The sequence below is a fragment of the Schaalia sp. lx-260 genome, from assembly GCF_021083645.1.
In the GTDB taxonomy this organism is placed as follows: Bacteria; Actinomycetota; Actinomycetes; order Actinomycetales; family Actinomycetaceae; genus Pauljensenia.
Genome location: NZ_JAJNRQ010000002.1, coordinates 57,672 through 115,342, shown reverse-complemented (window position 1 = coordinate 115,342; position 57,671 = coordinate 57,672). Strand labels below are relative to the sequence as shown.

At 47.5% G+C, this 57,671-nt stretch carries 42 protein-coding genes and 3 tRNA genes (2 of these 45 cut by a window edge); 17 read left to right on the top strand and 28 right to left on the bottom strand.

The genetic code is table 11. The features are described 5' to 3' along the window. Positions 1 to 1,128 carry the 5' portion of an anaerobic glycerol-3-phosphate dehydrogenase subunit GlpA gene (gene glpA / locus LRP57_RS02485; protein WP_231204800.1) on the bottom strand. It extends 459 nt beyond the left edge of the window, so only the first 1,128 of its 1,587 coding nucleotides appear in the window; it begins with the start codon at positions 1,126 to 1,128; the stop codon falls past the left edge of the window. 392 nt (positions 1,129 to 1,520) lie between these two features. On the opposite strand from glpA, the gene LRP57_RS02480 reads away from it, so the two are divergent. Together LRP57_RS02480 and pepN are read left to right on the top strand one after the other, a co-directional pair. Further along, a complete protein-coding gene (locus tag LRP57_RS02480) occupies positions 1,521 to 3,617 on the top strand; it encodes a M13 family metallopeptidase (RefSeq protein WP_231204797.1) in 2,097 nt (698 codons plus the stop codon). Positions 3,618 to 3,739: 122 nt separating this feature from the next. After that, positions 3,740 to 6,310 carry an aminopeptidase N gene (gene pepN / locus LRP57_RS02475; protein WP_231204795.1) on the top strand — a complete coding sequence of 857 codons (2,571 nt, stop codon included), beginning with the start codon at positions 3,740 to 3,742 and terminating at the stop codon, positions 6,308 to 6,310. Between the two features lie 457 nt (positions 6,311 to 6,767). On the opposite strand, the gene LRP57_RS02470 is transcribed toward pepN, so the two are convergent. Continuing rightward, positions 6,768 to 8,198, bottom strand: a complete 1,431-nt coding sequence (locus LRP57_RS02470) for a peptidase U32 family protein (protein ID WP_231204792.1) — start codon at positions 8,196 to 8,198, stop codon at positions 6,768 to 6,770. A gap of 363 nt (positions 8,199 to 8,561) precedes the next feature. Between LRP57_RS02470 and LRP57_RS02465 the strand changes: the two genes are divergently transcribed. Together LRP57_RS02465 and LRP57_RS02460 are read left to right on the top strand one after the other, a co-directional pair. Beyond that, positions 8,562 to 9,767 (top strand): esterase/lipase family protein, encoded by a 1,206-nt coding sequence (locus LRP57_RS02465; RefSeq protein ID WP_231204789.1) that lies wholly within the window; start codon positions 8,562 to 8,564, stop codon positions 9,765 to 9,767. Next, positions 9,764 to 10,336 carry a hypothetical protein gene (locus LRP57_RS02460; protein WP_231204787.1) on the top strand — a complete coding sequence of 191 codons (573 nt, stop codon included), beginning with the start codon at positions 9,764 to 9,766 and terminating at the stop codon, positions 10,334 to 10,336. Before LRP57_RS02465 ends, LRP57_RS02460 begins: the two co-directional genes overlap by 4 nt. 125 nt (positions 10,337 to 10,461) lie before the next feature. Here the strand turns inward: LRP57_RS02460 and LRP57_RS02455 are convergent, their stop codons facing one another. The 8 genes from LRP57_RS02455 to gltX form a co-directional block, all read right to left on the bottom strand. Beyond that, complete coding sequence (locus LRP57_RS02455) at positions 10,462 to 11,013, bottom strand: NUDIX hydrolase (RefSeq protein ID WP_231204785.1); 552 nt, start codon at positions 11,011 to 11,013, stop codon at positions 10,462 to 10,464. A 70-nt stretch (positions 11,014 to 11,083) separates the two neighbouring features. After that, on the bottom strand, positions 11,084 to 11,725 hold the full coding sequence (gene pgsA / locus LRP57_RS02450; RefSeq protein WP_231204782.1) for a phosphatidylinositol phosphate synthase: 642 nt from the start codon (positions 11,723 to 11,725) through the stop codon (positions 11,084 to 11,086). Positions 11,726 to 11,806: 81 nt separating this feature from the next. Then, complete coding sequence (locus LRP57_RS02445; RefSeq protein WP_231204780.1) at positions 11,807 to 12,361, bottom strand: HIT family protein; 555 nt, start codon at positions 12,359 to 12,361, stop codon at positions 11,807 to 11,809. A gap of 27 nt (positions 12,362 to 12,388) precedes the next feature. Beyond that, a complete protein-coding gene (gene thrS, locus LRP57_RS02440) occupies positions 12,389 to 14,377 on the bottom strand; it encodes a threonine--tRNA ligase (RefSeq protein WP_231204778.1) in 1,989 nt (662 codons plus the stop codon). A gap of 220 nt (positions 14,378 to 14,597) precedes the next feature. Next, positions 14,598 to 14,670: transfer RNA gene (locus LRP57_RS02435), tRNA-Glu, on the bottom strand. 49 nt (positions 14,671 to 14,719) lie between these two features. Next, positions 14,720 to 14,792, bottom strand: a tRNA-Glu gene (locus tag LRP57_RS02430). A 26-nt stretch (positions 14,793 to 14,818) separates the two neighbouring features. Further along, positions 14,819 to 14,890, bottom strand: a tRNA-Gln gene (locus LRP57_RS02425). A gap of 94 nt (positions 14,891 to 14,984) precedes the next feature. Continuing rightward, the gene (gltX, locus tag LRP57_RS02420) at positions 14,985 to 16,508 is read right to left on the bottom strand and encodes a glutamate--tRNA ligase (protein WP_231204776.1); all 1,524 of its coding nucleotides are present in this window, start codon (positions 16,506 to 16,508) and stop codon (positions 14,985 to 14,987) included. A 229-nt stretch (positions 16,509 to 16,737) separates the two neighbouring features. Between gltX and LRP57_RS02415 the strand changes: the two genes are divergently transcribed. Then, the gene (locus tag LRP57_RS02415) at positions 16,738 to 17,514 is read left to right on the top strand and encodes a fumarylacetoacetate hydrolase family protein (RefSeq protein ID WP_231204774.1); all 777 of its coding nucleotides are present in this window, start codon (positions 16,738 to 16,740) and stop codon (positions 17,512 to 17,514) included. A gap of 56 nt (positions 17,515 to 17,570) precedes the next feature. Here the strand turns inward: LRP57_RS02415 and LRP57_RS02410 are convergent, their stop codons facing one another. Together LRP57_RS02410 and LRP57_RS02405 are read right to left on the bottom strand one after the other, a co-directional pair. Beyond that, positions 17,571 to 18,746 carry a MalY/PatB family protein gene (locus LRP57_RS02410; protein ID WP_231204772.1) on the bottom strand — a complete coding sequence of 392 codons (1,176 nt, stop codon included), beginning with the start codon at positions 18,744 to 18,746 and terminating at the stop codon, positions 17,571 to 17,573. A gap of 101 nt (positions 18,747 to 18,847) precedes the next feature. Then, the gene (locus LRP57_RS02405) at positions 18,848 to 20,377 is read right to left on the bottom strand and encodes an alanine/glycine:cation symporter family protein (RefSeq protein ID WP_231204770.1); all 1,530 of its coding nucleotides are present in this window, start codon (positions 20,375 to 20,377) and stop codon (positions 18,848 to 18,850) included. 324 nt (positions 20,378 to 20,701) lie between these two features. Here LRP57_RS02405 and LRP57_RS02400 point away from each other — a divergent pair, with 324 nt between their 5' ends. Together LRP57_RS02400 and LRP57_RS02395 are read left to right on the top strand one after the other, a co-directional pair. Beyond that, a complete protein-coding gene (locus LRP57_RS02400; protein WP_231204768.1) occupies positions 20,702 to 23,389 on the top strand; it encodes a DEAD/DEAH box helicase in 2,688 nt (895 codons plus the stop codon). 114 nt (positions 23,390 to 23,503) lie between these two features. Continuing rightward, complete coding sequence (locus LRP57_RS02395) at positions 23,504 to 24,202, top strand: YggS family pyridoxal phosphate-dependent enzyme (RefSeq protein ID WP_231204766.1); 699 nt, start codon at positions 23,504 to 23,506, stop codon at positions 24,200 to 24,202. 142 nt (positions 24,203 to 24,344) lie between these two features. Here LRP57_RS02395 and LRP57_RS02390 read toward each other — a convergent pair whose 3' ends face one another. The 3 genes from LRP57_RS02390 to ilvD are packed head-to-tail and all read right to left on the bottom strand — an operon-like array spanning position 24,345 to position 28,919. After that, positions 24,345 to 25,394, bottom strand: coding sequence for a lipoate--protein ligase family protein (locus LRP57_RS02390; RefSeq protein ID WP_231204764.1), 1,050 nt, complete (start codon positions 25,392 to 25,394; stop codon positions 24,345 to 24,347). Positions 25,395 to 25,415: 21 nt separating this feature from the next. After that, the gene (gene cimA / locus LRP57_RS02385; RefSeq protein WP_231204762.1) at positions 25,416 to 27,035 is read right to left on the bottom strand and encodes a citramalate synthase; all 1,620 of its coding nucleotides are present in this window, start codon (positions 27,033 to 27,035) and stop codon (positions 25,416 to 25,418) included. A 3-nt stretch (positions 27,036 to 27,038) separates the two neighbouring features. After that, positions 27,039 to 28,919: a dihydroxy-acid dehydratase gene (ilvD, locus tag LRP57_RS02380; protein WP_231204760.1), complete on the bottom strand. Its 1,881-nt coding sequence runs from the start codon at positions 28,917 to 28,919 to the stop codon at positions 27,039 to 27,041. A gap of 429 nt (positions 28,920 to 29,348) precedes the next feature. On the opposite strand from ilvD, the gene LRP57_RS02375 reads away from it, so the two are divergent. The 4 genes from LRP57_RS02375 (at position 29,349) to LRP57_RS02360 (ending at position 36,162) form a co-directional block, all read left to right on the top strand. After that, entirely contained in the window at positions 29,349 to 30,527 is a 1,179-nt protein-coding gene (locus LRP57_RS02375; RefSeq protein ID WP_231204758.1) for a cobalamin-independent methionine synthase II family protein, read from the top strand. Positions 30,528 to 30,748: 221 nt separating this feature from the next. Further along, the gene (locus tag LRP57_RS02370) at positions 30,749 to 31,546 is read left to right on the top strand and encodes an inositol monophosphatase family protein (RefSeq protein ID WP_231204756.1); all 798 of its coding nucleotides are present in this window, start codon (positions 30,749 to 30,751) and stop codon (positions 31,544 to 31,546) included. Between the two features lie 135 nt (positions 31,547 to 31,681). Further along, positions 31,682 to 32,905 (top strand): metallophosphoesterase family protein, encoded by a 1,224-nt coding sequence (locus LRP57_RS02365; protein WP_231204754.1) that lies wholly within the window; start codon positions 31,682 to 31,684, stop codon positions 32,903 to 32,905. Continuing rightward, positions 32,902 to 36,162, top strand: a complete 3,261-nt coding sequence (locus LRP57_RS02360) for an AAA family ATPase (protein ID WP_231204752.1) — start codon at positions 32,902 to 32,904, stop codon at positions 36,160 to 36,162. Before LRP57_RS02365 ends, LRP57_RS02360 begins: the two co-directional genes overlap by 4 nt. Positions 36,163 to 36,267: 105 nt before the next feature. Here the strand turns inward: LRP57_RS02360 and LRP57_RS02355 are convergent, their stop codons facing one another. After that, positions 36,268 to 36,729, bottom strand: a complete 462-nt coding sequence (locus LRP57_RS02355) for a DUF6912 family protein (RefSeq protein ID WP_231204750.1) — start codon at positions 36,727 to 36,729, stop codon at positions 36,268 to 36,270. A gap of 257 nt (positions 36,730 to 36,986) precedes the next feature. Between LRP57_RS02355 and LRP57_RS08315 the strand changes: the two genes are divergently transcribed. The 5 genes from LRP57_RS08315 (at position 36,987) to LRP57_RS02330 (ending at position 42,152) form a co-directional block, all read left to right on the top strand. After that, on the top strand, positions 36,987 to 38,357 hold the full coding sequence (locus tag LRP57_RS08315; RefSeq protein WP_231204748.1) for an ABC transporter permease: 1,371 nt from the start codon (positions 36,987 to 36,989) through the stop codon (positions 38,355 to 38,357). Continuing rightward, positions 38,354 to 39,598, top strand: a complete 1,245-nt coding sequence (locus LRP57_RS02345; RefSeq protein ID WP_231204746.1) for an ABC transporter permease — start codon at positions 38,354 to 38,356, stop codon at positions 39,596 to 39,598. Before LRP57_RS08315 ends, LRP57_RS02345 begins: the two co-directional genes overlap by 4 nt. Before the next feature lie 11 nt (positions 39,599 to 39,609). Beyond that, a complete protein-coding gene (locus tag LRP57_RS02340) occupies positions 39,610 to 40,239 on the top strand; it encodes an ABC transporter ATP-binding protein (RefSeq protein ID WP_231204743.1) in 630 nt (209 codons plus the stop codon). Positions 40,240 to 40,446: 207 nt separating this feature from the next. Beyond that, complete coding sequence (locus LRP57_RS02335) at positions 40,447 to 41,235, top strand: alpha/beta fold hydrolase (RefSeq protein ID WP_231204741.1); 789 nt, start codon at positions 40,447 to 40,449, stop codon at positions 41,233 to 41,235. 5 nt (positions 41,236 to 41,240) lie between these two features. Then, positions 41,241 to 42,152: an alpha/beta hydrolase fold domain-containing protein gene (locus LRP57_RS02330; protein ID WP_231204739.1), complete on the top strand. Its 912-nt coding sequence runs from the start codon at positions 41,241 to 41,243 to the stop codon at positions 42,150 to 42,152. A gap of 211 nt (positions 42,153 to 42,363) precedes the next feature. On the opposite strand, the gene LRP57_RS02325 is transcribed toward LRP57_RS02330, so the two are convergent. The 7 genes from LRP57_RS02325 to LRP57_RS02295 form a co-directional block, all read right to left on the bottom strand. After that, positions 42,364 to 43,056 (bottom strand): N-acetylmannosamine-6-phosphate 2-epimerase, encoded by a 693-nt coding sequence (locus LRP57_RS02325; RefSeq protein ID WP_231204737.1) that lies wholly within the window; start codon positions 43,054 to 43,056, stop codon positions 42,364 to 42,366. After that, positions 43,047 to 43,931 (bottom strand): ROK family protein, encoded by an 885-nt coding sequence (locus LRP57_RS02320; RefSeq protein WP_231204735.1) that lies wholly within the window; start codon positions 43,929 to 43,931, stop codon positions 43,047 to 43,049. The genes LRP57_RS02325 and LRP57_RS02320 overlap by 10 nt, the downstream gene beginning before the upstream one ends. Before the next feature lie 2 nt (positions 43,932 to 43,933). After that, the gene (locus LRP57_RS02315) at positions 43,934 to 44,857 is read right to left on the bottom strand and encodes a dihydrodipicolinate synthase family protein (protein ID WP_231204733.1); all 924 of its coding nucleotides are present in this window, start codon (positions 44,855 to 44,857) and stop codon (positions 43,934 to 43,936) included. Between the two features lie 10 nt (positions 44,858 to 44,867). Continuing rightward, positions 44,868 to 45,674 (bottom strand): ABC transporter ATP-binding protein, encoded by an 807-nt coding sequence (locus tag LRP57_RS02310; protein ID WP_231204731.1) that lies wholly within the window; start codon positions 45,672 to 45,674, stop codon positions 44,868 to 44,870. Beyond that, positions 45,671 to 47,713 carry a dipeptide/oligopeptide/nickel ABC transporter permease/ATP-binding protein gene (locus tag LRP57_RS02305; protein WP_231204729.1) on the bottom strand — a complete coding sequence of 681 codons (2,043 nt, stop codon included), beginning with the start codon at positions 47,711 to 47,713 and terminating at the stop codon, positions 45,671 to 45,673. Before LRP57_RS02305 ends, LRP57_RS02310 begins: the two co-directional genes overlap by 4 nt. A 3-nt stretch (positions 47,714 to 47,716) precedes the next feature. Continuing rightward, complete coding sequence (locus LRP57_RS02300; RefSeq protein ID WP_231204727.1) at positions 47,717 to 48,664, bottom strand: ABC transporter permease; 948 nt, start codon at positions 48,662 to 48,664, stop codon at positions 47,717 to 47,719. Between the two features lie 98 nt (positions 48,665 to 48,762). Continuing rightward, positions 48,763 to 50,349, bottom strand: a complete 1,587-nt coding sequence (locus tag LRP57_RS02295) for an ABC transporter substrate-binding protein (RefSeq protein WP_231204725.1) — start codon at positions 50,347 to 50,349, stop codon at positions 48,763 to 48,765. A 196-nt stretch (positions 50,350 to 50,545) separates the two neighbouring features. Here LRP57_RS02295 and LRP57_RS02290 point away from each other — a divergent pair, with 196 nt between their 5' ends. Beyond that, entirely contained in the window at positions 50,546 to 51,304 is a 759-nt protein-coding gene (locus LRP57_RS02290; protein ID WP_231204723.1) for a FadR/GntR family transcriptional regulator, read from the top strand. A 199-nt stretch (positions 51,305 to 51,503) separates the two neighbouring features. Here the strand turns inward: LRP57_RS02290 and dnaE are convergent, their stop codons facing one another. The 5 genes from dnaE to LRP57_RS02265 form a co-directional block, all read right to left on the bottom strand. Beyond that, complete coding sequence (gene dnaE / locus LRP57_RS02285) at positions 51,504 to 55,049, bottom strand: DNA polymerase III subunit alpha (protein ID WP_231204721.1); 3,546 nt, start codon at positions 55,047 to 55,049, stop codon at positions 51,504 to 51,506. Positions 55,050 to 55,058: 9 nt separating this feature from the next. Beyond that, a complete protein-coding gene (locus tag LRP57_RS02280) occupies positions 55,059 to 55,541 on the bottom strand; it encodes a GNAT family N-acetyltransferase (RefSeq protein ID WP_231204719.1) in 483 nt (160 codons plus the stop codon). A 113-nt stretch (positions 55,542 to 55,654) separates the two neighbouring features. Continuing rightward, entirely contained in the window at positions 55,655 to 56,569 is a 915-nt protein-coding gene (locus LRP57_RS02275) for an RluA family pseudouridine synthase (RefSeq protein ID WP_231204717.1), read from the bottom strand. A 5-nt stretch (positions 56,570 to 56,574) separates the two neighbouring features. Then, positions 56,575 to 57,111, bottom strand: coding sequence for a signal peptidase II (gene lspA / locus LRP57_RS02270; RefSeq protein WP_231204715.1), 537 nt, complete (start codon positions 57,109 to 57,111; stop codon positions 56,575 to 56,577). 82 nt (positions 57,112 to 57,193) lie between these two features. Then, on the bottom strand, positions 57,194 to 57,671 hold the 3' portion of the coding sequence (locus LRP57_RS02265) for a DivIVA domain-containing protein (protein ID WP_231204713.1). Its footprint extends 167 nt past the window's final position; 478 of the gene's 645 nt are visible here — the last part of the coding sequence; its start codon lies off the right edge, out of view; it ends in the stop codon at positions 57,194 to 57,196.

The window sequence follows — 57,671 nt, the reverse complement described above, 5'->3', positions numbered from 1 at the left end:
GGGCCTTTCTTCGCCCATACGTTCGCACATAATATCGACAATACGTTCTGCCATTAGCCGATACGTTGTCAGCTTACCGCCAGCGATAGAAAGCATCCCCTCAACCCCGTCACGCGCTGCATGGTCAATAACACTCATGCCACGTGCCATGTGTCGTGTATCTGTAGCGGCTACTCGTGAGTCTTTCACTAGTGGTCGAGCACCGGCCCATGCGTGAATTGCACGCGCTTTGCGGAAGCCGGGGATCAGTGCTTCACCCGCATCTAGCATTTGTTGAACTTGATCGGAAAGGATCGGTAGGTCATCCGGATCATCCGCTCTTAAGTCTGTTGTACCGATAATACAGACGGGATGTACCGGAACGAGGATGTCCCCATCAGCAGGCCATATGCAGCGGTTAATGACAGTGTGCGAGAGTCGATGGTTCATCGCGATCATGATTCCGGCACCGGGAACTACCTCCACGCCGTGACAATCAGCCATTTCCGCGATACGCCCTGCCCATGGGCCTCCACAGTTCAAAACGTAGGCGCAGTCAATACGGATATCTTCACCATGACGCTCATCGTGGCACACAACAGCGCTGACGTGTTCCCCGTCGCGCAGAATTTGTGTTACTCGATGATGTGTCAAGATTTTAGCCCCGTAAGCCATAGCTGAACGAGCGGCTCCCCACACCATTTGCCATCCATCAACTGTGCCGTCAAGAACCTCAAAGGCTCGTTTCAACCCGGGGTCAAGGCGCGGTTCGCGTCGTAGGGCTTCGGCTGGAGTGATTTCTTGTGCAGGAACTTTAGCTGCTGCTGCACGTTCAAGGAACAGGTCGGCGTATTCTTCGCTGTCAATACTGGTTGTCACAAAAAGGCCGCCGGTGTCTTCGACTGCACCACCGTGAATACGTTTGAGGATAAGGTTTTCTTCTGCACATTCTGTTGCAGATTCTGGGTCTGAAGCAATGTAGCGTCCCCCAGAGTGTAAGAGACCATGGTATCGCCCTGATGTTCCTTGTGCGAGGTCACCTTTATCAACCAAAATGGCGCTGAATCCACGCATTGCGACGTCACGGACAACACCGACTCCAGTGGAGCCTCCACCGATAACAACGATGTCAGCTTTCAGCGTTTTCACGTCCGCCTCCCTTGCCGGTTTATTGAATGAGGATGTATAGACCTCGTTTTCTGTGTTCCATATTGCCTTGTTTTTGAGTGAATGCACGCACGTTTACAGCTTGTTGCACATATGTGCAGACCTCTTTTTTACAGCATTGTCTATCTCCCGAAAAACGTCATATAGATGATGCGTATTTCCTTAGTTTTTCTTTAGACAGATCACAAAGGCATATCTGCCGTTCACGCACTTTATGTTCGCTTATTTACTCCTCACATTGCGAGGGATATAAAACTCCCCACTCACAGACCTTTACATACCAGTAAGCATAGAAAAGGAGGGCGAACACACCCTTTTCCACAGAAATAAACACCCACACAGCCAGACCCACTCCACACAAGTAAAGTACAACTATGAATCAAAAAAATGCTGCCATTTCTTCTTTCCTTGATCCCGCAACAGCAGACCTGAGCATTCGTCCTCAAGATGACCTCTACCGCTACATCAACGGAACGTGGCTTGCACAGCATACAATTCCCTCTGACCGCCCCAGCGACGGAGCTTTCCACGCCTTACACGACCAATCAGAGGAACGTTGCCGCAGCATATGTGAAGATTCTGTCGCCGGAAAAATCGACGATCCTGATGCCTCACGTATTGCTTTCCTTTGGGAACATTTCATGGATGAAACTACCGTGGAAGCATTAGGCGCTACCCCTCTTATTCCAGAACGTGACGCCATCACACAAGCCCCCGATCATATGACTCTTGCCAAAGTAATGGGCACAATGCAACGCGAGGGTGTCGACGGCCTTATCAGCCTATGGGTTGGTTCAGATCCTCATGATTCTTCACGCACACTACTCAACTTCTCACAATCAGGTTTAGGTCTGCCAGATGAGGCCTACTATCGTGAAGACGCCTACGAACCTATTCGTGAGGCCTACCGCACAATGCTGCAACGTATGCTGATACTGAACGGAAGATACGACAGTGAAAAAGCAGCCACAGAAAGCGCGGAACGTATCTTTAACTTTGAAAGTGCTATTGCTGCTCATCACCAAGATGCCGTATCTAATCGTGATCCTTTGAGCCACGATAATCCCATGACAATCACCGACCTTGAAGCTCAATTTCAGGGTTTCCCTTGGAGGGCATGGCTACGGGCTGTAGGCGCATATTTTGATCCAAACTATGTCGTCAATATTTCTCACCCGGCACATATGAAAAATGTGGCGAAATTATGGGAAGAAACCGATATCAATACTCTAAAAGACTGGCTTTTGGCTGCACTGACAGATACAAGAGCACCTTTCTTAAGCTCACAATTTGTTGAGGCACGATTTGATTTTCATGGGCGAACACTCTCAGGAACACAAGAGCTTCGTCCACGATGGAAACGTGCACTTTCTTTCATTGAAGGTGCTCTTGGTGAATCATTAGGGCGCCTATGGGTTCAACGACATTTTCCACCCGAAGCAAAAGAAAAAATGGAAAAACTCGTCAGTGACTTATTGGAAGCCTACAGTCGTTCTTTTGACACAATCGACTGGCTCAGTGAAAGCACACGCGACCGTGCGAAAGAAAAACTTGCCACTTTTATGCCAAAAATTGGCTATCCAGATAAGTGGAAAGATTACAGTGCATTAAATTTTGACACTGCAACAAATCTTGTTGAAGCTGTTCGCCTGTGTGCCATACACTCAACTCGTACAGAGCTGGATAAACTTAACCACCCTGTTGATCGCACCGAATGGTTTATGACTCCGCAAACTGTCAACGCCTATTACAACCCACAACTCAATGAAATTGTTTTCCCCGCAGCGATTTTACAACCACCATTTTTTGACCCTGACGCTGACGAGGCCGTGAATTTCGGAGCAATTGGATCAGTCATTGGACACGAAATTGGACACGGTTTTGATGATTCTGGCTCACGATTTGATGCACATGGACATCTGGAAAACTGGTGGGAAGATGCTGATCGAACACGTTTTGAAGAACGCACACAGATCCTCATTCAACAATATGATGCACTCATCCCAGCTGACCTGCGCGCACTCTATGAAAAGAAAGAAAACACAGAATCTTCTCAGGAAATTGCGACAGAAAATGCCGATCCTTTAACGCTGACACCAGAAGATCCCGCTTTAATTCCTCACGTCAATGGAGCACTCACCATCGGTGAAAATATCGGTGATCTCGGAGGCCTTACTATCGCTTGGTCAGCATATATGCACCATTTACGTACCACGGGAAACGATATGCATACACGCGATAGTGAAGGCATATCAGGAGCACAGCGATTTTTCTTTTCATGGGCACGTATCTGGCGCACGAAAACCCGTCCAGAATTTGCTCAACAATTACTGGCCGTTGACCCTCATGCTCCTGCCGAGTTTCGTTGTAACCAAATTGTGCAGCACTTGGAAGGTTTCATTGAAGCATTTGATGTGAAACCCGGTGATGGCCTGTGGCTTGAGCCCGAATCACGTGTACGCATCTGGTAAGGGTTACCACCAATCCCCCACTACCTCAATGTGGATATAATGCGTGTTTCATGGGAAAATGAACGCATACTCAGTGCCCACATGGGGTACTCCGTCCTATCACACCTGAAGAAAGGTAACCGATGCCGGGCCTGAATCTCACGCATGCAGAGGCCACTGCACGCTCATCTGTCGTATCCGTTTCGCATTACGATGTGGTACTGAACCTGTGCCACGGTGATACTGATTTCCGTTCCACAACAACAATCACATTTGATGCTGTTGCTGGCTCCTCCACATTCGTCGATCTTGTTTCACGTAATATCCACTCAATCACGCTCAACGGACAAGAGCTACATCCAACAATCCATCGCGATCATCGTATTGAGCTATCTGATCTAGCCGAGCACAATACTCTCACCGTGGATGCTGATTGCCAGTACATGCATACCGGTGAAGGTTTACACCGTTTCGTTGACCCAGCCGACGGTCAAGCATACTGTTACTCGCAGTTTGAAGTTCCCGACGCTCGTCGCGTATATGCCACATTTGAACAGCCCGACTTGAAGGCAACATTCCGTTTCACTGTGACTGTACCAGCCGGGTGGAAAGTATTTTCCAATGCGCCGACACCCGAACCAGAAGCGCATACTGGCGAGGATAATTCACCGCAGTGGACTTACCGTTTCGCTACGACAGAAGTCATGTCAACCTACATCACAGCAATTATTGCTGGCCCCTATGTTGGTGAAACTTCATCACTGACCAGCTCAGACGGACGCGAAATTCCATTAGGTGTATATTGCCGTAGTTCTTTACGTGACCATTTAGATGTTGATCGTATTCTTGAAGTAACACGCCAAGGCTTCACGTTCTTTGAAGCTCACTACGCAATCCCCTACCCATTCACAAAGTACGATCAGATCTTTGTTCCCGAATACAATGCGGGTGCTATGGAAAATGCAGGGTGCGTCACCTTCCGCGATCAGTACATTTTCCGTACACGACCCACCGAAAGTGACCTTGAGAATCGCGCAAATACGATTCTTCACGAACTGGCTCACATGTGGTTCGGCGACCTCGTCACAATGAAGTGGTGGAATGATCTGTGGCTCAATGAATCATTTGCAGAATTTATGAGCCATCTTGCTTTAGCTGAAGCCACCCAGTATGTAGACGGCTGGACTGGATTTATGCTGCGTAAGGACTGGGGCCTGCGTCAAGATCAGATGCCCACAACTCACCCAATTAAAGCTGAAATTCGTGATCTTGCTGATGTGGAAGTCAACTTTGACGGTATCACTTACGCAAAAGGAGCGGCGGTATTACGTCAGCTTGTGTCCTATGTAGGGCGTGATGCTTTCTTTGCGGGATTACAACGTTATTTGGCTGCTCATTCATATGCCAATGCCACGCTTGCCGACCTGCTCACCGAACTCGAAAAAGCATCCGGTCGTGATTTATCTGCCTGGTCACGAGTCTGGCTTGAAGAAGCTGGTGTCACCGTTTTACGTCCTCTTGTGGAAGTTGACGATAACGGCGTATTGACACGTGTCGCAATTGAGCAAGAATCTTTCACACCCGGTTCTTCTTTACGTCCTCATCGTCTTGCAATTGCAGGTTATTCCCGCGCCCAAGACGGTAAGCTGCGTCGCGTCATGCACGAAGAACTCGATGTAGATGGCGCTATCACAGAGGTCACTTCATTGAGCGGGCAGGCCCGTCCTGAGTTTTTGCTTGTCAATGATGGCGATTTGGCGTATGCAAAGATTCGTTTAGATGAAGAATCCTTAGCTTTTGCTACAACGAATATTCGTCTCTTTGATGACTCGCTCACACGTGGTGTAGTCATGGCGTGCGCATGGGATATGACGCGAGACGGTCAGATGCCAGCCTCCACTTATCTTGATCTTGCATTGAACGCAGCTTCTGTTGAAACAAATGCGCAGATGCTTACTCTGCTGCTCCGTCATATTGATGAGGCTGTTCATACTTTCATTGCTCCACACAAACGTGCTTCTGTTCAAGAAAACGTAGGACGCAGCCTACTTTTGTTGGCCCGTACCGCACCAAGTGGTTCAGATGAGCAACGCCTATTTGTCCGCGCAGCAGCGCGTAATGCAACTACCACAGATCAGATAGAAGCGTTAAAAGCGCTTTTTGAGGGTACTCAAACACTGCAAGGCCTTGATCTTGATGTGGATATTCGCTGGGCTCTACTCTTTAACTTAGTACGTACCGGCGCAGCCACCGAAGCCGATATCAATACGTGCGAAGCAGAAGACTCCACCATGACGGGTCTACAAAATGCTGCAGCCGCACGTGCAGCACGAGCACTCCCTGAGGTGAAGTCCGCTGCTTGGGAATCTATTCTGCGGGACCATAAAATCGCGAATGATACCCGTTGGGCTATGGTGTCAGGTTTCTGGGCTCAAGTACGCACTACCCCTGAACTGTATCTGCCTTTTGTTGAGGACTATTTTGCTTCACTTGAAAGCATATGGTCCTCCCACACATTCCATACTGCTGAAGACATTGTGACCCTCATGTTCCCCTCGGAACTTGCAGGATATGTCGATTCAATAGATATCATCCGTCTAGGTGAACAGTGGCTTGCAGATCATAGTGAGGCTTCCGGCGCGTTGGTACGTATCATTCGTGAACGTATTGCCGTTGCGCAGCGTCAAATTACGGCTCAAAAGGCTGACCAATAAATTTCTGCACAGCAACTTTCTAGCATGAACCATGCGTAAATATGGTTGTCATGTGTTGAAAGCAAATGAACGCAGGTGGCGTGTACACTCCTTATACACGCCACCTGCGTTTTATATGTTTATGGGCTTATAGTTCTTTCATCAGATTGAGACAATAGGTTTACCCTCCAAAACAGTAAAAAACAGACCCGCGACTCCCAGCAAAAAAGGGCTCGCACCATGCCGTAAAAAATATTCATCACCGTGGGGTCACATAGCCGTGAGGTCACATAGCTGCGCCCTCAGCAATATCATTTTCATTGAAAATACTCAGCATTCCCTTCCCCCTCTTTTCATAAAGGCTCTCATCAGGAACTATATTGTGTTCTATCAGAGTAAAACACTGGATATGAGCATCAGGAAAAGTGAGTACCGTTATTTTCCTTTATGTCACCTCAGGGGAAAATACAATAACACATCACAATTTTGGCCGCACTACTTTCGCGCGGATCATCGCTCCCGTGGGGATTCGAGTAGGGCAAGGAATCGCATAGTAGCGTGCCGGATTATTAATTTCAGGTACTGCTTCCCCGTTGGCATCAACCAAGCCACTACTCGGGACGACAAGTTGTGTCGGAGAGGAAAAAGGCGCAAGAAACTCAATAGTCATTCCCGGCGTGATTTTATTTTTTGCGAGGAGCTGAACTCGCCCATGCGTATCATCATAACCGGTGACGGTCCCTAGCCATCTCCAGTCATTAATGTAGCCCCCACGGATAATCGCTTCACTTGCCGGCGCATCTGGAAAGTAGAAACCTGTGGAATATTCGCGGTGCGTCACCTTATAAGGTTCATCTTTCAGCCACTGGGGAAGAATGACTTGCTGGCGTGTATTGCTTGAGTTTTCTACATCATTTGAGGATGAACCAGAAGCTGCATGTGCATTCGTTACTTCTGCTGAGTTGATGCTGTCTCCTGTGAGCGAAGAAGCTTCCTGCTTGGGCAGAGTGAAAGGCTGAAGAATCTTCCCAGATTTGTCCTCATATCCGCGTTGACGCATGTATTCCGTAACCGCACATTTATAGGCATTCGCCATGGCAGCAACATAATAGGCACTTTTGGCGCGCCCCTCAATTTTCAAGCTAGTAACACCGGCATCTAGGATCTGGTCAACATGTTCAATGAGATTCATATCTTCAGAGTTAAAGATAAATGTGCCATCACCAGTGACTTCGACGGGGAAGAACTGGCCGGGACGTTTTTCTTCGACGACATGGTACTTCCAGCGACATGATTGCGCGCAATCACCGTGGTTTGCGTCGCGCCCTGTCGTATGTTGAGAGATGAGACAGCGCCCAGAAAACGCCATACACATGGAACCGTGGACGAAACATTCAATGTCAATGTCACTAGGAACTTTCGCGCGGATGCGTCGGATGTCATCGAGGCTCAGTTCACGTGCAAGAACGATTCGTGAAGCGCCAAGTCCTGCAAGTGCATTCGCGGCTTGATAGTTTGTCACGCCTGCTTGGGTGGAGATGTGGATTTCACAGTTGGGAGCATATTGTCGGGCTGCCATAAGCACTCCAATGTCAGAGACAATAAGTGCATCAACACCAATTTCTCCCAGTTCGGCCATGTAGCGGTTCATATCGTCAATTTCGGCGGATGTGGGAAGGATATTGCAGGTGACGAAAAGTTTAGCCCCGCGTGTATGCGCGTAATCTAGGCCTTCTGCGAAATCTTCAAGGCTCAGGTTTTTTGGGGCGGTACGCATCCCAAAGCTTTTCCCACCGGCGTAGACAGCATCTGCGCCGAAGTCGATAGCAGTTTTAAGAGTGTCGAGACTACCAGCGGGGGCGAGGACTTCGGGCCTGTGGCGTCGAATATGTGGGTAGTTGCTGGTCACAGTTTGTCCTTCCGTTGGGATAGTGGCGCTCGACAATAGTGGCTTCGGATTACGGTACGTGTAACTAATGGAGGAAAAACCTAGAAGATCACCAGTGTAGGCACATTTTTCTCGGTTTCACAGTAAAAAACAGTCACATCGTCAACGCTTTCACAAGCGTATCGCACGGTAAACTCCCATGCCATTATCTGTTTGTTCTGTTCAGACACTTATGAAACACACCTATGATACACGCGCTAGTCTCCAAGAATCGTAACTCACATAAATTTCATCATGTGTATAAATAGGATTCTCTTGCACTATGTAATACACTCGTCACAGTCTTTCATCCTCCAGGTATTTACACGAAAGAAAAGCTTGAAAATGCAGCATTTTTCAACTCGCGTTGGCATATTCATCACCACCGTGTCCTTGGCTTGTTTATCTTTCCTTCCCTACGTAAGCCAAGCAGTCGCCGCAGAGAATCCTTTTAACCCACATGCGTGTGATGATACTGTTCAGCTCGCCCCGATAATTTCGACGTCTACTGGAGCCAAGAGACAAGCCGCCGAACCTGATATTCACCCACAAGATACCCCTGTCATTTTCATTCACGGCTGGATTTCACGTTCGACACATACGCCTGAGCGAACTGGCACTTTTTCTCAACTGATTGACCGGCAAGCAAATGAGCATGCCGGAATTATGCTTGCTGCATCTTCTATTCATGATTCAATGATTGATCGTGCTCAAAAAGTCAATAAAACAGCCGTGTACACTTTTGACTACTCTCATGTACATTCTCGTTGGGTAACACATAAAGAAATCGGACCAAAACTTGCTCGCGGCATTGAATGTTTAGCTCGTCAATACAATAAGCCTGTCACAGTGGTTGGACATTCCATGGGAGGTCTTGCTGTTCGTGAAGCAGCAACACACCTTGACTCAAGTCGCCCCGTTGAAAAATGGATGTCAAATGTTGTCATGATTGGAACCCCCAATACTGGATCAGATCTTGCGCAAAGTATTAACCGCTTCTTTGATTCAGCTCCGCTTCGCTCCCCTCTTGCTTTACCAATCCGCTTATGGTGGGATCATTTGAAAAAATGCGCTGAACGTAAAGACCAGACAAATGAAGGTTGTTACGGCATTGATGCCCTTGATGCTTTCCGTGGTGAAGCAGGTCAAGCTTTGCGTACTCATTCGAAGGCTTTAGACACTCTCCCTATGCTCCCACAGGCAGTTCATGTACACGCGATGGTCGGGAACATAGAATTTGGTGGTTTTTCCCTTTTTGGACGCACCAGTAAACCATTAATTTCCGCAGGGGATGTCATTGTGTCAACTAAATCAGCCTCTGCAGGAGCAGATACTGTGAATATGCAAACCTGCCGCTATGGTTTTATTGCAGGATGGGCAGTGAAAGAATCATGGAACCGCTTGCGTTTGTTGACAAAAGGAAAATCGGTTGACCGTCCAGCAACAATGTTTTCTTCACCTTGCTTCCACAGCTACCTGCTGAAAGAAAAGAATATTAACGATGACCTAACCAATATTTTGACTCGTATTACCACTCAAGGGAATAAATGAGTCAAAACAAACGAATCTTCGAATCGCAGCACACACATATTCCTCTTTTAGTGGTATGCCTACTTTTTACTTGTGTGCTCGCAGTATTCTTCGGTCTCATATGGTTTCTTTTTCCTGGACGTCACCTAGTTGATGCAGAACCTACTACCATCACGAGTCCACAATCAGCCTTATCTTCTGATGATTTTTCGCAGTCCTCTGTCATTATTGGCGAAAAACCCACAGAAACAGATAGTGCCGCCAGTGGGGACTCGCCTGCACATTCAGCAGAAGAAATCACTGAAGTCATCACTGCCATTGAAAATTCACCTGAAAAACCTGAAATCCTTATTGACTCACACACTGCTGATTTTTATGGCACGGATCTGACGACACTATTTCCTCAAGGAACCACAATAAAAGTGATTCCTGATTCATGGACTGATATTGATGAGGTGACCGCTATGGTAGGAACTGTTGTCACCTATCCGAATAAAGAACCAGAATATTACAGCGCCATTCTTTCGCGTATAGATGAGGCCTGGAAGCTACTGGGCACTATTCCTTTGGAAACGCCACCTCAGGAATAAAAAACCTTCCACACCCCACGTGTGCAATTGGATATATTCGGGGTCGCTCCCCTTTTAGTTTCCGATTTTACTCAAAATACGCGTAACTTCCCTATCGTCAATGCTCTTATTACTTAGGGTCTTACTCAGTCTGAGTATTCATTACGATGAAGGCACTCACCATCCCAGCCTTCTTTCCATTTCCTCAGCAAATCCGCCAGACCAGAAGGAGTCACCATGACACTTTCAGCAAGAGCATCAACCTCGTCAATATTCCACCAACGATGACCGTCAAGCACATTCTGTTCAAGTTCAGTCCATCCGCGTGAACTTACCTTCGTGTCCTTAGTGTGGGCAAGGAAAAACCACTCATCTTGTCGAGCAGTCACTGAAAGAAATTCAAACTGACCCTGACGGTATAACACAGGCCCAATAAGATCTTCAATTTCTATCCGAATACCTGTTTCTTCGTAAAGCTCACGAACCGCTGCTTGCTGCGGGGTTTCACCTGTTTCAACACCACCTCCGACAGTAAACCACCAGTGATGTGATGGGTCTATCGCGTCATGCCCGTGCACTAACAAAACATGACTATCTGAATTAAATAAAATCACACGTGCCGCGCTGCGATGCGGATAACCATCAGCATCGACAGGCCATTGTGATCCCAATGAGTTTTCTATTTCTTCTTGTGCCATCGAGTATTCCCTCATCATTTACTGATATCAGCAAAAAATCATAGTAGCCTGCCTGGGCAGGATAGTGTGCTCAAATTTTCACCTGACTGACCTCAGATTTCTTCAACATTGAAGCGGTGAAAACTACACGCTGCCCCACTGTAACGAGCGAAGCGACAGCTACCCACATTAAGCCAATGCTTATCCACCATTGTCCCCATCCCCAGTCAGTAAAAGCAGCGCACACCAAAGCAACAATTAAACGATCCGTACGTTCCGCTATACCAACTTTCGCTACAACTCCTAGTACTTCAGCACGGGCACGCGCATACGGGACTGTTCCCACTGCTATTAAAGAGGCAATACCGGCAATAATTGCGCATGTACGCGCATAACTATCAGGCATATGGAAAACAACCCAGGCCAGCAAAGAACCAAATACTGCTCCATCCCCTAAACGATCCATCGTCGAATCAAAAAAAGCACCAAAAGCTGATGTTTTCCCAGTCAGGCGCGCCAAAATACCATCAATTGAATCGCAAAAAAGAATAATTCCCAGTGCGATTCCTCCCTGCCATAAATACCCTTGAGCAAGCAGAATCACCGACAACACACATGTCATCACTGTTCCCGTGAAAGTCACCATATTTGGTGAAACACCTAAACTCGCCAGTAAACGGGCCGGTGGAGTAAAAATAGTGCGAGCAACAGAACGACCGTGATTACCGAGCATACTCAGCCCTTTCTTTTATCTGTTTCTTACTTGTGTTTCCTCATATGCTCACACAAAAGGCGGCCCAAAAAGGAAGAAAAGTCAGTGCGCAGAAAACTCCTGCGCCCAAGCGTAAGAAAGACGGGAACGAGCATCTTCTAATAGTTCAGGCACAGCCTTTGTTCGCGCAATGATCGGCAAGAAATTCGCGTCCCCTAACCAGCGAGGAACAATATGCTGATGCAGGTGAGCAGCGATACCTGCTCCGGCGACATCCCCCTGATTCATTCCAAGATTAAATCCGTGTGGGCCTGCCACACGACGAATTACTCGCATTGCAGTCGCCGTCATAAGTGATAATTCATTACGTTCATCATCACTCAGTTCTGTGTAATCAGAAACATGACGATATGGACACACCAACAGGTGCCCCGAATTGTACGGGAATAAGTTCATTAAAACAAAGCATGATGAACCTCTGTAAACAATTAGTCCTTCAGAATCATCACGCTGCGGGGCTGCGCAAAAAGGACACTCATCCGAAGAAGCATCCGCAGGTTTTTCGTCCCCTGAAATATAGGCCATGCGGTGCGGTGTCCACAGACGAGAAAAACCATCAGGCACACCCGCTAATGTCCGTGAATCTTCGCACCGCATATCCTGCATTATTCTTCAGTCTCTTTCCTATGCCTCGTCGAATTTATCCGAATTACAACGCGACTCCACATGGGTAACAATGCGTGCGACAGCCTCATCTACAGCAACACCGTTTAATTGTGAACCGTCACGGAAACGGAACGAAACCGCGCCAGCCTCCACATCTTCACCACCTGCAATAAGGGTGAAAGGTACTTTTTCTTTCGAGGCATTACGTATTTTCTTTCCGAAACGGTCATCTGACAGGTCAACCTCTGCCCGTATACCGTGACGACGTAGTTGCTCAGCAACACCCATGCAGTACTCGTTAAATGCTTCAGCCACAGGAACCAGTCGTACTTGCTCAGGTGAAAGCCATGCTGGGAATGCACCCGCATAGTGCTCAGTGAGCACGCCAATGAAACGCTCAATTGAACCAAATTTTGCCGAGTGAATCATCACAGGTTCTTGATGTGTGCCATCAGGAGCAGTAAATTCCAACCCGAAACGGTGTGGCTGGTTGAAGTCGTACTGGATGGTGGACATCTGCCATGTGCGACCGATAGCATCCTTGGCTTGTATTGAAATCTTCGGCCCATAGAAAGCAGCCCCACCTGGATCAGGAACACAGGTTAAACCGGTTTCTTCAGCACAACGTTCAAGAATCGCAGTGGCTTCTGCCCACTGTTCATCTGTGCCGATGAATTTGTCTTTCTTTTTACCATCCGTGTCACGAGTGGACAGCTCAAGATAAAAGTCAGTCAAACCAAAATCGCGCAGCAGCTTCAAAATAAAGTTCAGCAGGTGCTTAATTTCATCTGCTGCTTGTTCGGGCATCACATAACTATGAGAATCATCCTGCGTAATCGAACGTACACGGGTGAGTCCTTGCAGCACACCGGACTTTTCATTTCGATAAACAGTACCAAATTCAAAAAGACGCAAAGGTAACTCACGGTATGAGCGCCCACGCGAACGGAAAATCAGGTTATGCATTGGGCAGTTCATAGCTTTGAGGTAGTACAACTGCCCGTCATCGTCCATTGGTGGGAACATCCCATCCGCGTAATACGGTAAGTGACCGGATGTGTGGAATAAGTCTTCTTTAGAAATATGCGGTGTTCCAACATATTGGAATCCGTGAGCGATATGGGCTGCACGCACGTAGTCTTCCATGACACGTTTAAGCACACCACCCTTGGGGTGGAATACTGGCAGGCCTGCTCCTAGTTCCTCTGGAAAAGAAAAGAGGTCAAGTTCTGTACCAAGGCGCCGGTGGTCGCGGCGTTCTGCTTCTTTTATTCGTTCTTGGTAGGCAACAAGATCATCTTTTGATGCCCAAGCGGTCCCGTAAATACGCTGCAAAGGATCATTTGCTTGATCGCCTTTCCAGTAGGCTGAGGAAGATTTTGTCAAGGCAAAACCATTACCGATGAGTCGCGTACTGGGTAAATGTGGACCACGACAGAGGTCAGTCCATGCAACAGTTCCATCGCGGCGCACGTTATCGTACATGGTGAGTTCGCCTGCGCCTACCTCAACAGAAGCTTCTTCAGCGCCGTGACCTTTTGTGGTGACGAGTTCCAACTTGTAGGGCTGCTGCGCTAATTCGACGCGCGCTTCTTCATCACTGATTGCACGACGACGGAATGTTTGTCCTTCTTTGACGATTCGTTTCATGCGTTTTTCAATATCACGCATGAGTTCAGGCGTTACCGAATCAATATTACCGAAATCGTAGTAGAAGCCATCTGTAATGAAAGGTCCGATACCTAGGTTCACATCCGGATAAATTTCCTGTACTGCCTGTGCCATAACGTGCGTGCAGGAGTGACGCAGAATCTGTAAGCCTGCTTCCGAGGTCAGCGTAATTGGTTCGACTGTGGCTTCTGAGGGAATTTCACGGCTCAGGTCCCACGGTTCACCGTTGATAAACATGGCAACAACATCGCGTTGTCCGTCAAAAAGTGTTGTCCCAGTGGTTCCCGCCTCGATGCTATGTAACTGGCCGTTAATGTGAACGTCGATGGTGGTCACAGGATCTCCTGACTCAAGGTTTCATTGTGTCGTCGTCAATGGTACCGCGCATTGCTAGGAAAGAACGAAGCGAATTGAGCGAAAAAGCAATGCATTGACGAAAAATACGTCACACAGGTTTCTCATGAAGTCTTTAAGGCAGATCGTCAGAAGATCGCCTCAGGCGGATAAGTTCATCAGATAAGAAAAAATAAAAGCCCAACATTGGGTTCCGCGCTTGTACCCCCAACGGGATTTGAACCCGTGTCGCCGCCGTGAGAGGGCGGTGTCCTAGGCCGCTAGACGATGGGGGCGCTAAACCTCTCAGCGAGGTAACAAGTTAACCTTAGTGAAAGGTAACCGTACCCCCAACGGGATTTGAACCCGTGTCGCCGCCGTGAGAGGGCGGTGTCCTAGGCCGCTAGACGATGGGGGCAAAATCACTCACTCATCATGTGATCGCTGGGGTACCAGGACTCGAACCTAGAACAACTGAACCAGAATCAGTCGTGTTGCCAATTACACCATACCCCATGGCTTGTTCTCACCAGAAACTGTCCCGATGACAACAAGACAAAACTTTAGCCGACTATTTTCCCTTCGACAAATCGACAAAGAGTGGGACTATTCACGCCACTCCTGCTTCCAGTCGTTGGATAAGAGCATCAACGCGAGCAAGGGCTGATTGCCTTCCAAGAATTTCGATGGATTCAAATAGCGGAGGTGAAACTTGACGACCTGTTACTGCCACTCGGAGAGGACCAAAAGCTAAACGTGGTTTAATCTCCATGCCCTCAACAATTGCCGCGCGTAAACGTTCTTCCATCACTTCTGTACAAAATTCTTCATCTGACAAGGTTGAAAGAATGTGACGCGCAGTTTCAAGGACTTGCACTGCGTTCTCTTTCAATTTAGCTACTGCAGTTTCATCCAGAGTGAGTTCATCATCTGCCGCAAATAAGAAACCTGCCATACCTGGAACTTCACCCAGCAGTTGAATACGAGTCTGAACGTGCGGAGCAATAGCTGTCACAATTTCTTGTTCGCGCGCAGTAAGTTCCTCGTATGAATCTGCTGACACATACTTTTCCCTATGCAAGAAAGGCACCATACGCTGAGCAAAATCTGCGACATCAAGGCGACGAATATGTTCAGCATTAATAGCCACGCATTTCTTTGGATCAAAACGCGCAGGATTTGGGTTCACATGAGAAATATCGAAGGCTTCTACCATTTCATCCATGCTGAAAACATCACGATCAGGAGCAATCGACCAGCCGAGTAAAGCCAAGTAGTTATTCAAACCCTCAGGAATCATGCCGGCTTCACGGTGAAGCAGCAAATTCGACTGTGGATCGCGTTTTGACAGCTTCTTATTTCCTTCACCCATCACATATGGCAAGTGACCAAATTCGGGAATACATGACGCGATTCCAAGATCCATCAGCGCCTGATATAAAACAATCTGTCGTGGTGTTGAGGACAGCAGATCTTCACCACGTAGAACGTGAGTAATTTCCATCAGAGCATCATCAACTGGGTTCACCAAAGTGTACAAAGGATGACCATTGGCTCGCACAATAACATAATCCGGCACAGATCCTGCTTTGAAAGTAATTTCGCCGCGTACTAAGTCAGTAAATGTAATGTCATGATCGGGCATCCTCATGCGTAAAACAGGTTCACGTCCCTGCGCACGATACGCAGCTTTTTGTTCCTTAGTGAGGTCACGATCGTATCCGTCATACCCTAGCTTCGGGTCACGACCTGCATCACGGTGACGTTGCTCAATTTCTTCAGGAGTAGAAAAACTCTCGTAAGCGTATCCTCCTTCAAGAAGCTGTGCAGCAACCCGAGCATAGATATCCATACGTTCAGACTGGCGATAAGGCTCATGTGGCCCGCCTTTGCCGATTCCTTCATCCCAGTCCAACCCTAACCAGCGCAGCGAGTCAAGTATTTGGTCAAAAGACTCCTGAGAGTCACGTGCAGCATCAGTATCCTCAATACGGAAAACAAAAGTTCCACCGGTATGACGTGCCCAGGCCCAGTTAAAAAGGCAAGTACGGACCATTCCCACATGCGGAGTACCCGTAGGAGAAGGGCAAAAACGAACACGGACAGGTGAAGTATGTGCGCTGGTTTCAGTCATGAGGTCATTCTACGCCCGTTCACAGATATTCTTTACCGGCATATGGGGTATGGAAACCGTTTTTCTTCACATCTGTTATGTAAGTTTCGCTCACCTAGTCCACGCAATCAGATTGAGTTTTCCTTCCTCGTAGCGCATAAAGGGCTTCAGAGCAGATTACTTTCCTTTTATTTTCCAAAACGAGGACGATAACGCCTCGCAAATATCTAAGGAGGACTAATCTAACAGTATGCGTATCGTACGTTTTTCTGACGGGTCTTCCCCCGCTTATGGTGTTCTCGAAGATGGTTCTACACGTATTGTGGTTTTGAAAGGCGATCCGCTTTTCTCTCCCATTGAGCCTTCTGGTCGTATCGTTGAACTGGATGACGTGAGACTCTTGTCCCCTGTCATTCCACGCTCAAAAGTCATTGGTATTGGCAATAATTTCGGACCTGATATCCGACAGCCAGGTTCTCCAGAGCCTACGCCTATGCCGCCTATTTTCTTAAAGCCAAATAGCTCTGTTATCGGTCCTGATGATCCGATTGTGTTACCCAGCTGGACTAATGATGTGATTTATGAGGGCGAAGTTGCTGTCATCATTAAATCCCTTGCGAAAGATGTCCCTCTGGAAGATGTTGACTCAGTCATTTTCGGATACACATTAGCTAATGATGTGACTGCACGTGATGCTATGGATGGTGGACCTTGGGATAAAGGAAAAGGAGCTGACACATTCTGTCCGCTCGGTCCGTGGATTACGGTAGACCCTACACTTGATGTCCAATCCCTTACTCTGCATGGCACAATCAACGGGGAAAAAGAAACCAGTGGCTCAACAGCCTATATGCTGCATACAGTGCGGGAACTTATCGCCTACTGTTCAACACTGTTTACTTTGCTACCCGGCGATGTGATCGTTACCGGTTGTCCTTCTGTGTACGGCACTATTACCGCAGGCGACACAGTTTCATTTGGCGTTGAAGAACTCGGTACATTAACTAACCCCGTTATTCGTCGCTAAAAACCGCACATATCATAAGAGCGCGACCTTTGAAAAGTCGCGCTCTTTTGTATGTCTTAGGCGAAAGAGTGACGCACCCTCTCAATAATCATCTGCATATGTTCAGGGCTGCAAGCCACATTGACGCGCGCCCACTGCTGCCAGTGACCGCCAAGTGTTTTCCCAGCGTTTACGATAACACCCGCTTTTTCACGCATATATTTCGCAGGGTCAGCTCCGTTCAGTGCAACTTCACGAAAATCCCACCACGTCAAATAGGTTGCCTCAGGACGCACAAAACGAATACTTGTACCATCCAACCCAACAGCCAGACGGTCAATATTCTCATTCACTAGGCGCAGAACTTCAGTTTGCCATTCATCCCCATGCTCATATGCGGCAACTGTTCCTAAAGCTCCTAAAGGCACAGGCATTCCCGAAGCCTGTTCTGGCGTTGCGTCCCACCGAGCACGTAAATCCTCATCTGGCACAATAACCTGAGCATTCGGCAGTCCTGCGATATTCCAGCCTTTCGTTGCTGCTGTCGCTGTCACCGTATGTGCTGCATAGCTTGAGCCCATACTCGCATAGGAGGTAAAAGGAATTGGTTGAAGCACCAGTGGTGAATGAATTTCATCGGCAAAAATCAGAGCGTCATACCGTGAAACAACGTCGTGGACTTCTTTTAATTCCTCACGTGATAATACGCGCCCCGTAGGATTCCAAGGATTACATAAAATGAGGAGTCCCGCCCCTTCTTTTAATGCACTTTCGATACCTTCCACATTTAATTTCCACCCGGCATCCCCTGCTGCTTCATCGTGAATAGAGGGGACTTCAATAACTTGCCGCCCAAGCTCGCGTGGAATTGATAAAAAAGGCATATACGCTGGGGTCGGTACAATCACCGCAGAGTCAGGCCGCGTCAGGTAAGTAATCATTCGGATAAGAGCAGGCAGGACTGCTCCCACTATGCGAATATCCTGTTCTGAAATATTCCAACCGAAACGACGATTATGGAAGCGAGCTGTTGACTCAGCCACCTGAGTTTTAAGCCATGAAGGAAAGTAGCCTAAAAAACCCTTACGAATGTTATCGACAAGGACACGTTCAACTGCCGGTGCTGTACCGAAATCCATTTCAGCTACCCATGCCCCTAGAGTTGGTAAAGCATCCGTTTGTTTCTCAGTGCTCCACTTCAGTGATCCGGTGGCATATAAGTCATCTAATGAAAAAGTACGTACCGTCGTCATTAATCTTTCTTACCTTAAATTTTGCCTAGTCACAGAAGATACATGTATGCAGAGTTCGCCGCTCACCTGCTCATGACATACTGACACACAGACTCACACTATTACTGACGTGGTGCAGATGTCTGTTGTTCTTCAGGAGCGCGCTCCCACACATCTGTCGGCAATTCACCTGGTAAAAACTTATTACCTGTTGAAATGAAAATCGGTGAGGCAACACCTGCGCGCTTTTGAGCGTCATAATCACGCATGACACCAAAACCCCACTTGGATAAGACCAAAAGAGCCACCAAATTCGTCACCGTCATCACAGCCATTGCAATATCAACGGTATTCCACACCAAATCCAATGTGGCAAGCGCACCTATGACGACAGAACCCACAGAAATAACACGTACAACCCACACTGCAATCCGTGATGAGGTCACAAATGACATATTCGTTTCTGAATAGACATACGCCGCAATAATTGACGAATAAGCCAAAACAAAGATCAGCACAGCCATCGGCATCACAGCCCACTGACCCAATTCATGAGATACCGCTAAAGTAGTCAAATTCGCTGGATTCACACCTTCAGCGCCCCACACCTGAGGGCCTGCAATCAAAATAACGAATGCAGTTGCTGTACACACAATAATCGTGTCAACAAAAACCCCTAAAGATTGCAACAAACCTTGCTGAACCGGATGGTTCACTGTTGCTGTTGCAGCAGCATTTGGCGCAGTTCCTTGACCCGCTTCATTGGAGAAAAGACCCCGTTTCGTCCCATTAATAATGGCTGCGAAAATACCGCCACCTAATCCACCTGCAATCGGTGCTGGAGCAAAAGCTTCCCGGATGATCTCATAAATCACTCGACCAAAATCACCAATATTGATGATGACAATAACGGCAACCATCACCACGTAAATCAGTGACATAATCGGCGCCATCCACTCTGTTACACGAGCAACCGCACGAATACCACCAAAGATCACCATTGAAGAAAAAACAAAAAGCAAAGCAGCAATCACGATCTGCGCTGCCGCCAAGCCCCCCAAAGCCGCGATTGGGGTGGAACCGTTTTCACCTAATACAGAAAGCAACGTACCAGCAATAGCATTTGACTGAACCGAGGTGATAACAAAAGCGCAGGTCACCACTGTAATGATCGCAAAGATCACAGCAAGGACTTTATTTTTCATACCTAAAGCAATGTAGTAAGCAGGGCCTCCTCTGAAAGAAGCATCAGCAGCACGCACTTTGAAAATCTGCGCGAGAGTTGCCTCAAAAAAAGCTGTTGCCATGCCGACAAGGGCAACAACCCACATCCAGAAAATAGCGCCTGGGCCTCCCATGAGTAAAGCTGCAGCAACACCAAAAACATTGCCTACACCTACACGGGCAGCAAGGGAAATAGTGAAAGCTTGAAAACTGGATATTCCCCCATGCGCATCTTGGCGTGAACCCACCACCGTACGTAGCATGTCAGGGAAATAACGGATTTGTAAAGCACGTGAGGCGATAGTGAGGAATAAACCGGTTCCCACAAGAACCCATAGTGTCACATGTAAAGTCAACCAGTCAGCTACAGTAAGGATCTGTGCGGCTAACGTATCCCACAACGAGAGTGTCTCAGTTGAAACTATCATGTCACTTCCTTGGCATTATGTACGCGCCTTCATAAAAGTTAAAGGCTTCAGGCACAGCGATAGTGACATGTTTGGCTTCTCTTGTGCTTGCTCGTCCATTAATCGACACCCTCACCCCCGTGTGAGCAACGAAAAATCTCACTGCCGCTCCGGGCGCCTCAGCTGACCTGCGTATGCACAGCACAAAAGATACTCCCCTGCTTTAAGCACATACACCCTCCCCCTGTGCTTGGGAACATAAAATATCACCGCAGTCACGACAGCTTTTTCTTCCTCAGCACACTCAGTATGAATTCATAGCAAAGGTAAGGAAGAATACTCACTATGACCTGTGCGCTCAACGCTTTACTTGACCAAATCGAAGACTCTCACGCTACCCATGATGTTGATGCTCTCTATGAGGCTTTCACTGCATGGGCGAAGTCAACAGGTCGCCCTTTATATCCTCACCAGGAGGAAGCATTCCTTGAAATACTTGCTGGGAACCATGTAATTGCTGCAACCCCTACCGGTTCAGGTAAATCAATGATTGCATTGGCAGCCCACTTTGTATCAATGGCGCATGGAGGTCGTAGTTATTACACAGCCCCACTGAAAGCCTTGGTATCTGAAAAATTTTTTGATCTTGTGGAACTGTTCGGGGCAGCAAATGTGGGAATGGTGACAGGGGATGTGTCTTTGAACAGTGAGGCACCTATTATTTGCTGCACCGCAGAAATTCTGGCAAATGCGTCCTTACGGAGCGGTCCTTCTTTAGATACTGACATGGTCATCATGGATGAGTTTCATTTCTATGGGGATCCTCAACGCGGCTGGGCGTGGCAAGTTCCTTTACTTGAACTCACCCGCCCCCAGTTTGTTGTCATGTCAGCGACTTTAGGCGACACATCCCATTTTTCTCGCAGCTGGAAAGAACGCACAGGCCGCGACGTGACTTTAGTAGATAACGCACAACGTCCTGTCCCTCTTGAATTTGATTACGTGGTAGACGAAATTGTCCCTACAGTTGAACGTTTAATAGCTGAAGGCCGCTGGCCCATTTATGTTGTCCATTTTGCTCAAAAAGACGCTTTAACGACAGCACAAGTTTTCCAACATGCTTCTTTAGTTTCTGACGAGCAAGTGAAGAAAATTCGTGAGGCATTGGCGACGGTGTCTTTTGGACACGGATTTGGCCAGACCCTACGAGCCTTGTTACAACGCGGTGTGGGAGTTCATCATGCCGGTATGTTGCCGCGCTATCGTCGTCTTGTTGAACGGCTGACACGTCAGGGGCTATTGGCAGTTATCTGTGGAACTGACACTCTGGGAGTCGGCATTAACGTGCCTATACGAACGGTTCTTGTGTCTTCTCTCGTGAAATTTGATGGGGAGCGTATGCGTCATCTGTCCGCACGTGAATTTCATCAGATTGCTGGGCGAGCAGGGCGAGCCGGTTTTGATACTGTGGGTTTTGTTCGAGTTCTTGCTCCTGAACATGAGGTAGAAAAAGCGCGTGAACGCGCACGTCTAACAGCAGCGCAAGAAAATGCTCGCGATGAACGTGCTGCCAAACGAGCAAAGAAGAAGATTTCAAAGAAAAATTTAGGTGGAACTGCTGGCCAAATCTCATGGACGCGTGCAACCTTTGACCGTTTAGTTTCAGCGGCTCCCGAACAATTACAATCACGTTTTGCTCTGAGTCACGCAATGGTGCTTCACGTTTTAGCCGGTGCAGCTGAGGCGCAACGCGATCCTGGTGAGCATCTTGTTTTTCTGGCAACGCATAATGACGATCATCTTCGTGACATTAACCCACATTTAAGGCGCTTAGGCGACATTTATTCTTCATTACGAACAGGTGGAGTCATTGAACATGTCAGTAGTACGCTGGCACGTGCAGAAGGAACACCTCGTGTGCGTTTAGTTGCTGATCTTCCTGATGATTTTGCTTTGAATCAACCGTTATCGCCTTTCGCTTTGGCTACTCTTGAGCTGCTTGATTCCACTGATTCTGATTTTGCTGTCAATGCTGTTTCTGTTGTTGAATCGGTTTTAGAAGATCCTCGTCCTTTACTTTTTGCTCAGCAACGTGTTGCACGTGCAGAAGCTGTGGCGGCAATGAAAGCGCAAGGTATGGACTATGACGAACGTGTAGCTTCTTTGGATGAGGTAACTTGGCCTCAGCCATTATCTGAGTTATTGCATGCTGCTTTTTCAACCTATGTCACTTCAAACCCTTGGGTCGGTGCTTTAGAGATTTCACCAAAATCTGTTGTCCGTGAAATGATTGAAAACGCAATGACTTTTTCTGAATTGGTGGCACGCTACGATGTGGGGCGCAGTGAAGGTGTTATTTTGCGTTACCTCACAGATGCTTACCGGGCTTTACGTCAGCTGATCCCTGACACCATGATGACACCGGAATTAACTGAAATCATTAATTGGCTAGGGGACCTTGTACGCGCCGTTGATTCTTCTTTACTTGATGAGTGGGAGTCTTTGATTTCAGGTGTTTTTGTTCCAGAAACTACACGCACTGACACTACGGATGTGGGGCTGGAACGTGCTTTCGGTGCGCGACCGGATGGAAGTGTGCCTCTTACTGCTAATCGTCATGCGTTACGCACACATGTACGCAATGCCATGTTTAAGCGTGTTGAGTTAGCTTCACGTGACGATGTCGTGTCTTTAGGTCGCTTGGATGAAGCAGCAGGATGGGATGAGGCACGTTGGGATCATGCTTTGGCCCGCTATTGGGCAGAATACGATTGGATAGGAATTGACCAGGAAGCACGTTCACATTCAATGTGTGTCATTAATGAATCTCCTGAACGGGTAGATCTGATTGCATCTGGCCTGCCCGAAAATGTGCTGAATCAGCCCTGCCCTTCCCTGTGGTTGATTACTCAGCGCATTGTTGATCCTGAAGGGGATGGTGATTGGCGTATGGTGGCTTACGTTGATCTTCAGCAAACTGAGCTACACGACGAATTAGCGCTGTATTTTGTTGATTTCAGTCCTCATGCCTAAAAAGCATTTCGCTTATGTAAAGCTGCAAGGCAGGCAGGACAATCACACCCATCGTTTCTGTTTCTGTCCAAAGGCTTCGTACCCTCATCACAAACTACCCTATGCTTATAAACTATGAGTATTGAGCGCAATATCGATCTCGTCTACGAACGTATAGAACATGCCTGTGAAACATATGGCCGAACTGATGCTGTTGTTTTACAGATAGCTGCGAAAACTCAAAGCGCAGATTCATGTTTTCAAGCCGCACAGCATCTATCACACAGCGCTCACCCTATCCTCCTGGGGCATAATCGTGTTCAAGAAGCACGCGACACAGCAGAAGCAATTCACGCTATCCCCCATTCACGTATCCACCTCATCGGTCCGCTCCAAAGCAATAAAATCAATATGGCGCTGTCCTGTGTTGACGCAATCGACACTCTCGACCGCGTGGATATTATCGAGCCTCTAAGTAAACGACTCATGCATCCACTTCCTGTGATGATTCAAGTGAATGTATCCGGCGAAATCACAAAATCCGGATGTGCGCCGACAGTGGTTAATACCCTCGTTGATGCTGTGAATGAATGTGATTCCCTCATATTAACTGGGTTCATGACAGTTGGCCTCAATTCATCGCATGAAGCTCCCGTTCGTCGAGCATATGAACATTTACGTCTTTTACGTGACCGCACTGCACAACGTCTCAACCTGCCTGAAAATGCACTCGAATTGTCAATGGGTATGTCCCATGACCTTGAATGGGCAATAGCAGAAGGAAGTACACGTGTACGTGTAGGAACAGCAATTTTTGGTCCGCGCATACGCTGATTTTTATACGAAAACCTCATACTATTCAGCGGCCGCTTTCCACCTATCACGGCTTACAGGATGCAACCATATTCAAACATCCTCCTTGCGAGGAAAGCGCACTCAAGACCATAAAGCCAGTAACTGTATTTACCTGGAAAACTTATGGCAGCCGGAAAGTCCACTCATCAGTCGCAAACTTTGATTCCACACGCTCTTGCGCCACACGTAATTCTTCCTGCGTCAGATAGGACATGCTGGCCCCAAACTTATCTATAAAGTAATCGCGGAAAACCCTCATAATTTCCTCACGAGGCATTCCCGTCTGCGAGCGCATAGGATCCACACGTTTTACTGCGCTGCGTGTTCCTTTGTCCCGGAGCTTTTCCATACCGATACGCAGTACTTCATTCATTTTTTGGGCGTCGATATCATAAGCCATTGTCACATGGTGCAACATGTATCCATGTGCCCAGCGTTTTTGTGCGGCTCCTCCAATTTTCCCTTTATCGGAAGCGATATCGTTGAGTGGAACATAGTGAGCATGAATACCGAGTTTCTCAAGCACTTCCATCACCCACTGATCTAAATATGGGTAGGACTGTTCAAAACTCATTCCTTCAACCAGTGCGGTGGGCACGACTAAAGAAAATGTCACGCAGTTACCAGATTCCATGAACATGGCACCGCCGCCTGAGACACGGCGGGTCACAGTAATCCCATGTCGTTTAACACCCTCAGGTTGTAATTCATTAGCGTAGGACTGGAAAGAACCAATCACAACCTGCGATCCTTCCCATTCCCACAGGCGCATAAATGGTTTACGACGGCCAGCAGCCACTTCCTCAACGAGAGTTTCATCTAGGGCCACGTTCAGACGCGGATCGACCACAGGACCATGAATCACCTCAAAATCAATATCGCTCCACGATAATGCGTGGCCGACAGCGCGACGCACTGCGATAGCGACGCCTTGCGAAGTGATCCCCATAAGTTCGTCTGTGTCATAAAGAGCAGAATCAATCGCAGCGGTCATTGCACTCACAGAAACATCAGCGGGTAGGCCTTCTAAAGCTCCTGAAATACGCTCTAATGCTTCATCACAGCTCAGGAAAAAATCGCCAGTAATCTGCACATGTGCCAGATGATCATTGAGTATCTCCACGTTTGCTACGACAAGTTTTCCACCGGGGACTTTATATTCACCGCGCATATGTTTTACTTTCCTTAAAAATTATTCTTCTAATAATGATGTGGCACCTGCCGCAAGCAAGCCCCACCAGTATGCGTCAAAGAGTGCTTCCCATGAAGCTTCAATAACGTCAGTGCCTACTCCTACCGTTGTCCATTGACGTTTTCCGTTTCCCATTGTGACTAAAACACGTGTTGTCGCGTCCGTTCCTGCGTGAGGATCTTCAAGAATACGCACTTTGAAATCTGTCAAAGCAAAAGAAGCCGCTACAGGATAATCACGTGTGAGGACGTGTCGCAGGGCACGGTCCAGAGCATTAACCGGGCCGTTTCCTTCTGCTGTGCGAATATGACGCGTATCCGTATGTACTTTCACAGTTGCTTCAGATTGTGTGAAAGGTTCACCCTGTACTTCAGCTATTTCTTGAGTCATAACTTTCCATGACTCTACTCGTACAAAACGAGGTAACTTACCTAGCTCTTTACGGACAAGTAACTCAAAAGAGGCATCTGCGACATCAAATGTGTACCCTTGCGCTTCACGTTCTTTGACGACAATAGCTACACGTGCAGATACCTCCGGCCGTTTTGACAGATCAAGGCCACATTCGCGTGCTTTCAATTCAATGGATGCGCGTCCTGCCATTTCTGAAACAACCATGCGCATGTCATTACCTACGTTGACGGGATCAATATGCTGATACAGGTCAGGGTTCACTCGAATAGCTGAAGCATGTAAACCTGCTTTATGAGCAAATGCGCTACGCCCTACATATGGGTCACGCGCATAGGGCGTAATATTGACTAACTCTGCCACGCGGTGCGATACATGTTCCAGTTGGCTTAAATGCCCCGCAGGTAAAGCGGTGTACGGCATTTTAAGTTCAAGGTTAGCTGCGCAAGTCAATAGATTCGTGTTTCCGGTACGCTCACCATAACCGTTAATGGTTCCTTGCACATGTCGCACACCCGCATTGACAGCGGCTAAAGAATTTGCCACGGCGCATCCTGTGTCATTATGCGCATGTATCCCAAGGACCACGTGTTGCGCTCCTATATCGTCAAGGAACATACGTGTTTGTTCGCAGTAATGCGCAATTGCGTCAGGTAAGTTTCCGCCATTTGTATCGCAGGCAATGACGGTACTAGCACCAGCATCAACAGCTGCACGGATCACTTCAAAACCATAGGACGTATCTTCAGCTAATCCGTCAAAGAAATGTTCAAGATCCACCATAACTTCATGACCTGCTTGCGTAAGAAAAGCAACAGTGTCATGGACCATGCGTAAATTCTCTGCACAGCTTGTTCGTAATGCTTGCTTTACGTGACGGGGATCTGATTTAGCAACCAAAGTAACCCGTTCAACTCCGCAATCACGTAAAGCACATACTTGCTGGTCTTTTGATGGAGCAAGACCCGGACGCGCGGTTGAACCAAAAGCAACCAAATGCGTCCTGCGCAGTGTCATAGTTGCAGCTTGCTGAAAAAATTCCGTGTCTTTCGGTATCGCCCCAGGCCAGCCGCCTTCCACGTAGTCCACTCCCAGGTCATCCAGGATGCGCACAATGGCGATTTTGTCGGCAACTGAAAGGGAAATACCTTCTTGTTGAGCGCCGTCACGCAGCGTCGTGTCATAAAGAGCAACGTGTTCGGCAGGCATGTGTCAGCCTTTCTTACGGAGGATCCTATTAACATCACGCGCAGCACCGCGAGAAGCAGATAATGCTGTTGCTGCGTATAACTGTAAAGCTGCAGAAATTTTACGCTGACGATTCACAGGGGTCCACGGATTTTCACGTTCTTCCTGTGCGCAACGACGACGTTCCAGTTCTTCCTCAGGGACATCCAAACACAGTATGCCTTCATTCACGTCAATAATGATGGTATCTCCGTCTTCCACGAGGCCAATAAGACCACCATCGGCAGCTTCAGGTGAAATATGCCCGACAGATATACCTGATGTGCCACCAGAAAAACGACCATCAGTAATCAGCGCACATGCTTTACCTAAACCACGCCCTTTCAGGAATGAGGTCGGATACAGCATTTCTTGCATCCCTGGACCGCCAGCAGGACCCTCATAACGGATAACCACGACATCACCGGCTTGAACAGTTTTATCGAGGATACGGTCTATTGCTTCTTCCTGGGATTCCATAACCCTGGCCCGTCCCTCAAAGTGGAATAGCTCAGGATCAATACCGGCAGCCTTAATAATGGCCCCTTCGGGAGCTAAATTGCCATACAGTACGGTTAAACCGCCATTTGCCGTATAGGCATGTGCAACGTCACGAATACAACCATTTTCTGTATCAAGATCGAGTTCATTCCACTGATTCGCTGTAGAAAAAGGCTCGGTTGTTCGCACGTTACCGGGAGCGGCATGCCACAAAGTCAGTGCTTCATCTGTGACCTGCGGGGAACGCGGATCCCATGCGGCTAACCATGAAACTAAATCAGGTGAATGTACCGAATGAACAGTGTGCGTGAGCATACCTGCACGATCAAGCTCCCCCAGCAAACGAGGTATTCCTCCTGCTCGATGAACATCCTCCATGTGGTAATCATTGTGGTTAGGTGCGACTTTCGACAAGCACGGCACAGTTTTACCTAGATGAGCAATATCCGATAAATCAAAATCCACACCTGCTTCATGAGCAACAGCAAGAAGGTGAAGAACCGTATTCGACGAACCCCCCATTGCCATGTCAAGAGTCATTGCATTATGGAATGCATCTGCTGAAGCAATGGAACGCGGCAACACTGAATCATCGTCTTGGTCGTAGTAGCGCCGACATAAGTCCACGGCAAGCGCACCTGCGCGCTCAAAAAGGCCGCGACGTGCCTGATGAGTCGCCAAAGTGGACCCGTTACCCGGCAATGACAAACCTAAAGCCTCAGTCAAGCAGTTCATTGAGTTAGCAGTGAACATGCCTGAGCAGGAACCGCATGTCGGACACGCAGCTTTTTCAAGAGCCCTCAGATCATCATTGCTAATCTCGTCATTAGCTGTCGCATTCATCACGGTGATGAGATTGCCGTGACCTGTACGGGCAGGACCCACAATCAATGATGGATCAATATTTTTCCCAGCCTCCATAGGGCCACCTGAAACAAAAATACAGGGAATATTCACCCGCATAGCTGCGATGAGCATACCGGGAGTGATTTTGTCACAGTTAGAGATACATACCATCGCATCGGCACAGTGAGCATTAACCATGTATTCCACTGAATCAGCTATCACTTCACGTGAGGGCAAGGAATACAACATGCCTGCATGCCCCATGGCAATACCATCATCTACAGCAATGGTATTCATTTCTTTTGCAACACCACCGGCTTGGGTGATCGCATCAGCTACGATTTGACCGACGTTTCGCAGGTGAACGTGGCCGGGAACAAATTCGGTAAAGGAATTAACAACAGCGATAATTGGCTTTCCAAAGTCACTATCACCCATACCTGTGGCTCGCCATAGGGCGCGAGCGCCTGCCATATTGCGCCCACTGGTTGATGTTGCTGACCTGAGCTGCCTACTCATGCTCGTGTTCTCCTTATAGGTTGTGTTGTATTTAAGAGTAAAGCAGGGCAGAAAATCTGCAGCAGATAGACGGGTATCGGACGCTTTTTACTTCTGTTACCCATGCGAGCGCGTGTAATTCATTGGTAAAGCGTGTTTTTCTTCGCAGTGTTTTTTGTTGAGAAAAAAGGGTTTATCCCCTATTTTTCTTCACATATTCATGAGGGTATGCTCTCTCACACATGCCCTACCTAACAGATGCGTGCACTATCGCACACCGTAGCTTCACAAGGCTTCCCACGTATTTTTTGAGGATTTTAATCACGCAGATGTGAAAGAAAAGTCAAATCATAACGACATGTGAGTTCATTTTCTGAAAGGACTTATGTATTTCCTGTGCTGGCTTATACCCTAACAGCGTCTGGTAGGTATTGATAAAAGGATATTCACATGCCTGTTTTAACAACCCATGTTGGTTCTCTGCCTCGTTCTGCTCGCCTATTGGAGGCTAATAAGAAATACGAAGAAGGAACATTGGGACGTGAAGAATTTTCCACTCTTTTACGTGAAGAAACCGATGCGGTTATCGCACGTCAAAGCGATATTGGTTTGAGCATTGTTAATGATGGCGAGTATGGCCATGCAATGACACTTGCAGTTGATTATGGAGCATGGTGGTCCTATTCATTTACACGTTTTAGCGGCCTGGAGATCGTGCAAGAGCCTCCTGCTCCTCGCCCGTCGCGTTCAGGACGCCTCGTTCTTGACCATATGACTGACCGGCGTGATTGGGTAGCTTTTGATGATGCTTACCATGATCCCACTTCAGGTATTCACTTGGCGACTGCCTCTATTCCCGTGTGGCCGGTAGTAACAGGTGAGTTGAAGTATATCGGTCACGAAATTGTTCAGCGTGACGTGGATGCGTTACTTCATGCTCTCCATGCTGCGGGACGTGAGGCTCGTGATGGTTTCGTTGCTGCGATTTCACCAGCTTCTGCTGCGCGTATTGGCAATGTGTATTACGAAGATGACGAAGCTGCTGTGTGGGCGTGGGCAGAAGCGCTTCGTGAGGAGTATTTAGCGATTACTCAGGCTGGTTTAACTCTGCAGATTGATGCTCCTGATTTGGCTGAGTCATGGGATCAGTTCGTTGTGGAGCCTTCAATTGAGGATTATCGCGCATTCTCGAAAGTTCGTATTGAGGCTTTAAATTATGCGTTGCGTGACATTGATCCTTCTCTTGTGCGCTACCACGTATGTTGGGGCTCATGGCACGGCCCTCATTCAACAGATCTGGATTTTGCGGCCATTGTTGATTTGGCTTTGGAAGTGAATGCGAACGGTTTAACATTTGAGGCTGCTAACGCGCGTCACGCACATGAGTGGGAGATTTGGAAAGACACTGTTCTTCCTGATGGAAAGTATCTGATCCCAGGGGTTGTTTCCCATTCAACAAATGTGGTGGAGCATCCGCGTTTGGTTGCTCAGCGTATACGTCAGTTCGCTGATCTTGTAGGTGATGAACGTGTGATTGCTTCAACAGATTGTGGTTTAGGCGGGCGTATTCATCCGCAGATTGCGTGGGCGAAACTTGAAGCATTAACTGAAGGTGCTCGTTTAGCGTGAGGTGAGCGTTTTTCTGCGCTTCTATCAGCGCATGTGCGTGTTGTCGTTTTCGGCAGCACGCACATGCGCTTTCTGCAGGGGTTTTCTTTTTCTGGGGATGCGTTCTGTTTGAGAGCGTATGTGAAGTATTTTTCCTTCAACAGCAAGCTTTAGGACAGGAAATGGTTCATCTGTCGGGAATTGCTCACCACGTCTTCTCCATATGGGTACGGTGAGGAGTTATGACATGCACCCGCTCATATGCTGATGATTTACAGCTTGCTTTAGATCTTGCCGATCTTGCCGATGATCTCACTCTCGCGCGTTTTCGTGCAGATGATTTACTGGTGGAATCTAAACCTGATCTGACTCCTGTCTCAGATGCGGACCGTTTAGTGGAGGATCAGATACGTACTCGTCTAAGTCAAGCACGTCCTACAGATGCGATTATTGGCGAGGAGCGTGGTTCTTTCGGTGCTTCGTCCCGTATGTGGGTTATTGATCCAATTGATGGGACACGTAATTTTATTCGTGGTGTGCCTGTATGGGCGACTTTGATTGCCCTTATTGATGAAAAGCAGCCTGTTGTTGGAGTTGTGTCAGCTCCTGCACTCCAGCGTCGTTGGTGGGCTGCTCAGGATTTAGGAGCTTGGATGTCGTCACGTGGTGGGTTTCCTGAACGCTTATCTGTGTCAAGAATTAGTCGAGTTGAAGATGCTTTTGTGTCTTATTCTTCGCTTCATGGTTGGGATAGCATTGGTTTAGATGCTGAAATGTGTGATGTGTTGAAGCGAGCATGGTACACCCGTGCTTATGGTGATTTTTGGAGCTATATGCTTGTTGCTGAAGGTGCTGTTGATATCGCGTGCGAACCAGAGTTAGCTCTCCATGATATGGCCGCTTTGGTACCTATTGTGCGTGAAGCAGGTGGCGTATTTACCTCTGTTCACGGTGTTGAAGGACCGTGGGGTGGCAGTGCTTTAGCAGCTAATCCTTTATTGCATACATGTGTGCAGAATATTTTTCTGCACCGGGAATAATGCAAGAGGTGTGTATGTAGGGTGGGTTTCTGTATTGTTCTCACCACAGAATAAATGACACACATCACATATTCTATTATTTGTTCTTCAAGAGAATTGTCTGCAGATGTAGGGGGTGGGTGCGAAAGTAGTTATATGCGGATACTTCACACATCGGACTGGCATTTTGGTCGCAGCTTACATGGGGTAGATCTACATGAGGCTGTTGATCTGTTTACACGCTGGCTCATTGATTGTGTGAAAGAACGAGATGTGGACGTTGTCCTTATTAGCGGCGACATCTTTGATCGAGCTTTACCCCCTGTTTCTTCTGTACGGCAGCTCTCTTACGTCCTTGAGGAGCTGTGTCGTTTATGTACTGTTATTCTCACGCCAGGTAACCATGATTCAGCCACACGTTTAGGTTTTGTTTCACAACTTTTGAGTCCACGTTTACGTATCGTCAGTGATATTCACCTTATCGGTCAGGCAATTGATATTAATGCGACGGATGGTTCAGGGGTTTTAATTTATCCGATCCCTTACCTTGAACCTGATCTGGTACGTACTGCTTTACGCGATTCTGATTCAAACGAACCCATTGGTCGTTCTCATGAAGCTGTTATACAGGCTGCTGTGAAGCGAATACGGCATGATTTAGCACGACGTCGCCTTGAGGGTGATGATCGACCGGCTGCGTGCATGGTTCATGCTTTCATTGTCGGAGGCAGCGCTTCAGATTCTGAACGTGATATTCACGTCGGCGGTGTCGATAGTATTCCTGCCAGTATTTTCGATCTGACAGTTTCTCCAGAAAATGATCCGAATGCTCCGATAGTGACACATGGTTTTGACTACATTGCAGCCGGACACCTACATCGTCCGCAAAATATTCATGGGGCATCTGTACCTATTCGATATAGTGGTTCGCCGTTGGCGTATTCTTTTTCAGAAGCCGGAACTGCAAAAAGTGTGACCCTGATTGAATGCGACGCACATCAAATTCGCCATATTGAGATACTCGATGTGCCTGTTTATCGGCCTTTGGCTGTCATCACAGATTCAATGGATGAACTCCTCTGCGGCACTTATGAAGATATGCGCCAACATTGGCTGTCCATTAATGTCACCGATTCTTCACGACCAAGTGAGATGGTTCCACGTTTACGTGAATATTTCCCATATGCCCTCGTCATTATGCATACACCTGAGCATGTACCCGATGCTCAGATAGCACGCACACATGACATTCGTACACATAGTGTCCATCAGATTCTTCATGCATTTTTCACTGATGTCGGTGGGGCCTCACTCACTGCGCACGAAAGTGCAGCATTAAATGACGTGGTAGCAGATCTTCGTATAAAGGAACAGCAATGAAACTCCGTCGTCTTACTCTATGTGGCATTGGCCCATTCCATAAAGAGCAGGTAATTGATTTTCATGCTTTTGATGCTGCTGGATTATTTTTGCTTGAAGGTCCAACAGGGGCCGGTAAATCCACGCTTGTTGATGCGATAACTTTTGCCCTTTATGGAGATGTGGCCAGACAAAGTGATTCTGATAGATCACGTATGCGTAGCTCATATTGTCAAGGAAATGACCGCAGTTGGGTTGAGCTTGTTTTTGAAGTTTCTCGTGGTATCTATCGGGTAACGCGCACACCTAAATACACTCGCCCTGGACGAAAAACAGATGTGAATGCGACTATTCACTTAGAAAAAGTGGTGGAGTCTTCGGGGAATTTCATATCCGTTGACGTGATTTCACGTTCAATTGCTGAAGCTGATCGGGAGATCCGTCAATGTGTCGGTTTGAATAAAGACCAGTTTTTACAGACAATCGTGTTACCGCAAGGCAAATTTTCACGTTTCTTAATAGCAAAATCTGATGAGCGCGAAAGTATTTTGCGTGATGTTTTCGGAGCGGGTTTCTACCTCAAATTGCAAGAAGAACTACGCGCACGAGCACACACAAGTAACACTCATGTGGAATCAGCTCGAAGCGCTCTCGAACATACGTGGGAAATTTTTCATGCACTTACTGATGATTTATCCACAGGCACAGACACAGACACAGACACAGACACAGACACAGCTTCCTCTACTATTCAGGCTCATCTAATAGACCCTCAGTACAAAGCCCCAGATTCGCCTTCTCACCTTGTCACTGAAAAAGAAACTCACATACCTCCCGATGTTTTACACTCCTACGCTAGTACTCTCAGTCAAGAAAAAATTTCTGTACATGAAAATACGCCCTCTGTTCTTCCAATAACTAAATACATTACTGAGGCACATGCGCGTATAGAGCATCTTCGCAGTCTCATTGTAGAAGCGCAGCGACAAGAAGAAAAAGCTCGTGAACACGCTACTTGTCTGCACAACACCCTCCAAGAAGCTCAAGTTCTAAGTGACAAACTCAAGCAGCGCAGTAGTTTAGAACACGTAATTTCCGAACGGGAAAAAGACGAAGAACACATATGTGTTTTACGCACAGCACGTGAAAAATCCTCACAAGCGGCCCTCGTCCTCAGTGAATATGTCGCGCTCAAACAAGCAGAAAAAGAATTAAAAGCTACTCAAGAAAAAGCACGCAGTGCCGCTCAAAAACTCAGTGATACTGCGCAATTATCTGGATATATATGGAAACAGCCTGATTCTTTTGATAAATCTGACCTCGCATCATTGCAGACAGAACTTTCCGTAATTGATACTTATATTCGCCATTCACAGCGGCAAGCCGATATTGCGCTCACCTATCGCAACCATATAGAAACGCACCGCGCGAAAAAAGATTCCGCCTACAAAGCACGTGAAACTCTGGATTCTGCTCTACTTACTGTGGAAGGCGAATGTCATGAAATTCCGCAGCAGATCAAGGAATATGAAAATGAACTGACACAACTTCGTCAATTGAGTACTTCCCTATCTTTATATGAGGAACGACTCCTTCGTTTAGAGCAACGGCTCGAAGCTGCAATACGCGCAGAAGAACTCAACACTTTGATGAGCAAACATGCACTTATTTGCGAAAAAGCTCTTGCCCATGCGCAAAAACAAGCGCATATTGCACACAGCATTCACACACAATGGTTACATGACACAGCCCGTTCACTCGCTACAGAACTCATTGATGGCCAACCTTGCCCTGTCTGCGGCTCAGTTGCACACCCTCATCCTGCTCATATTCTCACGCCCCCTGATCTATCTGGAGAAACGACTCCCCTCTCGCTCACAACACGCAGTGATGTTGAGAAAGCACATAAAGAAAAAGAACAAGCAGACCGTGCTCTCGAAGAAGCACGCGTGCTCCATACAACATACACAACACAACTTTCCTCGGCGCAAGAAATCGCTCAAGGCACACGTCAAGAATTAGAAGATCTAATCCAGCAAACACGCACAGAATATACACAAGCTCAAGAAGCCTTACTACGTGAGCAAGAACTTGAACAAAAACTCGCAGAACAACAAGCCCTACTGGAAGAAAAAAAGAATACTCGCACACATCTGCACGAACAGTCTGCTTCATTCGATGCTCTTATACACGTAGCACAACAAGAAATTGATACAGCACAAGCACAATTAGCAGATATACATATTCCAACGCATGATCTTGCTTCATACTGTGAAGCACTACTGCATATGAAAGATACTCATGATTCCTTACAGGAAATCATGCATATCCTTCCTGCTCTCTATAAAAATATTCATGAAGTACAGGAACGCTATCGACACACGATTCAAAAAACCGGACTCGATTATGACACAACATGCGAGGAAACACTCCAGGCTGACCTGCTCACTCCCGAACAAGATAGCGAATATCAACAGCGCATTGACACACACGAATATGAACTACGCACAGCACGTGAGCAACTTGCTGCACTATGCGCAGATATCCCTGAAGGAGCCACCCCACCGGATATACACGCTCATCGCACTGCTTACGAAGCCGCGCAAACAACATGTTCGCATATACGCGCGCAAATACTCACCTACGAAAAAACCACTGCCCAAGCCACAGGTATTTTCCAAGATTTACAGGAAGCATACACACAGCTCAGCGCCGCAGAGAAAAAATCTGGACCACTGCGACGCCTCAGCGCTCTTGCTACAGCACACGGACCAGAAAATTTGCACAGTACTCCTTTAGCTTCATGGGTCTTAATTTCCCGATTTGAGGAAGTCTTAGCCGCAGCTAACCCACGTCTTTTACGCATGTCAGAAGGGCGCTACGAGCTGCGTCATTCACTTGATGACGGCACACGCTCACACAAATCAGGCCTTGGCTTACACATCATCGATCATGACACCGAAGAAATACGTAGCACCCGCAGCTTATCTGGTGGGGAAACCTTTTATGCTTCACTTGCTTTAGCACTGGGATTAGCTGATGTCGTCACAGCAGAAACAGGTGGAATCGAATTACATACAATGTTTATTGACGAAGGATTCGGCTCCTTAGACGCACATAAACTAGAAATTGTCATGGATCAGCTCACCGCATTACGAAAACAAGGACGCACCATCGGGGTAATCAGCCACGTAGAAGAAATGTCACGGCGCATCCCTGAACAAGTAAACATTCGCTGGAACCCATCCATAGGATCGACTGTGCGCGTACGCGCTTAACCTTCAGCTCACATATACTCAAATCAAAAGGAAAAAATACATTACTCACAGCAACAAGTGTTAGCGCAGTATCAGTCGTGTTGTTTTATTACTCACGTACCTTTACTATCCGTGCAGCTTTCCAGCCAGTACAAGGCGTTCTTCCGCGTCATACCATTCCAAGCTTTCATCCCATAATGCAGCTATAGCCTCATCAGCTTGTTCTTGTTCCTCAGCTTCAATGACAGCACGCACTGCAGGTTCTGATTCTTCTCCATCAATAAGAATCGCTGCAATTTTCCCATGTGTACAATCCACATCAGGAATAGCTATTACGCCTTCACTCGACAGATTCGCCGCCCACGAGTCATCAACATCAAGAGCAACTACTATACGTCGCAAAGCATTCCCCTGATTTTCACGTAACAATATCAATGAATCCAAAGCTGCTTCAGTCTGAGCATCGTCTTCTAAAAGCTCTCGTTCTTCCCCATTCAGCCCCAAGGGTGGCCGCGCTGTCCAGCATCTCCGACGAGGAAGTACATCAAGTGACAATTCCGTTGAAATAAGGGGCAAATACACGCGCATACACCTAGTGTCCCACATTTAATGCCCAAAGAAATATCCGCATACAAGAAAATGAAAGACATACCCCATCACAGTCATATGCCCTCACAAATACACGCTTTCACATACCCTTCACAATCACCAGCGAAGAATCAGCCATCATTTACTTACCATACACAGAAAGTTCAGGAAACCTTCAGCTTGTACTTCTACGCTCTACAGTCGAATACACCGAAACCCTATTTGACTGCAATCATTGCCACCTTCAAGGAGGAACTGTGACATTTTTCGGCCGCGCACTGCGGTATGTAATCCGAAAATATATAAAAACGATAATTGTCCTTTTTATTTGCACAATCATTAGCACACTACTCATCGTCTCTTTCAGCGTAGAGCAAGCAACACATGCTGCCGCTTCCCACGTACAGACACACATAGGTGCAGGTTTTTCTTTAGGAAATAACCTCCAAAATAATCTAGGCACAACACGAGGAGCTGGCGTCGTCACAAAAGCAGATATCGACAAAATTGCCGCTCTCACAGAGATTTCCTCCTACAATGCACGCCAGTTCTCACTTGCAGACCCCGTAAATGCCGAAATCCTCAAAATCGAAGGAGGCGATTACTACCATCCCGATGAGGAAGAAAAATTTGGAAACGCCCTCGATGTAGAAGGAATGAATGATTCCTCTGCGTATTCTCCTTTCCGTTCCAACACTTTAAAACTCATTGAAGGCAAGCACATCACCGACAGTGATAGTCACACCAGCGTCATTCATCAGGATTTCGCTCATAAAAATAATCTCCATATCGGCAGCACGCTCACCTTAAAAACAAATGTGTACGACCCCGATAATCGCTTTCATCATCAAGCTGAAGTCGCCACAACAGTAATCGGAATCTTTGAAGGAAATAACCCTCAACGAGCTTCAGCGCGCTCTGAACTTACAAGCAATATTTTGCTGACAGACCTGACAACCACACGCGAACTCAATGGGACAAACAGCGAAAACGAGATCTACCATGACGCAAGTTTCACAATAGGTGAAAACGCTGATCTTGATGCCGTCATGAAAAAAGTATCCACTTTAGATATTGATTGGAAAAAATTCAGCATATCGAAAAATAGTCAATATTTTGCTGGTATTAATACGGCTATAACTGGAATACATACAATTATCCGCACAACTTTGATTGTCATATTCATATTCAGCACAATTATTCTTTCACTTGTTCTTTTCCTCTGGATGAATGAACGCAAAAAAGAAACCGGAGTTTTTCTTTCTCTTGGCCTAAGCAAATTCAGTATTTTCATACAACATATGACTGAACTTATTGTTATTGTCATACCCTCATTGCTTATTTCATATGTCATATCAACAAAAATTGCTCAAAATATAGGAGATTCTGTCCTCGCCCAAGCAAATAAATCCGCGCTTCGTTCTATTTCACGTATGGGGCAAATAGGCGCTGATATTGAATCGTCCACAATATTACGCACCCTCGACACTTTACAGGTGAATATCAGCGCTTCAGCATTCACAATTGCAGGAATATGCACATTAGCCGTCATCATGATCTGCGTCTTTATTTCCTCAACTCCCATGCTGCGCACTGTGCCACGTCAACTTTTAGGAACACATTCATGAGCCAATCTGCCAATTATGAGGGTATGAACCTCAGCCGACGCGCATATTATGCGCTGACCCGACGTAAGACCCGCAGTTTGCTCCTTTTCTTCGTTTTAAGCAGCGTACTCACTTTACTTGTAATACACGCAGGGATTTCCTCAACAATCCATCATGCGCAGCAGGTAATTTCATCCAACATTGGTGCTACTTTTGCTGCTTTTCCTCAATCTGATGACAGCGAATTAGATCTAAGTACAGCGGAAAAAATCGGAAACATTTCTCACGTTAAAGATCAGGCTTACGAAAAATACGGAATCGCTGAACCCATCGGAGCGCAGGTCATCACACGTGCTTCCTCTGTTATCACTGAAGAAACACTCAATAAACAAGCCACATTCGTGGGAACAACGTCTTCAGCACTTCACCCTCATTTTACTTCCCTTATTCTCTCACTCACTGCCGGTAAACATCTACACAATGAAGATTCGGGAGCACTGATCCACTGTACTTTCGCAGAAAAAAATCAGCTAAAAATCGGTGACACTGTGCGTCTCACATATGAAGGAGTCATGAGGGAAATTCCCATCAAAGGAATCTTTTGTGGGCAACTCAAAGAAGCAGGGACCCTGCCCGCCGAATATGTTGAAAATCTTATTTTCACAGATCTTCACTCGGCACAAGCACTCTCTCACACTCAAAATTTAACTTCTGCACGTTACCTAGTAAATAATGCTGATTCCCTTAGTGAAGCTGTGAAAAAAGCCCAAGAAATTGCTCCAGAGAGCACTATCGCTGACAATTCCACAGAATTTGTGTCCATACTGGATACCCTTACATCGATCCAGTCGATTATCCATATGCTTTTAACAGGAACTGTTTTAGCGGCTATTTCATTACTTACACTTATCCTCATTTTTTGGGCGCGAGGCCGAATACGTGAAATAGGGATACTCCTAGCAATAGGAACAACAAAAATACGCATCATCATGCAATACGTATATGAAGTCTCTATCCTTTACGCCCTCGCAAGCGCATTGTCACTCATATGCGGCTTAACACTCACCTCAACATTGAGCACATGGATACTTGATGCCCTTGGCGATACTTCACTTCCTCACAGCGGCAGCCACCCATTCAGCCTCATATATCTCCTGAGTGCTTATGGGCTGGGGATTTGTGTTCTTTTTATTGCTTTAATCATTTCTTTAGTCCCATTATTTCGACGTAGCCCTCGTTCCATTTTGAATACACTCAGTTAGAAAGAAAAAATATGTCACTCCTTAAATTAGAAAAAGTCTCATACTCTTATACATCACAAGCCGAAAACATACTGAATAATGTTTCCTATACTTTCGAACCAGAAACCCTGTATTCAATTGTCGGAAAATCAGGCTCAGGAAAATCCACTCTATTAAATATATTAGCCGGCCTTGATACACCCACTTCCGGCAATGTCCTCTTTCAATCAGAAGATATTAAAACAAAAGGATATTCACATCATCGGCGGCAAAATGTTGCTCTAATCTTTCAGAACTATAACCTCATTGATTATTTAACACCTTTAGAAAATCTACGTTTAGTCAATAGGAAGGCGAAGGCTTCCGTATTGCTTGATCTTGGCCTGAGTGAAACAGAAATTCACCGCAACGTGCTTCAACTTTCCGGTGGGCAACAACAACGTGTTGCTATAGGACGCGCTCTAGTTTCGCCAGCTCCTATTATTTTGGCCGATGAACCAACTGGAAATCTGGATGCTGACACAGCTGCCGAAGTAAGCAGTATCTTACGCGCAGTTGCTCACGAAAAAGGCAAATGCGTCATCGTTGTTACTCATTCACAAAAAATAGCCGCCCAAGCAGATATTCGCCTTCGACTCACACGAGGCCGCTTAAAAGAATAATTAGGCATTTTTGGCGAATTATTGTGAAGGCCTTCTCCTGCCTTTCCTCATAGGAGGAGGCCTTTCATGGGATAGCGGTGAATCCCTCAAAAAATACTCTCACCATTACAACGCTTCAGGGAGAAAATCCTCTCTCAAGTGCAAGAAATTTATCTGACAAGTTGATACGATCAGCAGGTGATGTCACACATGTGTGCAAACGAAACCATGCTCAATACTCATATAAGCGGCCCAGCACAGGCTCCGCTTATTGTTTTATGTCACGGAGTCACTGATTCAGCAGCCTCGCTCGCCGATCTCATTACTCGTCTTTCTCAGCATTTCCGCCTTGCTGCAATCGACACTCTCGGACACGGCCTCTCGCCACGCCTATCCTCTACCGATAAGCACAATCCTTTCCCTGCCTGCTCCGCTGCTTTAGAACATACAGTTGAACACCTCGTTCACCTGTACGGACCAGCCTGCGGAATCGGTCATTCTATGGGTGGCGCTTTGCTGACACAGCTCGCATACACGCGCCCTGACCTGCTGCGCGCGTGTATCGCAGAAGACCCCGCGTGGCTGACCATCGAACTTGCTCAGTACTATAAGCAGTGGGGTCCTCAAGAGGCTCAGCGTCTCCTCCACCTGCGTGAACAGCCATGCGATGCCCTCACAAGCAACCGCATGGATTACCCCACATGGCCAGATTCAGAACGTTTACCGTGGCTGCAAGCTAAATATGACGTTGATATGAATATCCTTCACGCAGGAATTGTTGGCTTGACTGAGCCATGGATAGATGTTTTGCCTCAACTACGCGTTCCTTTCCTTGTGATTACATCCGATGGCGCAGATGTCCTCCTTGGATCTGATGGTATTTCCCGCATTGATTCGGCTGGTAACCCTCTTATTTCCTCGCGTCTGATCGCCGGGGCACGTCACTGTGTTCGCCGCGAAAACCCTGCTGCTTTCCACGAAGCTATTTCCCCATTTCTCCACACATATACGAGGTAACACCAATGAGTCACATGTTTTTAGATCCCGAGGTATGCGATGCTTTACGAGGCCCTCTTTTTCCTCAGTGGGATCTTGAAGGAATACGGAACCGTGCAGAACAAGCTCGACAAGCTCAAATTGTTGATGTGCCGGGAGCCCGTTTAGAAGTTACTTCTTTTCCTGCAGAAAATGGTCCCCAAGAAATACGTCTGTGGCGCCCTCGTGAAAATACTCCTCGCGCTGTCATTTTTGCCATCCACGGAGGTGGATACACTGCTGGAACCGCTGAACTTGACGATCTGCGTAATGCTGAAATCGCCGATCACCTTAATGTACTCGTCATTTCACCTGAGTATCGTTTAGCCCCTGAGTTTCCTTTCCCTGCAGGCCCCCGTGACTGTTTAGCTGCTCTAGAATGGTCACTTCAGCTTCCTGAAACAGAAAATATCCCAATCTTTTTATACGGTGATTCTGCAGGCGCAGGCCTCGTAGAAACAGTCCTCGTGTGGCATATGGAAAAGCACGGGCGCCGTATCGAAGGCATTATCATGTTGGAACCGGATATTGATCCGACAATGTCTTCTCTTTCGATGAGTACCCAAGCTCATGCGCCTATGTGGAATCGCGAAAAAACAGAAGCTTCGTGGGCTTGCTATTTAGATGGTCGTTCACCGGATATTTTGCCTCGCTTATTGCCTTTTGCTGATTCCCCTGATTTTCCTCGAGTCGTTACTTTTATTAATCCGGTAGATCCTTTACGTGATGAGGGTTTTGAATGGACTCGCGCTTTGGTTGAAGCAGGAGTTTGCGCAGAACTCCACCTGATGCCAGGGACGTATCATGGGACCTTATCGATCTCTGGCACAACTGTGTGGCGCAGGGTTCAACAGATTATCGCGGATTTCCTTGTCGGTTCACGAGAACGCTTTGAATAAAGAATTTTTGTGAGTTCACATGGAACCCAGATGAACATGACACAGAGCTTCATTCTCTTGTCAGAATAAAAGAGTGTGGCCGCAGGGATTTAATCCTTGCGGCCACAGCCTCAGATATTCATGAGGTACCACGTTTTGATCGCATGAGCACGTAATACCATTTAAGCGATCACAGGCACAGGAAGATGCTTATGTTCTTCCCTTCCCGGGATCAGTGTCCTGGAATTTGTGGAACAACGCCGGTGGCTGCACCCACAAACCAAGAGGTAATAGTTGTCGGATGTGTAATAGCTGTACCAACCACCACTGACCAGGCACCTGCTGCAATCGCTGCCTGCGCATCTTGTGGAGTATGAATACGCCCCTCACAGATCACCGGACGATCAAAAGCGGCAACAAATTCGCGCAGAAGCTCTAAATCAGGGCCATCTGTTTTTGGTCGCTCGCCCGAGTAGCCTGCCAAAGTTGTCGACAAAATATCTGCTCCAGCCTCGTAAGCCATCTGCGCATCATCAAAAGACCCACAATCAGCCATCACGAGGACATCTTCGGCATGTAGTGCTTCAACAACCTGTGCAAAAGAACGACCATCAGGACGAGGACGTCGCGTTGCATCAATAGCAACAATGTCAGCACCCGCTAAAGAACACGCCCGAGCGTGACGCAATGTAGGTGTGATGTATACGCCTGAGTCGCCTTCTTTCCACAAACCAATGACAGGTACTTTTACCTGACCTTTGATGGCAGAAATATCTGCTAATCCCTGACAGCGGATAGCAGCAGCACCACCGATCTCGGCGGCACGCGCAATCTGAGCCATCGTTTCCGGGTGTCGCATAGGCTCGCCCGGGTAGGCTTGGACGGAAACAATCAGTTTCCCTTTCAAAGATTCAATTATTGCCATTCTTTTCTCCATTGCATGGCAGCTCCGATCAGCGGAGCATCATCACCTAAAGTTCCCAGAACAATCGGTGTTTCACGAACCAAATTCATCGCTGAGGAAGCATAACCTTGGGCGAGGGAATCCCACCAGCCTTTCCCTGAACGGGTCATAGAGCCAGATAGAACAAATACCGCTGGGTCCATCACATTCGCTACAGATCCCAGTACCTCGCCAAGACCGCGCGCAGAACCATAAAGAACATCCACCGCGTTTTGCTCACCAGCTTGGGCGCGTCGATCAATTTCACGACCATCACACCGTTCACCAGTAAGCGCCTCATAGCGATCCATTACCCCAGAACCAGAGGCTAAAGGTTCTACATGGCCGCTACGACCACACGAACATTCAAGCCCTTCAGCATATGAGGTGGATATATGCCCAATGTGTCCTGCTAAAGCGTGTGCGCCACGTTGGATGCAACCATTGTCAATGAAGGCTCCACCAATCCCGGTTCCTACAGCGACAGTCAGACATGAGGAATACCCACGGCCTGCGCCACATAAGGCCTCACCCATACCGTGAGCATGCACATCACCAAGGACTGTTACTTTTACACCTGATGCTTCACGTAAAGCACCAGCTACATCTGTTCCAGCCCAGCCGGGTAAAAGTGACGTCGCTGAGATAACTTTTCCTTCAGAGACAACACCCGCGCATGCGACACCGATACCGTCATAACCACTCAGAACCTCACTGGCCCTCACAACGACGCTCAGAACATGCTGAGCGCCTTTGTGAGCTTCAGTAGGAAAGGTAACCGTTTCTTGTACCTGGTCACCTTCTACAAGGCCGGCACGAATTTTTGTTCCACCGATGTCGATAGACAAGAGCGCCATTTTTATGCCTCAAGTAAACCCGCGCGTACCAAAATCTGGCGCACAGTTTCACGATCTGCTTCACCAAGTCGCTGAACTGGCTCTGGCATCTGATTTGTCTCATGCACGCCAAGCAGTTCCAGCGCAGTCTTGAAGCCACCCACACCGGCACCGTAGCCAGTGATACCGGTAGCTGCAAAAACCAATGTCATCAGATCAGCCAGACGATCCTGTTCTTTACGTACTGCTTCCCAATCACCTGCTTGGTAAGCATTCCATTGACGAACATAGCCGTGCGGATCAACGTTACCTAAACCAGGAACACAGCCATCAGCACCTGACATATATGCACCATCAACAACGACCTCATGGCCTGTAAATAGTTGCAATGGGTGTCCCGCTTCTTTGTTACGCATTGCAAGGAAACGGAAAGAGACATCATCACCTGATGAGTCCTTCACACCTTGAATTACACCGTCTTGACCTAAACGGATCAGCATGTCAACAGGTAGCTTCACATGGACGCATACCGGAAGGTCATACGCGTAAATTGGCAGTTCTGTTTTTTCACGCAGTACACGGAAATGACGTTCAACTTGTGGCATACCAGCTAAAGCATAGAAGGGAGCTGTCGATACAATGCCGTCTACACCGCAGCTTTCAGCTACTTTGACGTGTTCGAGTACACGGGGAGTTTGCGTATCGATGACACCTGCAAGAATCGGTAGGCGACCATCGACAATACGCACTGTTGTTTCCATGATTTCGCGGCGAAGCTCATCGGTATTAAAAACAACTTCACCGGATGAACCCAAGATGAATAGACCGTGGACACCCGCCTCAATCATTCGTTCGATATTACGTTCGTGGGAGGCTACGTCGAAACGACGATCCTCAGTTAAAGGTGTGACAACTGGAGGAATAATCCCTCGAAAAACGGTGGACATAGGAAACCTTTCAGATAGCGGGATGCAGGAGCGAAGGAGCTGCTCCTAATAATGTACGGGTGTAGTCATTCGTTGGTGAGTTCAAGATATCCTGAGCTGGGCCTTCTTCAATTACTTTCCCAGCATTCATCACAGCAATACGGTCAGAAACATATCGCACTGTTTGAATGTCGTGAGAAATAAAGACCATTGCTAGTCCAAGTTCATCTTTCAGATCTGTCAACAAATTAAGGATCTGCGCGCGCACAGACACGTCTAAAGCAGATGTAGGTTCGTCAGCGATAATTGCGTCAGGGCCAATGGATAAAGCTCGCGCGATGGCAACACGTTGACGTTGTCCACCAGAGAGCTGTCCCGGCAAAGCTTCTAATGCAGAATCAGGTAAACCAACCATCGCAATGAGGTCACGTACACGTGCTTCACGTGATTCTTTTGTTCCTACTTTATGGACTAAAAGAGGATCAAGGAGCTGTTCACGAACCATCATACGCGCGTTGAGTGCGGTGGCAGGATCTTGAAATACGACAGAGACAACGCGACCAATACGGCGACGATCAGCAGCTGTACGTTTAGTGACTTCCACGCCTTTGAAAAATACTCTGCCTGATGAAGGCGTACGCAGACCGCACATCACATTGGCAGTTGTTGATTTTCCGCACCCGGATTCACCGACGATACCAATGGTTTGTCCCGGCAAAAGCCGCATGGATACACCATCAACTGCATGTACTTTATTTGGTTGGAAAAGTTTTCCTGTACGAGAGGTGTAGGTCACCCTCACATCATCGAGTTCAATAATTGGGGTTACGTCGCTCATTGGTCTTTCTCCTGACCTTCACGGTTGCTCAGAACTTCCGCTACTGGCATCAGCACATTACCGTCATCATCCACTGCACTGGCGTAGTAGTGGTCTGTTTGTGGAATATGCAAACGTACAGGCGTTTGATGCAAGCCCACAGTGGGGTGCGATGAACGTGGAACGAAACGGTCCCCTGTGGGGAAGTCCTTTGGTGAAGGCACCGTTCCAGGAACTTGGTGCAGACGTCCACTGGCTGCTTCAATTGACAAAACAGAGCCAAGCAAACCGCGCGTGTATTCATGTACGGGATGGATGAGGAGTTCAGCTGTACTGGCTTGCTCAACGACTTGCCCTGCGTACATTACGGTAATTGCATCGGCCACTTCAGCTTCAAGAGCTAAGTCATGGGAGACAAAAACCATGGCAAATCCAAGTTTATGCCGCAGTGTATTGAGGAGGTCAATCACCTGCTTTTGTACGGTAACGTCAAGAGCAGTTGTCGGCTCATCTGCAATAACGAGGCTGGGGTCACGTGTTAATGCCATAGCGATAAGTACACGCTGACGCTGACCACCGGAAAGCTCATGAGGATATGACTCAAGGGTACGCTTCGGGTCAAGGCCTACCAGCTCAAGCAGTTCTTCGGCGGTACGTGTCCCACCGCGTGAAGTCAGCTGTTTCATTTGGGAACGAATAAGCATGGATGGGTTGAGCGACGACAAAGCATCCTGATAGATCATTGCAAGTTCGTGCCCCAACAATGCTTGCCGTTCTTTGGGTTTCATTGTGAGCAGGTCCTGACCACGGTACAGAATTTGACCGCTGATTTCAGCCTTTGGATCAAGCAAACCCATAATCGCAAGCGAGGTGATGGATTTACCGCATCCTGATTCACCGACCAATCCCATTGTTTGACCGGGGCGCACAGCAAAACTCACGTGGTCAACGACATTGACATCGCCGTGACGTGGGAATTTAATGCACAGGTCTTTCACTTCAAGTAACGGTTCGCCATCGAAAGTTTGATGTGTGCGATCGGTTCGTGTGCCTTCTACTGAACGTAATTGTTGGAGGCGTGCCGACAGCAATTCCCTTTGTGCTTCGTGTGCTGCAACAGGATCGATGAGAAGTCGGTCTGCTTCACGTTCAGAGTCAGAGCGTGGAGCATCTTTCAGTTGCCCGCTGGGGGCTGCCACCATTGCGTCAGTAATACCTTCGGACAAAATATTGAGGCAGAGGACGGTAAGCATAATGGCAATACCTGGGAATAGTGCTTGCCACCATTCACCGCGTAGCACTCCTTGTTGTGCGGCGGAAAGGATATTACCCCACGTGGGAGTGGGTTCTTGTAAGCCTGCACCAATGAATGTCAATGAGGCTTCTAAGATAATGGCATCAGCTACAAGGACAGTAGCAAAAACGAGGACTGGCGCCGCCGTATTACGGATCACGTGTTTAATAAGAATCCAAGGGGCGCGAGCACCGGAAACGATAACTGCGTTCACGTAGTCTTCACCATAGGCGCTTATAACATTGGCGCGAACGATACGTGTCAGCTGTGGAACATAGACAAAAGCAATGGAACAAATAATCACAAAGATCAGTGATTCCGGTGCTTCAGGATTACGGAAGACAAGAACAGCCACAGCAGCCAATGCAATCCCGGGGACAGCCATAATAATGTCCATCACGCGCATAATCGCTTCAGAGAAAGACTTACGTACAACCGCTGCAATTGAGCCGATGACGGCACCAAAGAATAAAGCCAAAGCTGTTGCACACAGGCCTACGGCCATTGAGTAGCGGCCGCCGTAAAGTATACGTGAATAAACGTCACGGCCAAGATTATCTGTACCGAAAATGTATTCAGCACTGGGTGCTTGGGCTTTGATGTCGATAAATTCAGGGTTATGTGTTGCCAGCAATGGTGCAAAAATTGCGCTGAAAACAATGAGGATGAGGAAAAGCAATGCAATCCGTGAGCGGATGCTCATTGCTTTCCAGCGATTCAAACGTACACCCGGTCGGGCAAGAGAGTTGAAAAGTTTTTTACGCATGTGTCACACCGCCCTGATGCGAGGGTTAATAAGGACGTAGAGAAGATCGACAACGATGTTGACGACAATGAATGCCATAGCAACGACGAGGGTCGCACCTTGAACTACTGTGACCCAGTTATTTGTAATACCGTCGATGAGGACTCGTCCCATTCCTTGCAAGCTGAAGATAATTTCAATGATGACGGCACCACCCATAAGGTATCCGACTCGTAAGCCGAGTACGGTGACCGGAGTGATGAGGGCATTGCGTAGAACGTTACGGCTGATGACGATACGACGAGGGATTCCTGCGCCCAGAGCTGTACGAACGTAGTCACGGTCAAGTTCTTCAACCATTGATGTACGCACAACACGTGTGAGCTGACCGATAACGGGAACTGCCAGTGCAAGCGCAGGTAAAAGCATACGGAGGAACCATCCTCCGGGATTATCTGTCAGTGGCGGTAAAGCACCTGAAACTGGAAGTTTCCCAAGGAATATAACGATAAGGAGAATAGCAAGCCAGAATGAGGGGGTAGCGATACAAGCAACTGACAGGATGCGTATTACTTGGTCGGGCCAACGATCGCGGTAGATAGCTGCGATGATGCCCAAGGGGAATGCAACTGCGACAGCGATGAGGAGGCCAAGGAATGTGAGTTGCATTGTGAGGGGCAGTGCTGTTAAAACTTTGTCGGAAACAGACAATGCTGATTTACCGTATACACCAAGATCACCGTGGAGCATTCCGACGATATAACGTCCAAATTGGACATATACGGGATCGTTCAGACCATATAGTTCGCGGTATTCCTGTAGTTGTGCGTCTGAAGCACTTTCACCCAGAGCTGAGTAAGCCGGATCAATGGGTGATAAAGACATGATGACAAAAACCAGGAGGGTGACTCCCAAAATCATCAGTGGTAGGGCGATAAGCCTTCGCCCGATAAGCCTGATGAGGTTATTCACGTGCAGTTCTCCTTTGTACTGGTGAGTCCTGACAAAGAAGGAGGGACGGGAGGTTGTCCCGTCCCTCCTTTTTGTCAAGGTCCGATATGTTCAGACGATTACTCGGTGACTGTGGCACCAAGTAAGCTCAGGCCGGTCATACCGATTGCTTTGAAGTTCTGAACCTTCTGTCCGTTGTAAGCAGTCAAGAGGCTGCGGTGGAAAAGCGGGTAAACCGGTACTTCACGTGAAACGAAGTCAAGAGCTTCATCCCACTTCTTTTGCTGTGCTGCACCTTCGAGGGTGACAGCTTCATCCATGATGGCTTTGAATGCTTCAAACTTGGTGGGGTCTGAAACCTTCCAGAATGAACGCTTCTGGGTCCATACGTTGTCACCGAGCCACCAGTTCATGAGCAAAGCAGGGTCATTGCCAAAGACGGAAGGATCGCCAGGGGCAACCGCAACATCGTAGGTCGGGTTGTCAACATCCAAGTTGTCAGAGTACAGGGAAGCCGAAGCCAGAGCTTGGAGGTTCACCTTGACACCAATGGCTTCAAGGTCAGACTTGATTTGCGGAGCAAGGTTAGAAACCCATGGGTGATCGGTGGTCAGCAAGGAGATCGACAGATCTTTCACACCGGCTTCTGCGAGCAGTGACTTTGCTTTTTCGACATCGTGGTTGTAGACAACAGCGGCCTTGTGGTAATTCGGGTGATCTTCAGGCAGGAAGGAGCTTGCTGCCACAGCTTCACCTGACATGTTGTTCTTTACGATCTTATCTAAGTCAAGTGCATAGTGGAATGCTTGACGTACACGAGCATCGTTGAAAGGCGCCTTGCTTGTATTGAAGATCATGAATGCTAAGCCGAAGCCCTTGGCACGATCAACGGTCAAACCTGAGTTCTTCAGCAGGCTCGCATTGTCGGCAGGAACGCTTTCCATTACGTCAATGGTGCCATCTTGAGCAGCTGTTGTACGAGCGGTGTCGTCTTTCAGCGGCTTCCACACGAGTTTGGCAACAGTGGCAGGACGCGAACCGTTGTAGTGCTCATTTGGAACAGCAGTGATTTCAGTGTCGGTAATGGAATCGTACTTGTATGGACCTGAACCCACAGGCTTCTTGGTCAAATCTTCATCGCTTGCTGAGGTCGGAACAACCTTCACAACAACGAGGCGTTCTTTTGCCAGCGAGAAGGGCGACTTGAGCTTGATGGACACTGTCTTTTCATCTTTAGCGCTCACTGAGTCAATGAAGTTCACCATGCCAGCGTAGATATTGCCGTCAGCAGTGGTTCGCTTGAAAGAGCTCACGAAGTCTTCTGCGGTTACTGGGGTACCATCAGAGAACTTGGCGCCTTCACGAAGCATTACTTCGTATTCGGTGTCGGAGATCTTCTTCAAATCGTCATCGGCAGCAAGGGCTTTGTAGACCTTGCCTGTTGCCAAATCACGTTCCCACAGACCTTCAACTACATGCCAGTTTGTTCCCATAGCAAGGGCTGAGCTTGTGTTGGAGGGGTGATAGTTGGTTGTTTCATAAGCAACACCGGCAGTCAAAGTGCCCACTGGGCCACTGGCAGCACTTTGTGCAGGTGCTGCACTTTGGCTTCCGGATGTGCTTGAAGCTCCTGAGCCACATGCAGACAGAGTCAAAGCGACTGCTGCTACACAGGCTGCGGCGGCGGCGAAACGAGTACGAGACATCGTATTCTCCTCTTTGAGAAATTATTCAGACAACAGATGTCAGACAACTGATATCAGTCGGGATGACTTTTTTATAGTAACCTTATTTTCCAGAGCGCACAATACGTTCGACGAAAACTTCCATACCGTAACCGAATCGTTACCTTACGATCTTTCCTCTACACTGAGCTAAGAACACGTATCATCGAGGAGAAACATGGCCATTCGTTCGGCTCAGCCCTACACATTACTCCCCCGCGAGCTTCCTACTCCCACACTTCTATCCCGTTCAGAAGTCACAATGGAAGCAATTGAGCACTACATTCTTGAACACCGTCTCCAACCAGGTGATCCACTACCCACAGAAAGCACTCTCTGTCAGACTCTGGGAGTCTCACGTTCCTCTGTACGCGAAGCACTACGACAGCTCCAAGCACTTGAAATTGTCGAAGTACAACAAGGACGCGGTGTATTCGTTGGCCAAATGACAATGCGCCCCTTAGTCAAATCAATTCTCCTTCGATCTTCTTTAGCCCCTGATTCATTAGAAGCACTACGTCAAGTAGTGAAAATACGTGTCATTCTCGACATTGGTATGGCAGATGATATTTGCCAAACTTTCCATGGAACACACGATACGCAGTTGCACGACATCGTTAATACGATGGAAGAAAAAGCGCAGAAAAAACATATGTTCATGGATGAGGATATTGCTTTTCACACAGCACTTGTTTCACAAATCGAAAATCCTCTAGCACATCAATTAACAAACGCCATGTGGATGATTCATATGAGCGCACTTCAATCAATGAGTGAACCACGAGGCGACCTCACACATGCCGCTTTCTCACACCGACGTCTATTGGAAGCAGCTGAACAAGGCGATACCGCCACCTATATTGAAGCCGTCCACGCTCACTATCAGCCAATTCTTGAAGCCCTCGAAGAAGCAGAGGCAACAGATCACCACAACTAATATCACCTCTAGGTGATAGCGCACGCGGGTGCACAGCCGCACACTACCGCAACGCAGTTTCTGCATATCTGACACACGATGTCATGCCGACACAAAGGTGGGCATCTTCAATCAAGGCAAGCAGAGCCACATAATGAGCAGCCACACCTAAAGAACAACAGATCACTATAGGTAAGTAAAGACTACAAATAAAAGCAGACTAATCCTGCACAACCCCATCAACCCCAACAATTGCTTTCACTTGCGAGAAAAAGGCCGAAGATTGGGAAACCCGCAGCTTTGAATCCAATTCAACAATCGTAGTCCGCCCTGGCTCCGTCACATACAGTTGCACAGGGGAAGCTCCAGGAAAATCCTCCAAAACTTCACGCAAACGTGTCAAAACCTCAGCCGTGCACCGAGTAGCTGGCAACGTGAGTTTCAACGGCGTATCAGTATCCTCACGTAAATCAAGAATCGTCATCGACTGGCCATACACACTCACCTGATCGTCACGAACCGATGTACGCCCTTCAACCTGCACAATAATGTCAGGCACCAAATAGGACTGAATTGTCTCATATGCACGCGGGAAAAAGAGCACTTCAACAGAACCAGACAAATCCTCCACAACAGCAACAGCCCACGGATTACCCTGTTTTGTCACCTTTGTTTGAACAGAGGAAACCAAACCTGCCAAGCGTACTGTACGCTCCCCTATTGCCTCATCAGAGCCAACGATAGTCGCAATTTCTTGATCTTGATGTTGAGCCAAAGCAGCTTCAACACCACGTAAAGGATGGTCCGAAACATACAGGCCAAGCATTTCACGCTCTTCAGCAAGCTTTTGCCGCCGATCAAATTCAGGCACATCAGGAATTTCAATAGCAAGTCCCGCACCTTGCCCCTCATCTATCTGAGCCGCTCCAAAAAGATCAAATTGACCTATTGCTTCATTACGTTTCAGATCAATCACTGCATCAATTGCTTCATCGCAGCGTGAAAGCAAAGCGCGTCGCGTATAACCTAAAGAATCGAATGCCCCCGCACGGATAAGAGATTGAATAGTGCGTTTATTACACACCACTTGAGGCACTTTATCTAAGAAATCCTGGAATGAAGAAAAATTACCTTTTTCAGCACGTGTCTGAACAATTGCTTCTACGACATTTGCTCCCACGTTCTGAATTGCCGACAAACCAAAACGAATATCCGCACCATCTGGAGCAAAAGTAGCCATCGAAGCATTAACATCCGGCTGCAAAACCGTAATCCCCTGATGACGACATTCAGCAAGATACAATGCTCGCCTATCTTTATTATCTTTCGTTGAGGTCAGCAACGCCGCCATATATTCAGTCACATAATTAGCTTTAAGATAAGCCGTCCAATACGACACCAAACCATAAGCAGCCGAATGCGCCTTATTGAAAGCATAATCAGAGAAAGGCACAAGAATATCCCACAAAGTCTGAATACACTCCATTGAATACCCTTGAGAAAGCATCCCTTGACTAAAAGGTTCAAATTCCTTGTCAAGAATTTCTTTCTTTTTCTTTCCCATTGCTCGGCGCAGCATATCCGCTTGCCCCAAGGAATAACCAGCAAGTTTCTGAGCAATCTGCATAACCTGCTCTTGGTAGACAATCAAACCAAATGTCGTCCCCAAAATATCGGCCAGAGGCTCAGCTAATTCAGCATGAATAGGTGTGATTTCCTGACGGCCATTCTTACGCAATGCATAATTCGTATGAGAATTTGCACCCATCGGACCAGGACGATACAAAGCACCTACAGCTGAAATATCTTCAAAGTTATCTGGCTTCATCAACTTGAGGAGATCACGCATCCCCCCGCCATCAAGCTGGAAAACACCAAGAGTTTCACCACGCCCGAGTAACTCATATGTTGGGCGATCTTCCAAACCCAGACGATCAAGATCAGGAACTTCTTTCCCATTCAGTGAAATATTTTCTAACGCATCAGAAATCACCGTCAGGTTACGTAAACCCAAAAAGTCCATTTTCAACAGACCCAGAGTTTCACACGTGGGATAGTCGAATTGAGTGATGACAGCACCATCTTGAGGGCGCTTCATAATGGGGATAATATCCATCAGCGGATGAGAACTCATAATCACAGCGCAGGCATGAACACCCCATTGACGAGTAATTCCCTCTAAACCGCGCGCATATTCAACCACTTCATGAATATCAGGGTTTTCTTCGTAGAATTTACGAAATTCGCTCGCCTCAGGATAGCGTTTATGTTCAGGATCAAAAATACCGGCAACAGTGATGTCTTTACCCATCACCGAAGGCGGCAGCGCTTTAGTGAGCTGCTCCCCGACTTTGAAATCTCGCCCCAAAATACGTGCTGAATCTTTCAGAGCCTGTTTCGTTTTAATAGTGCCATAAGTGACAACCTGACTAATTCGATCTTCACCGTACTTCCGCTTCACATATTCAATGACTTCATCACGACGACGTTCGTCGAAGTCAATATCAAAGTCAGGCATCGACACGCGTTCCGGATTCAAGAATCGTTCAAAAATCAGGCCGTGTTCTAAAGGATTCAGCTCAGTAATACGCATAGCGTAAGCAACCATTGACCCTGCACCAGAACCTCGTCCTGGACCTACACGAATTCCTTGTTCTTTCGCCCAGTTAATGTAATCAGCAACCGTAAGAAAATACCCCGGAAAGCCCATAGAAATAATGACATCTTCCTCATATTCAGCCTGCCGACGCACCTCCTCTGGCACACCTTGAGGGAAACGTAAACGCAAACCGCGTTCGACCTCTTTAATAAACCATGAAGTTTTGTCCTCACCTGCAGGAACCGGTGGATCAGGCATGTACGAAGCACCCTCACGTGTCGTACGAAATTCAACTTCACAGCGTTCAGCAATTTCTAAGGTCGCATCACATGCTTGCGGCAGCTCTTTCCAGATATCACGCATTTCTTCTGAGGAACGTATGTAATAGCCATCCCCATCAAATTTGAAACGATCCGGATCAGAAATACGTGAACCCGAGTTAATACACAGCAAAGCATCTTGGACACGACGATCTTCTTTTTTCACATAATGTGCGTCATTTGTAGCCACCAAAGGCGCATCCATCAGTTTCGCTAATTCAAGTAATTGTTTTTGTGTACGGCGTTCAAACTCTATCCCGTGATCCATGATTTCTACATAAAAATTCTCTGGACCAAAAATATCGCGTAATTCTGCGGCTTCACGCACCGCTTCATCCCATTGTCCCAAACGCATACGTGTTTGAACTGCACCCGAAGGGCACCCTGAAAAAACAATTAAACCCTCATGGTAGCGTTCCAGCAGTTCTTTATCGGCACGCGGCCATTTACCAAATTGCCCATCTAAAGAAGCATGAGAACCTAAACGAAAAAGGTTATGTACTCCCTGAGTTGAATAGGCAATCAAAGTCAAGTGATTGTATGCGCCACCAGCAGATACATCATCAGCGCGCTGCCAAGGTTCTCCCCACAGGATTTTTTGTCGATCAAAACGTGAAGTACCTGGAGTCACATAAGCTTCAAGACCGATAATCGGCTGAATACCTGCAGCTTTTGCGGCAGCATAAAACTCATATGCACCAAAAAGATAACCGTGATCTGTTAGGCCGATAGCGGGCTGACCTAAACGAGCTGCCTCAGCCACCATTGGTTTGATCTTCGCGGCTCCGTCAAGCATCGAATACTCAGAATGATTATGTAAGTGAACAAAAGATTCCCGCGAAGCCATAACCTGATTTTAGCGTTCTTGAAGTGATGCGACCACGGCGATCATTTCTTTATGAGCAATCCCTGCTTCCTCAAAAACCTCATGAGTTGTGGGACGATACCCGTGTTTCTCGTAGAATTTTTCAGCCTGCACCTGCGCATCTAAAAGAATGTGAGCTTCCTGACCGATAGGAGTAAGCCGCGAGATGTGTTCATGAGCTGCGCGTAAAAGCTGTGACCCTTTGCCTTTTTTACGCCAAGCATACTTCACAGCGAAACGTCCTAAACGGTATCGGTTATTTGATAGTGGAACAATGCGAAGCGTTGCTATCACAGCGCATGGAGTGTCTTCACATACTTCATACCCCACTAAGTGAATCACATCTGAGCGCAGATCATATGCGTCTATCTCAAGGATCATGGGAACATTTTGCTCACGGACAAATACTTCCCATCGCAACTCAGCCGCACCATCACGCAATACACGACTCGTTGCTTCTGTTGTTATGAACATTGATTTTCTGCCCTCCTCCATTCATCATATTGTTGTCGAAGGTCAGTCAAACCAACATGTCACACAAGCGGCATACTCGACTGAGCGGCTTTTCCTCTTATGTCACAGGATTTTTAGGAGTGACGCATTATGTCAAGTGCCGCTTTCAGATCAGCAGGATATGGTGAACGAACTGTCACTGGTAAACCTGTACGTGGGTGCTGAAAAGTTAGTTCCACCGCGTGTAGCCACTGACGTTCCAGCATCAGCCGCTGCGCCTGTGTGGGATCTGCCCCATAAAAAACGTCACCAACACACGGGTGTCCAATGGCTGCCATATGAACACGTATCTGGTGGGTGCGTCCCGTTTCTAAGTGAATTTCTAGGAGTGAGGCTCCAGGTAACCATTCCAACGTGTCATAGTGTGTAATTGCTGGTTTACCCCCATCAATCACAGCCATACGCCATTCTCGTGAAGGATGACGACCAATAGGTGCATCAATTGTTCCCACTGATGGGTCAAGATGACCTGCAACGAGCGCATGATAAATCTTGGTGACACTACGCTCTTTGAAGGCACGTTTCATCACTGAATAGGCGACATCCGATTTTGCTACCATCATGGCACCTGAAGTACCAACATCTAAGCGATGAACAATCCCTTGACGTTCAGGTGGACCATAAGTGGTGATCCGATATCCTGCAGCTTCAAGATTTCCTAGCACTGTGGGTCCTGACCATCCTGGGCCTGTATGAGCGGCTGTCCCCACAGGTTTATCGACTACTACGATATCCTCGTCATCGTAAAGGATATTCATGCCGACCACCGGTGGCGGCGTGCTATCCGGTGCGGGCAAGGTCACCTCAATAATGTCTGTTGAGTTGAGGCGATGTGATTTCGATATACGCATACCATCAATCAAGACATCACCATTGTCAACGAGTTCAGCACATTTGCTACGAGACATACCTAAAAGCCGCACTAAAGCAGCATCAATACGTTCCCCCATGAGGGCATCAGGTACAGGAAAATATCGAGTATTGCTCATAGTCATCATGAAGCAGATGAGTCCACGTTTGTTGTCGTGTCTGCATCTGTTTTGCCTATTTTTTGAGGGAGTTCGCGGCTAAAAATACTGAAAAGAACCAGGAAGCAAGCGGCGAGGACAATCCAGATATCTGCGACGTTGCCGACAAAAAAACCACCGTAGTCAATAAAATCAACGACATGCCCTATTCCCAGTGCAGGTGGACGAAGTAAACGATCAAGCAGGTTACCGAAAGCGCCACCAACCAAGAGAGCAGCAAGTAGGGCGTATACACGTGAACTTGTCCGCGTGATGTACACGCTCAAAGCAATAACAACAATCATGCTCACGAGTGTGAAAATCCACGTGCGATTTTGTCCTAGAGAGAAAGCAGCACCGGAGTTATACGTGAGGTGTAATGACAAAAACCTTGGAATAAGTGTGAGCATTTTATTGTCACTTAAAGCATGAAGTGCCCACAGCTTTGTCATCTGATCTGTTACAACAGCGCAGAAAGCGACAAAGAAAGCCAAAAAAATATGCCGATGAGGGCGTGTAGTCATTATCTTCCTCCAGTTGATGTGCCAGAGGCGGCGGCGCGAAACTGCGCCACCGCCTCTGGTCAGCTACACGTATGTAAAGTACTCAGGCTACGGTGCTGTTACTTACCTCAGCAAGTAAACCTTCGAGGTGTGAACGCAAGTTCGTGCGATATTCAGACTCGAATCCACGCAGCTCGTTGATCTTTTCTTCAAGTAAGCCACGTTCGTGATCGAGTTGAGCCAAAATTGTTTGATGCTGGTTTTGAGCATCAGCAACGATTTCGTCACCCTTTGTACGTGCTTCGGAAATGATCCGTTCGGATTCTTCACGACCATCACGCACGTATTCATCATGTACACGCTGAGCCAGAGCAAGCATTGAAGTAGCAGATTCTGTATCAACCGGAGCTTGGACTGATTCTGCAACAGAATGCTGTGTTGCACGAGCTTCTTCAAGGGCTGCCGTCAGTTCTGCGATACGACGCTCAGCAGCTTCAAGAGCCTCATCTGAAGCACCCGGAACCGAAGCCACAGAAACTGTTTCAGGAGCGTTACCTGACAGTTCCGCGATACGACGCTCA

What these genes read in the sequence shown, in the direction of transcription:
- LRP57_RS02295 (WP_231204725.1), bottom strand. Translation starts at nt 50,349, where the DNA reads ATGTCTCGTACTCGTTTCGCCGCCGCCGCAGCCTGTGTAGCAGCAGTC.
- LRP57_RS02330 (WP_231204739.1), top strand. Translation starts at nt 41,241, where the DNA reads ATGAGTCACATGTTTTTAGATCCCGAGGTATGCGATGCTTTACGAGGC.
- lspA (WP_231204715.1), bottom strand. Translation starts at nt 57,111, where the DNA reads ATGACTACACGCCCTCATCGGCATATTTTTTTGGCTTTCTTTGTCGCT.
- LRP57_RS02355 (WP_231204750.1), bottom strand. Translation starts at nt 36,729, where the DNA reads ATGCGCGTGTATTTGCCCCTTATTTCAACGGAATTGTCACTTGATGTA.
- LRP57_RS02365 (WP_231204754.1), top strand. Translation starts at nt 31,682, where the DNA reads ATGCGGATACTTCACACATCGGACTGGCATTTTGGTCGCAGCTTACAT.
- LRP57_RS02405 (WP_231204770.1), bottom strand. Translation starts at nt 20,377, where the DNA reads ATGATAGTTTCAACTGAGACACTCTCGTTGTGGGATACGTTAGCCGCA.
- LRP57_RS02360 (WP_231204752.1), top strand. Translation starts at nt 32,902, where the DNA reads ATGAAACTCCGTCGTCTTACTCTATGTGGCATTGGCCCATTCCATAAA.
- LRP57_RS02480 (WP_231204797.1), top strand. Translation starts at nt 1,521, where the DNA reads ATGAATCAAAAAAATGCTGCCATTTCTTCTTTCCTTGATCCCGCAACA.
- LRP57_RS02325 (WP_231204737.1), bottom strand. Translation starts at nt 43,056, where the DNA reads ATGGCAATAATTGAATCTTTGAAAGGGAAACTGATTGTTTCCGTCCAA.
- LRP57_RS02415 (WP_231204774.1), top strand. Translation starts at nt 16,738, where the DNA reads ATGCGTATCGTACGTTTTTCTGACGGGTCTTCCCCCGCTTATGGTGTT.
- LRP57_RS02315 (WP_231204733.1), bottom strand. Translation starts at nt 44,857, where the DNA reads ATGTCCACCGTTTTTCGAGGGATTATTCCTCCAGTTGTCACACCTTTA.
- LRP57_RS02460 (WP_231204787.1), top strand. Translation starts at nt 9,764, where the DNA reads ATGAGTCAAAACAAACGAATCTTCGAATCGCAGCACACACATATTCCT.
- LRP57_RS02400 (WP_231204768.1), top strand. Translation starts at nt 20,702, where the DNA reads ATGACCTGTGCGCTCAACGCTTTACTTGACCAAATCGAAGACTCTCAC.
- LRP57_RS02305 (WP_231204729.1), bottom strand. Translation starts at nt 47,713, where the DNA reads ATGCGTAAAAAACTTTTCAACTCTCTTGCCCGACCGGGTGTACGTTTG.
- ilvD (WP_231204760.1), bottom strand. Translation starts at nt 28,919, where the DNA reads ATGAGTAGGCAGCTCAGGTCAGCAACATCAACCAGTGGGCGCAATATG.
- gltX (WP_231204776.1), bottom strand. Translation starts at nt 16,508, where the DNA reads ATGACTGAAACCAGCGCACATACTTCACCTGTCCGTGTTCGTTTTTGC.
- LRP57_RS02290 (WP_231204723.1), top strand. Translation starts at nt 50,546, where the DNA reads ATGGCCATTCGTTCGGCTCAGCCCTACACATTACTCCCCCGCGAGCTT.
- LRP57_RS02310 (WP_231204731.1), bottom strand. Translation starts at nt 45,674, where the DNA reads ATGAGCGACGTAACCCCAATTATTGAACTCGATGATGTGAGGGTGACC.
- LRP57_RS02375 (WP_231204758.1), top strand. Translation starts at nt 29,349, where the DNA reads ATGCCTGTTTTAACAACCCATGTTGGTTCTCTGCCTCGTTCTGCTCGC.
- pepN (WP_231204795.1), top strand. Translation starts at nt 3,740, where the DNA reads ATGCCGGGCCTGAATCTCACGCATGCAGAGGCCACTGCACGCTCATCT.
- LRP57_RS02410 (WP_231204772.1), bottom strand. Translation starts at nt 18,746, where the DNA reads ATGACGACGGTACGTACTTTTTCATTAGATGACTTATATGCCACCGGA.
- pgsA (WP_231204782.1), bottom strand. Translation starts at nt 11,725, where the DNA reads ATGCTCGGTAATCACGGTCGTTCTGTTGCTCGCACTATTTTTACTCCA.
- LRP57_RS02335 (WP_231204741.1), top strand. Translation starts at nt 40,447, where the DNA reads ATGCTCAATACTCATATAAGCGGCCCAGCACAGGCTCCGCTTATTGTT.
- LRP57_RS02395 (WP_231204766.1), top strand. Translation starts at nt 23,504, where the DNA reads ATGAGTATTGAGCGCAATATCGATCTCGTCTACGAACGTATAGAACAT.
- LRP57_RS02390 (WP_231204764.1), bottom strand. Translation starts at nt 25,394, where the DNA reads ATGCGCGGTGAATATAAAGTCCCCGGTGGAAAACTTGTCGTAGCAAAC.
- LRP57_RS02455 (WP_231204785.1), bottom strand. Translation starts at nt 11,013, where the DNA reads ATGGCACAAGAAGAAATAGAAAACTCATTGGGATCACAATGGCCTGTC.
- cimA (WP_231204762.1), bottom strand. Translation starts at nt 27,035, where the DNA reads ATGCCTGCCGAACACGTTGCTCTTTATGACACGACGCTGCGTGACGGC.
- LRP57_RS02275 (WP_231204717.1), bottom strand. Translation starts at nt 56,569, where the DNA reads ATGAGCAATACTCGATATTTTCCTGTACCTGATGCCCTCATGGGGGAA.
- LRP57_RS02345 (WP_231204746.1), top strand. Translation starts at nt 38,354, where the DNA reads ATGAGCCAATCTGCCAATTATGAGGGTATGAACCTCAGCCGACGCGCA.
- LRP57_RS02320 (WP_231204735.1), bottom strand. Translation starts at nt 43,931, where the DNA reads ATGGCGCTCTTGTCTATCGACATCGGTGGAACAAAAATTCGTGCCGGC.
- LRP57_RS02465 (WP_231204789.1), top strand. Translation starts at nt 8,562, where the DNA reads ATGCAGCATTTTTCAACTCGCGTTGGCATATTCATCACCACCGTGTCC.
- LRP57_RS02340 (WP_231204743.1), top strand. Translation starts at nt 39,610, where the DNA reads ATGTCACTCCTTAAATTAGAAAAAGTCTCATACTCTTATACATCACAA.
- LRP57_RS02445 (WP_231204780.1), bottom strand. Translation starts at nt 12,361, where the DNA reads ATGCGGTGCGAAGATTCACGGACATTAGCGGGTGTGCCTGATGGTTTT.
- dnaE (WP_231204721.1), bottom strand. Translation starts at nt 55,049, where the DNA reads ATGGCTTCGCGGGAATCTTTTGTTCACTTACATAATCATTCTGAGTAT.
- LRP57_RS02370 (WP_231204756.1), top strand. Translation starts at nt 30,749, where the DNA reads ATGACATGCACCCGCTCATATGCTGATGATTTACAGCTTGCTTTAGAT.
- LRP57_RS02280 (WP_231204719.1), bottom strand. Translation starts at nt 55,541, where the DNA reads ATGTTCATAACAACAGAAGCAACGAGTCGTGTATTGCGTGATGGTGCG.